The sequence below is a fragment of the Nocardiopsis lambiniae genome (assembly GCF_031845465.1).
Classification (GTDB): domain Bacteria; phylum Actinomycetota; class Actinomycetes; order Streptosporangiales; family Streptosporangiaceae; genus Nocardiopsis; species Nocardiopsis lambiniae.
On record NZ_JAVREP010000006.1, the window covers coordinates 1 to 56,174 of the forward strand.

Consider the following 56,174-nt stretch of genomic DNA (forward strand, 5'->3'; position numbering starts at 1 on the left):
CGGTGGGATCCCACCGGGGGCGGCGCCCGTCGTTCCCGCTCGCGCGGTCCCGTCACATCAGAAGCGCACCGACGCGGCGTAGTGGTTCATCGAGGGGACGCTGACCCCCTGCCGGTAGCTGTTGGAGGGCGTCCCCTTGCAGTTCTTCTTCGTCCAGATGGCGGGCAGGACGCGCTGGGACCCCGTCTTCAGGGACCTGACGACCATCGGACTGAACATGTTCCAGCAGGTGCTCCCTGCCGCGTAGCTGAATTTCCGCCCGGTGTGGTTGGTGCCGCTCCACAGGCACACCTCCTTGGCGGCGCACGACTTGTTCGCCGCCTCCACCGATCCGGCGGGCGCGTCGCGCAGGACCGCGCCGTCCGAGAGGCGGACGACCGTGGTCCCGGTCGGCTCGGTCTCGCTGGAGACCACGTGGGTCTCGATCCCCACGGGTGCGCCCTGGGGGAGGGTCGGGACCTCGGCCGCCTGGGCGGGTGTCGCGAGAAGGGCGGCACCGGTGATCACGGCGGCGGCCAGGGAGGTGAAAGACAACGTCAACTTCATTTTTTCCTCGGGTCGACTGCGTTCGGTCCCGGTGAACGCTATGAAGCGAATCGACGTGCCGCAAGTGGGTGGCCGAATTCGGCCAAATCTGCTTTTGATTCTTCCTGTCAAGGTTGTATTGTCATGGCCTTCTGGAGATCGGCCGGTTTTCCCGGGGGTATTTCTCCCGGCCCGGGGCGCGCCCCGGGCCAGGCGCGCACGCCGTCGACGACGCGCGCACCGAGGCGCCCGGGGGCGACCGGACCGTCCCGGGCGTCCCCCGGATACGCTCGGCGCGACAACGACCTTGCAGGAGGGGAACCACCATGACAGCGACCGCCGTCGTCACCGGCGCCAGCAGCGGTATCGGCGCCGCCACCGCCCGGGGTCTGGCCGCCGAGGGGTACGACGTGGTCCTCGTGGCCCGCCGCGCCGACCGGGTCGAGGAACTCGCGGCCGAACTCGTGAAGGCCGGCCACAACGCCCGTGCCGAGGTCCTGGACGTCACCGACCGGGACGCCGTCGACGCCTTCGCCGCGTCCCTGCCGTCCTGCGACGTGCTGGTCAACAACGCCGGCGGAGCCATCGGCACCGAATCCGTCGCCACCGCCGACCCCGCCGACTGGCGGGCGATGTACGAGGTCAACGTGCTGGGCGTGCTCAACATGACGCAGGCCCTGCTGCCCGCGCTCGTCGAGAGCGGGGCCGGCACGGTCCTGGTGGTCAGCTCCGTCGCCGGGCACGTCGTCTACGAGGGCGGCGGCGGGTACGTCGCGGCCAAGCACGGCGCGCACACCCTGGCCGCGACCCTGCGCCTGGAACTGTGCGGAGAGCCCGTCCGGGTCCTGGAGATCGCCCCGGGCATGGTCAAGACCGAGGAGTTCTCCCTCAACCGGCTGCGCGGGGACTCCGACGCGGCCGAGGCCGTCTACGCGGGCGTGCCCGACCCGCTCAGCGCGGAGGACGTCGCCGACACCATCGTGTGGGCGATCACCCGGCCCGCGCACGTGAACATCGACCTGATGGTGGTCCGCCCCCGTGCCCAGGCCGCCCAGCACAGGATCCACCGGGTCGCCCCCGACCGGGACTGACCGCTCCGGCGGCGCGCCCGAACACGCGGAACACGCCAACGCCCGCGTCACCGATCCGATGATCGGCGGCGCGGGCGTTCGTGTTCGTCGGGACCCACGGCCCCGGGGATCAGGAGTCCAGGTCGGAGGCGAGGAGTTCGGCCAGGGAGTCCAGGGCCTCCTCGGCGTTCTCGCCCTCCGTGGCGAGGGTGACCTCCTCGCCGTGCTTGACGCCCAGGGACATCACGGCGAGCAGGCTGCGGGCGTCCACCGGGTCCTGTCCCTCGCCGGCGACGGTGACGGGCAGGCCGGTGGCGTTGACGGCCTGCACGAACAGGGTGGCGGGACGGGCGTGCAGTCCGAGGACGGAACCGACGGCGACGGTGCGCTGGGACATCTGTTGCTCCTTGGGAGTGTCCGTTGACCTGGTCACGGGCGGTCGACGAGGGAGTCGATCGGCCAGGTCGGATCGGGATCGGGGACCACCTCGACGGCGTCGACGTTCACGTCGTCGGGTGAGGGGATGGTCGTTCCGGGCAGGGACACCGCGGCGGTCCCCCAGGCGACCGCGTGGCGCAGACGTTCGACGGGGGAGTCGGCGGGGATCAGGAACCCGGCGAGGGCGCAATCGCCGGCGCCCACGGTGCTGCGGGTGCGCACCCGGGGACCGCGCGCCCACCACACGTGTTCGGGCCCCACGAGTATGGCACCGTGCCCACCCAGCGTCACGAGGACCGATCCGTTGCCGAGGGCGATGAGTTCCCGGGCGGCCGAGGTGACCTCGCCGACACCGGTGAGAGGCCGGCCGCTCAGCTCCGAGAGCTCCTCCAGGTTGGGTTTGACGAGCGCGACCGAACCGGCGTTCACCGCCGCCTCCAGGGGTTTGCCGGAGGTGTCCAGGGCCAGGGCGACGCCGTGGGCGGCGGTCAGCTCGGCCACGCGCACGTACAGGTCGTCGCCGGCCCCGGCGGGGAGGCTGCCGCTGGCGACCACCCAGGCGGGGCGCCCGGACAGTTCGTCCTCCAGCGCCGCCAGGAGGGAGTCGGTCTCGGCGGGGGACAGGTGGGGGCCGGGCGCGTTGAGCTTGGTGGTGGTGCCGTCGGTCTCGGTGACGGCGACGTTGGCCCGGGTCTCGCCCTCGATGGGGACGGTGAGGCGGGGCAGGTCGCCGAGCAGGGTGGTGAGCTCGGCACCGCCGCCCCCGCCCACGGGCAGGATCGCCCGGGTGTCCGCCCCCGCCAGGTGCAGGGCCCGGGCGACGTTGACGCCCTTGCCGCCCGGCTGGGCACGCGTGGAACCCACCCGCAGGACCTCGCCTCGGACGAGGCGGTCCACCTCCAAGGTGTGGTCCACGCTCGGGTTGGGGGTGAGGGTCAGGATCATGGAAGCTCTTTTCGCGGTCGCTGCGCCCGGCCCGGTCCGGATGTTGGACTGCCTTTGATTATGTGTGTTCATCTGTGTGTGTCAATACTGTTGCCCCCTGGTTTCCGGTTCCCTGGAACACCGTAGGGGTGCCGTCCGACGTACCGGGGTGGGTCCCGTGGATGCTTCCCTCCATGTTCACGGCGATGTTCGCGCCAGGTGGCGCGAGAGCACGGTCCCCGGGTGGTCTTGCTGCGATATTGGATGAAGGTACCCCTTGTGTGTCCCAGGCAACACGATTAAACTCACCGAAAACCACACCGAAACACAGGTGATCCAACATGTACGCGGAAGAGCGCCAGCAGGCGATCCTCGGACGCGCCCGCCGGGACGGCCGGGTCGACGTCACGGGGCTCGCCGCGGAGTTCGACGTCACCTACGAGACCATCCGACGAGACCTCACGGCGCTGGAACGCCACGGGGTCCTGCGGCGGGTCCACGGTGGCGCGATCCCCGTCGAGCGACTGGGCTTCGAGCCCGCGCTCAACGTGCGCGATTCCGTCATGACACAGGAGAAGGAGAGGATCGCCAAGGCGGCCCTGGACGAACTCCCGGCCGAGGGCGCCATCCTGCTCGACGCCGGCTCCACCATCGGCCGGCTCGCCGAGCAGTTGCCCGTCGACCGGGAGTTCACCGTCGTCACCAACTCCCTTTCCATCGCGCTCACGCTCACGCCGCGCACCAACATCAACCTGATGCTGCTCGGCGGTCGTCTGCGCACCCGGACCCAGGCCGCAGTCGACGCCTGGGCACTGAGGTCGCTGGCCGAATCCTTCGTGGACGTCGCCTTCATGGCCACCAACGGCATCTCCGTCGAACGCGGGCTCACCACGCCCGATCCGGCGGAGGCCGAGGTCAAGCGCGCCATGATCGCCTCGGCCAGACGAGCCGTCCTCCTCGCCGACCACACCAAGGTCGGCAACGACCACTTCGCCCGTTTCGCCTCCGTCGAGGACCTGGACCTGATCATCACCGACCAGGGATTGGCCAGCGGCCTCGCCGACGAACTGGAGGCCGCCGGACCCCGCGTCCGGGCGGTCTGACCAGGACCGGCACCCGTTCGGGGCGGTGCGTCCCCGTCCGAACACCGTCCGTCCAACCGGACGGGTGCCCACTCACCACCCACCTCTACGGCCTGGCTCCCACGCCGGCCGCACCTCTCAGGAGGTCCCCCACATGTCCACCGCACAGCAGCAGAACACGGCGCTCGCCTCGGCGCGCTCGGGAATCCAACGCTTCGGCGGGTTCCTCGCCGGCATGGTCATGCCCAACATCGGCGCGTTCATCGCCTGGGGCCTGATCACCGCCCTCTTCATCCCCGACGGCTGGTGGCCCAACGAGTACCTGGCCCAGCTCGTCGGGCCGATGATCACCTACCTGCTGCCCCTGCTCATCGCCTACACCGGCGGCACCATGGTGTACGGGCAGCGCGGTGGTGTGGTCGGCGCTGCCGCCACCATGGGTGTGATCGTCTCCGCCGAGATCCCGATGTTCCTCGGCGCCATGGTCATGGGTCCGCTCGCCGCGTACCTCATGAAGCACTTCGACCGCGTCGTGCAGCCGCGCATCAAGTCCGGCTTCGAGATGCTGGTCAACAACTTCAGCGCCGGCATCCTCGCCGCGCTCATGGCGGTCCTGGGCGCCTACGCCGTCGGACCGATCGTCAGCCGCATCGCCAACGGCCTCGGCGCCGGGGTGCAGTTCCTCATCGACAACAGCCTGCTGCCGCTGGTCTCGATCATCGTCGAGCCCGCCAAGGTGCTGTTCCTCAACAACGCCATCAACCACGGCGTGTTCACCCCGCTGGGCACGGCCCGCGCCCTCGAAGACGGCCGCGCCATCGAGTTCCTCATCGAGACGAACCCCGGCCCCGGCCTCGGCGTGCTCATCGCCTGCATGCTCTTCGGCCCCCGGATCAGCCGCGCCACCGCGCCCGGCGCCATCGTCATCCACTTCTTCGGCGGCATCCACGAGATCTACTTCCCGTACATCCTCGCCCAGCCGAAGCTGATCCTGGCCGTCATCGCCGGCGGCATGTCCGGTGTGGCCACCTTCATGGTCCTGGACGCCGGCCTCGTCTCCGCGGCCTCGCCCGGCAGCATCATCGCCCTCATGGCCGTCACCCCGCCCGGTGGTCACCTGTCCGTCCTGGCCGGTGTCACCGTGGCCACCGTGGTCTCCTTCGTGGTCTCCTCGCTCCTGCTCGGCTTCGGCCGGGCCGAGCGCAAGGCCGCCCGCGAAGAGGCCGCGACCCAGCAGAACTCCGAGAAGAACGAGGAGAGCGCCGTATGAGCAGCATCCAAGGGTCCGAGATCAAGAAGGTCGTCGTGGCCTGCGACGCCGGTATGGGCAGCAGCGTCCTGCTCACCACCCAGCTCAAGGGCAGCCTCGGCAAGTACGGCGTGAACGTCGAGCACTCGCCGGTGGACCGGATCCCCGAGGACGCCGACCTGGTCCTGGTCCAGGAGGGCCTGGCCGCGCGCGCCCGCACCCGGGTGCCGGACACGGTCGTGCTCGGTTTCCGGATGTTCCTCGGCGACCCCGTGTTCGCCGAGGTCGAGAAGGCCGTCCGGGACGGGGGCACCCTTGCCGGCTGAATCGGCCCGACTGGTCCTCACCGAGGACGCCGTCCGCCTGGGCCGCGTCGCGAAGGACCGGGCCGACGCCATCGACCAGTGCGGGGAACTCCTGCTGGAACTCGGCGCCGTCGAACCCGGATACCTGACCGCGATGCACGAACGGGAGGCCTCGGTACCCACCTTCCTCGGGGAGGGGGTGGCCATCCCGCACGGGACCGATCCGTCCCGGGTCTTCGTCAGGAGGACCGGGCTGGCCGTGATCCAGTTCCCCGACGGGGTCGACTGGGGCGGCCCCACCGTCCACGTCGCCATCGGCATCGCCGCCTCCGGTGAGGAGCACCTGGGCATCCTCACCGCACTGGCCGGGGTCCTCACCGACCCCGACAAGGCCGCCCGGTTGCGCACCGCCGCGACCCCGGCCGACGTGGTGGCACTGCTGAACCCCAAACCCTCGGACGACTGACCCCGGTGGCCGTCACACGGCCCGGTCGTCCTCACCGCCCCGCCCGCCGTCCGCTCACTCCCCGGACCGGCGGGCGGGGGACCACCGCCCGAGCGGGACAATCCCCGCACCCGGGCCGCAACACGAAAGGCCGAACATGCTCGTCGCCCGCTTCTACGCCCCCGGTGACATCCGACTGGAACAGGCACCCGAACCCACCGCCGGTCCCGGCCAGCTCAAGATCGCCGTCGTCAACTGCTCCACCTGCGGCACCGACGTGAAGATCTTCCGTCACGGACACCACCACATCGATCCGCCCCGGGTCATCGGCCACGAGATCGCCGGCCGCATCGTCCAGGTCGGCGACGGGGTGGAGGGCTGGGCCGAGGGCGACGCCGTCCAGGTCATCGCCGCCATCCCGTGCGGCACCTGCACGGAGTGCTCCGACGGCCGGTTCACGGTGTGCTCGCGCCAGGAGTCCATGGGCTACCACTACGACGGCGGGTTCGCCGAGTACATGATCATCCCCGAGTCCGTTCTGGCCGTCGACGGGGTCAACCGCATCCCCGAAGGCCTCGACTACGCCGAGGCCTCCGTCGCCGAACCGCTCGCCTGCGTCCTCAACGGCCAGGAGATCGCCGGGGTCGGTGAGGGCGACGTCGTCGTGGTGATGGGCGCCGGTCCCATCGGCTGCCTGCACGTGCGACTGGCCCGTGCCAAGGGTGCGAAGAAGGTCTTCCTCGTGGACGTCAACCGGGGCCGCCTCGACATGTCCGCCCGGATCGTCGAGCCCGACGCCGCGATCTGCGGCGAGGAGGTGGACGCCGTGGAAGAGGTGCTGCGCCTCACCGACGGACGCGGCGCCGACGTGGTCATCACCGCCGCCGCCGCCGGACGCGCCCAGGAGGACGCGCTGAGGATGGTCGGCCGCAGCGGTCGGATCAGCTTCTTCGGCGGCCTGCCCAAGGACAACCCGATCATCGCCCTGGACTCCAACATCGTCCACTACCGGGAGATCTCGATCTTCGGCGCCAACGGCTCCAGCCCCGAGCACAACAAGCGCGCCCTGGAACTGATCGCCACGGGCGCGGTGCCCGTCGCCGACCTCATCACCGAGCGGATGGCGCTGGCCGACGTGCACAAGGCCATCGAGACGGTCGCCTCCGGCACCGCCATCAAGGTGACCATCCAGCCCTGACCTCCCCACGGCCCCGGAAACGGGGCTACCACGACCCGCCCTCCTGATGTTCCCTGAGATCACGGGAACACCGACCCACGGAGTGATCATGGCGCACACCCGGTCCCCCTCCCACCTCAACGGCATCCCGGCGGCCCCGGGTGCGGCGGTCGGTCCGGTGGCGCGCATGGCGCCGCCACCGCGCCTGCCCGACCACCGTCCCGCCGCCGGCGACCCGGACACCGAGGCCGAGGCCGCCCGACGGTCCCTCGAAGGGGTCGCCGCCCGCCTCGACACCCAGGCCGCCGAGCTCGGCGGGGACGCCGCGGCGGTGCTCGGGGCCCAGGCCCTCATGGCCCGCGACCCCGAGCTCGGCCGTCGGATCGGTGAGCGCACCGCCGCCGGCGACCCCGCGGCCTGGGCGGTGCACAACGCCTGCGAGACCTACCGCGAACTCCTCCTGGCCGCCGGGGGGTACCTCGCCGAACGCGCCGCCGACCTGGCGGACATCCGCGATCGTGCGGTGGCCGCGCTGCTCGACCTGCCCATGCCGGGGCTGCCCGATCCGGGCGTTCCGCACGTCCTGGTCGCCGAGGACCTCGCGCCCGCCGACACCGTTCGGCTCGACCCGGCCACGGTCCTGGGGATCGTCACCCGGTACGGCGGACCCACCAGCCACACCGTCATCCTCGCCCGGGGCCTCGGGCTGCCCGCGGTCGTCGGCTGCGCGGACGCCGACTCCCTCCAGGACGGGGCGACGGTGGCGATCGACGGCGATGAGGGGCTCGTCATCGTCGAACCCGACGAGGACACCGGCCGGCGGATCCGCCGACGCGCCGAACTGCGCCGCTCCCTGCTGAGCTCGTCCACCGGCCCGGGGGCGACCGCGGACGGGGTACCGATCCCCCTGCTGCTCAACGTCGGGGAGGGCGACCCCGAGACGGCCGCCGCCCACGACAGCGAGGGCGTGGGCCTGCTGCGCACCGAGTTCCTCTTCCTGGAGCGGACCGAGCCACCGACCCGCGAAGAGCAGACCGTCGCCTACGCCCGGCTGTTCGCGGCGTTCGCCGGGCGCCCGCTCACCGTGCGCACCCTCGACGCGGGCTCCGACAAACCGCTGGCGTTCGTCCCGGTCGGGGAGGAGGACAACCCGGCCCTGGGGGTGCGCGGTTACCGTACCGCCCGCCTGCACCGGGACCTGCTCGTCGACCAGCTCGCCGCCATCGCGGCGGCCACCAAGGAGACCGGTGCCGACGTCCGGGTGATGGCGCCCATGGTGTCCACGCCGGGGGAGGCCGAGGAGTTCGCCGACCTCGCCCGCGCCCAAGGGGTGACCCGGGTCGGGGTGATGATCGAGGTGCCGGGGGCGGCCCTGCTCGCCGACCGGTTGCTGACCAAGGTGGACTTCGTGTCGATCGGCACCAACGACCTCGCCCAGTACACGATGGCCACCGACCGCACCCTGGGCTCCCTCCCGGACCTGCTCGATCCGTGGCAGCCATCGCTGCTGTCCCTCATCGGGACCGTGGGATCCGCCGGTGAGCACCTGCGCACCCCGGTGGGCGTCTGCGGAGAGGCCGCCGCCGACCCGCTGCTGGCCCTGGTCCTGGTGGGGCTGGGGGCGACGAGCCTGTCGATGTCCGCTCCGGCCCTGCCGGGGGTGCGTCACGCCCTGGCCAACCACACCCGGGGCGAATGCCTCCGGTTGGCCCAGCTCGCCCTCGCCGCGTCCAGTGCCGAGCGGGCCCGCGCGGCCGTCCGCGAGGCCGCGCGGCCGGAGGTCGCCGCCCTATGACCGTCGTGGTCGGACTCCGTCGCCGTGGGACCGCAGCGGATGCCCGGCCACGACCGGAGGCGTCGTCCGCCTGACCGCACGACGTCTCCACGCGGGGGCGGGTTCTGCGGGCTCGCCCCCGCGCCCTCACGGGTCACGGACGATCAGAGGTCATCGTGTACACGATGACCTCTGATCGTGCCGGGACATGACCGTTTCCGTCCGTGCCCACCCCTCCCAGGCCCTCGACGGCGCCGGCACGGATGTCTCCAGGGTCGTCGACCCGCGACGACGGGGCCGTCGAAGCCTTCGCCTCCCCCGGGTCCTGGAACGTGCGGGACGGCCCGGAGAAGAGGAGCCGCGTCGGCTCGTCGAGGAGCGCCGGAACCCGCCGACCGTACCCGAGCGGCACCGGGCCCGTTCCCGGCCTCACAGGCTCGGGGCGGGCCCTTCCAGGGAGAGCGCGCCCATCAGGAACGACCAGGGCGGCGGGCACGCCGGCAGGGTTCCCGGTACCGCGACTCCGGCCCCGGCCGGGGCCGTTCCCACGGGGGTGCCCGGCCCCCGCGCACCCCACCCGCGCGGGGAGGCTCTCGGCGCGCCCTCGTCGGGTCCCGTGCGCGCGGGTCCGGATCCGTCCTTCGGGGCGCCATGGACCCTGCTGGAAGGACACGACAAAATCTCTTCTCTTCACGGTAGATATTGGCCTGTGCTCCTGATACCTTTTCTCTCGTAGGAACAGAGATCCACTGGTTGACCACCGGATACGCCGGTGTACGGCAGGACCGGCATCCCGCGGTACAGGGGATACCGGAGCAGGAGAGCAGTACGCGGTAGGGCTCGACCGGCGCGCGAGTGTTGGACGGCGTCGGGAGCCGGTAGGACCGTTACATCGGTATCCCGCCCGTACGGGGGAACCGCGCCAGGAAGTCATGCACGAAGTGAGATCGAGAGGAGCAGATGCCATCAGGATCGCCCGGGTGTGAGGTGGCTCCACTCGGGTACCGCAGGCCCCGGATTCGGAAGAAGGTGGTCCACGGTCACACAACCGCGATCCCCGTTATCCCGTATCGGCTCGTCCTTGGGAAGCGGAAGACCGGCAGCGGCCGGTAGATGGTATTGAACTCTCGGGCCCCGACGCTTAACGGCGTCGGGGCCCTCGGTGTGGGCTGAGGAGAGAAAGAGGAACGCTTGCCCCGTCCCGGAGCAGAAGACCGATTCGATGACGACGACTACCCCGCCTACACCATGGGCCGTGCCGCGGAGATGATCGGTACCACGCCGGCCTTCCTGCGCGCCCTGGGGGAGGCCCGCCTGATCGAGCCCCTGCGTTCGGCCGGCGGCCACCGCCGTTACTCTCGTTACCAGTTGAGGATCGCCTCTCGGGCCCGCGAGCTCGTGGACGCCGGGACCCCGATCGAGGCCGCGTGCAGGATCATCATCCTGGAGGACCAACTGGAGGAGGCGCAGCGGATCAACGAGGAGCTTCGCGCCTCCGGGGCCTTCCCCGGACCCGCGACCCCGGCCGAGGCACCGACGAGGTCCACGGGGAAGGGAGATCGCTCCGATCCGCGGGTAGGTTGAGGCCGTGAGCGGGCGTCCCGACCGGGTCATGGCCGTCGTGACCGGGGGCCGCGCTTCTCGCGGCCGGCCGTCGGGCCCTCCGACCGGCCCGGTCCCGCATCGAACCCTGAGGAGGCCCCCGTGACCACGACCTCGATCACCACCAACGTGCAGATCTCCATCAGCCAGCCCGACGTCGAGGACGTCAAGGTGTTCTGGCAGGAGGACAACCCCGAACTCCTGGCCTTGGCCCTGATCGACGTGGCTCCCGGGGTGACCCTCCACCTGCACGACGACAGCAGGGACCGCCCCTACCTGGACAAGCTGATCGCGACCCTGTCCGAGGCGCGCGACCGGATGTCCGATCAGGACCGGGACGCCTGAGACGCGATCGGTCTCGATCCCCACCCGCGTCCCGTCCCCTTCCGCTACGTAGGGCCGGCGGAACTCGACCTCATGGCGAGGATCGCGGGAATGCGCCCGGTGGACCGCTGGGAGGACTGGGACCGGTCGCCTTTCGGTGATGAGAGCGAGAAGCACGTCTCCGTGTGGGAGAGGACCGCCGACTGAAGGAGGGGCCGTGCCGGGTGAGGGCGCGCGTCGTGAACGCGAACGGCGGCGGGCACGGGAGCGGTCGGCCCGCCACGCCTCAGGGCGGTGGGAGATCCTCTTCGAGACCACCGACCCGGCGGAGATGCGTGCCCACCGGGCTCGGGAACGGGACCGCCTGAAGCGGTACCGCGAGGACGACCTGCGCCTCGACGTCCTGTGCGGTCGCCTGGAACAGGACACGTGGTACCGCCTGAGCGTCTTCGTCCCGGACCCCTGAGCGGGCCGGCGGACCCGGACGGCCCCCTCCCACCAGGAGTCCTTCACCTTTCGGGCGGAACCGCCCACCGGGGCGGACCGTTCGCGTCGTGCGGGGGTTCCGCCCGACCTCCGACGCCACCCACCGACGCCGTCGGCCCAGGGGTGTCAGTGGCAGTGGCCGTTCCGGCCCAGGGTCTTCACGGGGGTCGCGCCGGGGCGGGTCCACTGCGGTACGGGGCGGCCGGTCGGGCCCGGGGTGGCGTTGCCGTCCGCGTCCGAGCGCCAGAACCAGGACGCGTCGCGCCCCTCGGGCCTGTCCTCCCACGCCTCGCCGCGGCCGTAGGGCGTCATGTCGAGCAGGCTGACGGATCCGTTGGCCGGCTCGGTACCGCGGCCCGTCGTGGAGTAGGTGAGGAACGCCCGATCGCCGTCACGCAGGAAGCAGGCGAGGAAACCCATCTCGCCGCCGACCGGCGCGGCCACGTCGCGCACCGAGTACCAGGGCTGGGTGTAGCCCACGAACTCGACGTAGGAGGCCACCTCGTCCCAACGGCCCGTGGTCAGGATGGCGAACGAGACACCGCGGGCGTCGTGGCCTCCTTCCCGGTCCGGCCGTCGCGGTCACTCGTGGAAGGGCTCTCCCGTGACGACGTGGTCGGCGTGGTTGAGGGCCTCCAGCACCAGCCTGCGCAGGTGGCCGTCTCTGAGCCGGTAGATGACGTGGCGCGAGTGGCGTCGCGACTCCACGAGTCCGGCGAGACGCAGCTTGGCCAGGTGCTGGGAGACGGCGGTGCGCGAGGCCCCGCAGGCCTCGGTGAGGCGGCCGACGTCGGCCTCGTCCTCGGCGAGGAGCCACAGCAGGTGCAGGCGGGTGGGGTCGGACAGCAGGGCGAAGACCCCGGCCGCCACGGCGATCCGATCCGGATCGAGGGGCGCGGGGTGGGAGAGGCTCGGGGTCGTCCGCCGGTCGTCGCTGGTCCGCATACGCGCAGTCTAGGTCCGCTCGGGTCCTCCGCCGGCGCGGGCCCGAACGTCGCGCGGCCACGCGACGGCGGTGGTGTCGTCTATCGTTGATCCGACTCAAACCTCCGCCGTGGGCGGGCTTTCCGGTGTCTCGGCGTCGGACTCCCCACCCTGAGACGCGGACCCCCTGTGCATCGAGGTGGACACCCCCATGACCGACGACAGGCCCGCGCCCGCGGGCTCCGACCGCTCGCCCCAGATCGACACCACCCGGACCCACTCGGCCCGTATCTGGAACTACTGGATGGGCGGCAAGGACCACTACCCGATCGACCGCCTGGCGGGCGACGCGGTGGCCGAGGGCTTCCCGGAGATCGTGGACCTGGCCCGGACCAGCCGGGAGTTCCTGATCCGCGTCGTGACCCACCTGACGCGCGACGTGGGGATCCGCCAGTTCCTCGACATCGGCACCGGGATGCCCACCGCCAACAACACGCACGAGGTCGCCCAGTCGATCGCCCCCGAGAGCCGTGTCGTCTACGTGGACAACGACCCCCTCGTGCTCGCACACGCGCGCGCCCTGCTGGTCGGCTCTCCCGAGGGGGCCACCGACTACATCGACGCCGACCTGCGCGACCCCGACACCATCCTGGAGCGGGCCGCCGAGACGCTGGACTTCGATCGGCCCATCGCGCTCATGCTCATGGGGATCCTGGGCCACATCCCCGAGGACGAGGTCCAGCCGATCGTCCGCCGCCTGCTGGACGCCCTGCCCTCGGGCAGCCACCTGGCGAGCTACGACGGCGCCGACACCAGCGAGGCCTACAACGCGGCCATCGAGGTCGGGAACAAGCAGGGCGACGTCCCGTACCTGCTGCGCAGCCCGGAGTTCATCGCGGCCCGCTTCGAGGGACTGGAACTGCTGGAACCCGGCGTCGTCCCCTGCCCCCTGTGGCGCCCCGCGCCCATCGAGGTCGGCACCCGTCGCGGGCTCGACCAGTACGGCGGCGTGGCGCGCAAGCCCTGACACCGTGACGAGGGGCGCCGAGAGGGGCGGAGCCTGAGGCACGCCGCCGTTCACCGCCACCGAACGGGAACGGCGGGCGTCCACCGGACCGGCCGACCGGGCCGTACGGGTCTCCCGACACGCACGGCCCGGTCAGCGCCGGATCCCGTCCAGGAACCGGATCACCTCGCTCAAGAACCGGTCGTGGGCCTCCAGATGGGCCAAGTGGCCGCACTCGGGCACGCTGACCAGGCGGGCGTCCGGCATCAGCGCGGCGGCCCGGCGGGAACCGTCGATCGGCACCAACGGGTCCTTCTCACCATGGAGGAAAAGGGTGGGGGCCGTGATGGACGCGACCTCGTCCATCGCGTAGTTGAGCATGGTCCCGCGCCCGATGGTGGCGAGGTTGTAACGGACGAAGGCCAGGGAGGCCCCCGGCGCGGTCGCCTCGCGTGCGAACTCCTCGATCACCGGTTCGGGCAACGTGGCGATGTCGTGGACGACGGCGCGCATCAACGAACGGGTGAACCGCCCGGTGAATCCGCCGAGTGCGACGAGCAGGCGTTCGGGCAACCGGGTCGTCAGCCACGCGGCGCCGTGCGCGAAACGGTCGCGCAGGATCGGCACGAGGCCGCAGGGTGCGATGAGCACCAGGCCGTCGACGACTCCGGGGTGCCGTAGCGCCAGCCGCAGCGCCACGTCCCCGCCCATGGACACACCGACCGCGACCGCGCCCTCGACGCCGATGGCCGCCATCGTCCGCGCGACGAGATCGGCCTGTTCCCAGGGGCCTCCGACCGGGGGGATCCCGGTGGTCCCCCCGAAACCGGGCAGGTCCACCGCGATGACCCGATGCGTCCTTCCCAGGGGTTCGATGAGTCGGTACCAGGAGATGGCCGCGTTGTCGGTGCCCCCGCCGTGGATCAGCACGATCGGCGGTGCGGTCGGCTCTCCGGCGGTCAGGGCCCGGACACGGCCGCCGTCCACCTCGATGAAGCCGACCTCGGCGCCGGGGGGCATGAGCCGTGTCATCGGTGCCCCCAGGTCTCGGCCAGCCGGTCCGCCAGGCGCGCGAAGCACTCCTTGCCCGGGTCGGTGTCCTCGACGTCGGCGTCGGCGGAACGGGCGACCAGCGTTCCCATGGACAGGATGAGGGCGTCCACGTCCCCGTGCGGTGCGGTGGCGGCCAGGCCCACGTTCCACACCGCCAGGTTCACCGCGAGTGCCGAGGCGTCGATGTCGGCGCGCAGCATGCCGGCCTCGGACAACTCCCGGAGGAAGTCGACGTCCAGGACGCCATGGGAGCGATGGAGGGCGGGGCCGTCGCCGCCGAACCCTCCGGGAGGTCGGGAGCCCTGGTAGAGCGAGACCAGGAAGGGGCGGTCGTGCATCGCCTTCAGGGAGTGCGCGAACAGTCGTGACGGCAGGCCACCGCGAGGGTCGGTGGCGACCGCCTCACGCGTGACGTCCAGGGCGAGTCCCATCTCGCGGTCGATGACCGCTCGCAGAAGGGCCTCCTTGCCGCGGAAACGCAGGTAGAGGACCCCTTTCGCCACTCCGGCGCGGGCGGCGATCTCCTCCATCGTGGTGCGTGTCGGGCCGTGCCGTGCGAGCACGTCCGCCGCGGCTTCGAGGATCACGGCGGTATCGACGCTGGGGCGGACCATGACGATGGCCTTAATGACTGAAAAGTTTCATTTGGTCATTCAGCTTACCCGGACTCGTCGGAGACCCGTTCATCAATAGGTGCGTACTTGCGCACATATATGATTCGAGGCGTCGTCCCCTCTCCTCCACGGTGGTGATCCTGATGTGGCGCGTTCTCGCGGACTCCCCCTCCTACCGGCGGATGTTCACGGCCCAGGTGGTGGCGCTGAGCGGTACCGGCCTGGCGACCGTCGCCCTCGGCCTGCTCGCCTACGACCTGGCCGGTGACCGTGCCGGCGCGGTGCTCGCCACCGCGCTCACCATCAAGATGCTCGCCTATGTCGGTGCCGGCCCCCTGCTCACCGCCCTGCTGTACCGCGTACCCCGTCGGGGCGTGCTGGTCGGGGCCGACGCGGTGCGCGCGCTCGCGGTGGGCGCCCTTCCCTGGGTCGATCAGGTGTGGCACGTGTACGTCCTGATCGCGGTGCTCCAATGCGCCTCGGCGGTCTTCACCCCCGCCTTCCAGGCGATCATCCCCGAGCTGGTCGACGACTCCGGCTACACGTCGGCGCTGGCCCTCTCACGCCTGGCCTACGACGTCGAAGCCCTGGCCTCGCCCCTGCTGGCCGCCGTCCTGCTCACCCTGCTGCCGTTCCACGCCCTGTTCGCGCTCACCGCGGTCGCCTTCGGCGTCTCCGGAGCCCTGGTGCTCACCACCGGGCTTCCCCCGCGCACCGGCGACCCCCGACGGGCCGCCGCGACGTGGTGGGTCTTCGTCACCGACCGCCGGTTGCGGGCCGTGATCCTCCTCGACCTGGCGGTGGCCGTGGTCACCGCCCTGGTCCTGGTGGACACCGTGGTGCTGGTCCGCGCCCACCTGGGCGGCACCGACACCGGTGTGGCGCTGGCCCTGGCGTGTTTCGGGGTCGGCTCCATGGTGATCGCCTTCGCCTTGGGCCGACTGGTGGACCGGTTCGGCACCCGTGCGCTCATGCTCGCCGGCCCCGTCGTGCTCACCGGCGGGGCGGCGCTCACGGCGGTCGGATGGGCCCTGGCCCCCGGCCCGATCGTGCTCGGAGCCGGCTGGGCGGTGCTGGGGGCCGGCTGCTCCCTGATCGCCGCCCCCTCCGGTCGGGTGTTGCGCGACGCCGCCCCCGAGGGAGGCCTGGCGGGGGTGATGGCCGCTCGCTTCGCCCTCTCCCACGCCTGGTTCCTCGTCACCTACCCCCTGGCCGGTCTGGCCGGAGGCCTGGACCCCGTGGTGGCCTTCGCCGGCTCGGCGCTCGCGGTCGGGGCGTGCGGGACCGCGGCGGCCCTCCTGTGGCGTCCCGGTCGGCTCTCCCGGGTCTGACCCGGGCCGGTGCGCGCCGCCCGCCGGCGGGCCGGTCGGCCCTCGGCGCGTCGGTCCGGGGCCGTGGTGCCCCGGCCGTCACCGAGGGCCTCGGGCACCAGGTCGAGCCCGACGTGCACGTCTGATCCCCTGGCGGAAGGACGGGGGCGGGCGCCGGGCCCGCCCCCGTCCGTGCTCAGGTGGTGTAGTCGGCGTTGATGCGGATGTAGCCCTCGGTCAGGTCGCACCCGTACGCGGTGAACACCCCTTCGGAGACGCCCAGGTCCACCGAGATCACGACCTCGTCGCCCTTCATGTGCTCCGCCGCCCGCGCCAGCACCTCGTCGGTGTTCTCCGCCGGGTAGGTCTCCACGTCGCCGAAGAGGATCCGGGTCCTCTCCGGCAGGATGTCGGTCTCCTCCGAGCACTTGCCGACCGCCATCGCCACCCGCCCCCAGTTGGGGTCGGCGCCGTGCACCGCCGTCTTCACCAGCGGGGAGTTCACGATCGCCTTGGCCACCCGCTTGGCCTGGAGGTCGTCACGCGCACCCGTCACGCGCACCTCCAGCAGCTTGCTCGCGCCCTCGCCGTCGGAGGCGATCATCCGCACCAGCGCCAGTGCCACCTCGAACAGCGCCGCCTCGAACCCGGCCGTGTCCACCGCCCCGGCCAGACCGTTGGCGAAGATCGCCGCCGAGTCGCTGGTGGAGGTGTCGCCGTCGATGCTCAGCGCGTTGAACGTGCGGTCCACGACCCGGCGGAACACCTCGTCCAACAGCGGCTGCTCGATGTCGGCGTCGGTGAAGAACCACGCCAGCATCGTCGCCATGTCCGGCTCGATCATGCCCACGCCCTTGGCGATCCCGGTCAGGGTCGCGTTCCCCACCTTCGCCGAGGCGATCTTGGGATGGGTGTCGGTGGTCATCATCGCCGCCGCCGCCCGGTCCAGGTCGGCCGGCGGGAACTCCTCGGGCAGCGCGTCCAGGTGGGCGCGGACCTTGTCCATCGGGTAGGGCCGGCCGATCACGCCGGTCGAGGCGACCAGGATCTCGTCCGATCCGACCCCCGCCGCCTCGGCCACCCGCTCCTGGAGTTCGCGGGCGTTCTCGTCTCCCGTGCCCCCGGTCGCCACGTTGGCGTTGCGGGCGATCACGGTCACGCCCCGGGCCCGGCCGTCGGCCGCCGCGCGTCGGCTGAGCAGCACGCTCGGACCCGCGAACCGGGATCGGGTGAACACGGCCGACACGTGTGCGGGCACCTCGGAGACCACCGCGAAGAAGTCGTCGTTGGGGTCCTTGATCCCGATGTTCCCGGCGACACCGCGGAAACCGGCGGGAACGGGGGTGTTGCTGCTCAATCGTCCTCCTCGGAACTCGTGGGCGCCAGACTACTCCGGTCGGCGACGGGGCCCTGATTACGGCCCTGACCTGCGAGGGTTTCGTCCTGTGCGGACTCCGGCACGGTGTGACAACAGGTGGATAACGGGGTATCCGCCGAGTGAGTCGACAACATCCGGGGGAGGCGTGTGGTGCGTGATGGGGACTGGCTCACGGAGACGGGGGCACGGATCCGCGGTGTCCTGAAGGTGATGGTGGACGCGGGCTGGCTGCCCGGCGGCGCCGCCGTCATCGGAACCGGGGGGATGTGGGAGTTCGTCGCGGTCGGCCGGATCAACGAGGAGAGCGACACCGCTCCGGACGTCGCCTACGACGTGGCGAGCCTGACGAAGATGATGGCGACATGGCCGCTGGTCGGCCAGGCGGTCGCCGAGGGCATGCTGGATCTGGACGCCCCGATGTCCGAATACCTGCTCGTGGACGACCTGCCCGGGTCGGGCATCACCGCTCGGCAGATCCTCACCCACACCAGCCGGCTCAACCCGGTGACCTGGTTGGAGAGGTACGTCGGCACCGAACAGGACCTGTCGGAGGCGATCCTGGCCGATCCGCTGGAGGAACCCGGGCACCGGTACGTCGACCGCGGGTTCATCCTGCTCGGCCTGCTGCTGGAGCGCCTGTACGGCACCGGCCTGGACCGGTTGGCCGCCGACCTGTGGGACGAGCTGGGCCTGCGGTCCACGTCGTTCGGCCCGTTGGCCCGATCGCCGGGGGTGGCGCCCACCGAACGACGGCTGCCGGGGGCGGCGCCCGCCTGGGGCGTGGTGCACGACGAGGCCGCGGCGCTCATGGGCGGGGTGGCCGGGCACGCGGGGGCGTTCACGACCGCCATCGACCTGGGCGCCTTCGCCCGGGAGATGCTGCGCATCCACGACGGCGGCGACGGTCCGGTTCCGTCGTCCTTCGTCAAGGCGAGCTGGCGTCCGCACGTGGACGCCGGTCAACGGCTGTCACGCGGGCTGGGCTGGCTGGTCACACCGGAGGGCGTGGTGTACCACAACGGTTTCACCGGGACGAGTCTGTTCATGCACCCGACCAGCGGCCGTTACGTGGGCGTGCTGACCAACGCCGTGCACTACGGCCGGGACCGCACCGGCCTGGCGGACCTGCGATCGGCGGCCCGATCGGCCGTCTCGCCGCAGGCGCACGACTCGACCCCGTGAGCCGGTGTCGCTCGGATCAGCGCCGGTTCAGGGCGTCGGCCACATCGCCGAGGAATTCCGCCAGCCCACCCGGCCCCGGAACCACCAGGTCGGCGGCGTCGGCGACCTCGGTCACCTCACTGGAGGAGGAGCACACGGTCAGGCCGGGGACGCCGGTCGTGCGCAGCCGCGTCACGGCCTCGAACGCGGGCAGGTCGCCCAGGTCGTCACCGGCGTACAGGACCGCCCCGGCGGCGCGTTCGTCCACCAGCGCGGAGAGGGCCTCGCCCTTGTCCACACCCTGTGGACGGAGTTCGATGACCATCCGCCCCGGCTCCACCCGCAACCCCGCCCGCTCGGCCAGTGCGGACAGGTGCGGGGCGAGCAGGGTCAACGCGGCCTCGGGGTCGGCGGTGCGCCGGGTGTGCACGGCCAGCGAGCGGCCCTTGTCCTCGATCCAGGTGCCCTCGGGGGCGTCCAGGGAGTCGATGAGGACCGGCAGTTCACTCCGGACCAGGGCCACACCGGGCGGCGGGTCGGCCGCGACGACCCGGCCGTCCATCCAGCGCTCGGCACCGTAGTGGCCCAGCACGATGATGCCCGGGACCCGGTCCAGGCCGCCCAGACGGAGGGCGGTGTCGGCCGGACGGCCGGTGACGACGGCGATCGTGCCGAGCCGTCCGGCCAGGTCGACGAGCCGGTCCACGATCCCCGGGTAGGGGGCCGAGGTGCGTGGATCGTCGACGATGGGCGCCAGGGTCCCGTCGAAGTCGAAGGCGGCCAGGGCCTTGGCGGGATCGGTCAGCACGGCGTCGAGCGCGGCGCGCCCTTCGTGCGTGCTCGGTGCGGGCAGCGGCATGGCGGACCTTTCCGGGCGGGCTCTTCCGGTCTTCCAACCTAGCCGGGACCGGTGAACGGGGGGTGGACTTCCGAGAGGCGGGGGAACCGGTGCCCGGCGTCCGCCCCGCGTTCCGCCGTCGCCCGGCGGGACCGGTGCGCCGTGGCGCACCGCGAGAGAGGAGAGGGGCGGGTGCGCACCGGTGGTGCGCACCCGCGTTTTTCTGCACCATTGGTATGGTTTCGGACCTCGGGTCGCATCCATGAAGGTTCAGGCATGGAGCGACCGAAAAGGGGCCTCAGAGTCGGATGCCCAGCCGGCGCGCGTTGCGTTGACGCTGCCGGTCGGCGCGCACCCGACGCAGCCGCTTGACCGTCATGGGGTCGAAGGCCAGTGCTTCGGGGCGATCGACCAGCCCGTTCAGCAACTGGTAGTACCGCGTGGCGGAGAACCCGAACTCGTTGCGGATCGCCTGTTCCTTGGATCCCTCGAACTTCCACCACTGGCGTTCGAAGGCGAGGATGCGCTGATCGCGTTCGGCGAGGGCCGACGGACCGTCTCCGGTCGGACCGATATTCGGCATGGGACACCCCCTGGACGGGAAATTGGTTTGTCCGGATCGGCCCGACACATGCTAGCGACTCGACATGCCGGATGCGGAGCGGAAAACCCAGGACTGGCAGCGGGGCTACAGTTGCCTTTCCTACCCTCACGGTCACTTGTCCACGCCGGAAACCTGTGCTCATGACAGAATTGCGCTGGTACAGGGAGCAAAGTTCGAGGGGGCTTGTCGTGCTCGGGGGCATCTGCCGTAACGAGAACCACACCGGGATCGCCGCCATCGCCGCGGTGACCGTTCTCGGTCTCACCGCCGCCCCCGCGGCGGCCGACGGGGTTCCCGACTTCCGCCCCGAACAATGGGGGTTGCAGTCCGTCAACGCCCAGGAACTGTGGTCGGAAACACAGGGACAGGGCATCACGGTGGGCCTGCCCGGGGCGTCGGTCTACGACGATCACCCCGACCTGGTCGACAACGTCACCATCGACGACGAGTTCGGGACCAACGACGGGGACGCCGAGACCGGCAGTGCCGCGGCAGCCCTGGTGGCCGGTCACGGGCACGGCATGGACGCCGACGGCGGTGTGCTCGGCGTGGCCCCCGACGCCGGGCTGCTGATCATCCCCACCGAGGGCCGGCTGGCCGCCGCCGTGCGCCACGCCGCCGAGTCCGGCGCCCAGGTCGTCCTGCTGCCCGAGATCCCCGAGGGGGCCGACCTCACCGGGGCCACGCGCGACGCCGTCGCCATGGGCGCCCTCGTGGTCGGCCCGGCCGGGGGCGCCGCCGACCCCAATGTGCTGGCCGTCGGCGGAATCGACGAGAACGCGGCACTCATCCCGGACTCGCCCGAACCCGGGGTCATGGAACTGGTGGCTCCCGGCGCCGACCTGGAGACCGCGGGACCCGACATGGGTCAGGCCCAGGTGACCGGCACGGAGTACGCGGCGGCGATGACGGCCGGGGCCGCCGCCCTGCTGCGCTCGGCCTACCCGCAACTGCGCCCGGAACAGGTCCGCGCCGCGTTGGTGGAGGGCGGACAGGAGGGGCCTGACGGGCTTCCGAGCCTGCACCTGCCCGGGGCGCGGGCCCTGGCGGCCGGGGACGCCCAGGACGTCCCCCTCGTCGACCAGGACCTGGCCGACCGGGCCGACGAGGGCGGCGGAGTCCCGCTATGGGCGTGGTTCGTCACGGGCGGTGCGGTGCTGCTCCTCGGACTGGCCCTGGTCGTGGTGTGGGTGCGCCGCTCCAGCGCCGACCCCTACGGGGTCAAGGCCCAACGCGCCCTGGACGATGCCGAGATCGCCGACGAGCGCGCGGCCGAGGCCCGGCCCGCCTCCCGGCGCAAGAAGGGCGGACGCCGCCGTAGGGGCTGACGCCGGGTCGGGGAGGGCCGACACCGGGGCCGGCCCCGCACGCCTTCGGGAGCGGTGCGCGACGCGCACCCATCGGTGGTGTCGACGCGCTTCGGCGGGAACGCCGGAACCGTGTCCGCGCCCGCCTCGGGGACCGCTCCGCGATCCCGACGAGGCCGACCCCGGGTGCTCGGAGCCGCACGTGAGGGGGCGGTGCCCCGGCCGACCCGTCCGGTCGTGCGCGCGACCCCTCCCGGTCGCCGCGCCGGAGTGACCGACGGTGATCGGTTCGGGTAAAGGGCGTGAAGAAAACGGGGAAAAGCATGGGAAAAAGGGAGTCGAATTCTCTCTATGCGTATCTGCCGTGTTGCTCTCCGTGGGATCCGCCGTGTTCGGCGGTGTTACGAATACACGTGCATATGTAAGCGACGCCCGATGCCCTTGACGTGGGAGGTGAACCGGAGAACCCTTTGTTGAATGTCACCCCTCGAAGCGTCACCGTTGCCCTCACGAGGTGAACCGCGGATCGAGGTCGCCCCTGAGCACCGCAACCTCGTCAACGGCCGGGTCCACATCTCCGACTACGACCCCAAGTGGCCCTACCTGTTCGAGCGCGAGTCCGGGCGCGTCCACGGGGCCCTCGGCGACCGCGTCCTGCTCTTCGAGCACGTGGGCTCCACCTCGGTCCCGGGACTGCCCGCCAAACCCTGTGTCGACCTGCTGCTCGTCGTCGCCGACTCCGCCGACGAACCCGCCTACCTCCCCGACCTGGAGGCCGTCGGGTACACCCTCGTCATCCGCGAACCCGACTGGTACGAGCACCGCGTCCTTAAGGGGCCGGGGATCAACCTCAACCTGCACGTCTTCAGCGAGGGCTGCTCGGAGGCCGAGCGGATGCGCCTGTTCCGCGATCACCTCATCGCGAACCCCGCGGCCCGCGACCGCTACGTCGCGGTCAAACGGGAACTGGCCGAACGCACCTGGGAACGGATCCAGGACTACGCCGACGCCAAGTCCGGGATCATCCGCGAGATCCTCATCGAGGCCGGGGCGCCCACCGCCGACGACTGACCGATTCGGGGGTCGGCCCGGGGCGGGCGCGACCCCCGCGGTCATCGCCCTCGGGCCAGAGCGACCAGCACCCCCGCGGACAGCACGGCCCACACCGGGCAGTAGAGACCGAACGGCGTTCCCCCGGAACCGGTGAACACGTCCCGGCCGACCATGACGACCGCGCCCACCGTCGCCATCAGCGCCACCGCGCCCACCGGCGGCAGCGACAGCCACCGGGGCGCCCGCCGGGCCGCCGGCAGCGCACACGCCGCGAACAGCAGGACGACGACCAGCCCCACCCCGGCGTTGGCCCACTGGGCCGCGGCCACCTCACCGGGACCGTGGGCGGCGTACGACGCGGCCCCCACCTCCGGGCCACCGGTCACACCCGGCCGACCCGCGAGGGCGTACTCCACCTTGGAGACGACGTAGAGCAGGGACCACGAGGCGGCGGCCACCGCCCAGGGGGTCGCGCGGGAACGGGGGTCGGCGGCGGCGCGGGCGGGTCGGGGGCTCATGCGTTCCAGCCTTCCCCACGACCCGACCGTCCACCTCCCCCGCGCGGGGGAGACCGACCTCCCGTCGGGGCCTCAGCCGAGGGAGCGCAACTGGTCCTGGAACCACCGGCGCGGCGGCAGCGCCATCGCGGCCTCGGCCAGCCGCTCGCGTCGCCTCCGTCGCTCCTCGGGGGGCATCGACAGCGCCCGGTGCAGGGCCCGCGCCGTCTCCACGGTGTCGTAGGGGTTGACCGTCAGGGCGTCCTCGCCCAGCTCGTCGGCGGCGCCCGCCTCCCGCGACAGCACCAGCACGGAGTCCCGCTCCGACAGCACCGGGCCCTCCTTGGCGACCAGGTTCATCCCGTCCCGGATCGGGTTGACCAGCAGCACGTCCGCCAACTGGAACGACGCGAGCGAACGCGGGTAGTCGTCGTTGACCTCCAGGACCAGCGGCGTCCAGTCGGCGGTCGCGAACTCCGCGTTGATCTCCTTGGCCACCCGCAGCACCGAGTCGGTGTACTCGCGGTATTCGGGGACGTCGCCCCGGCTGGGGTAGGCGAACGCCAGATGGGTCACCCGGCCGTGCCACTCCGGGTGGGAGCGCAGCAGCTCCCGGTACGCCTCCAGGCCCCGCACGATGTTCTTGGAGAGTTCGGTCCGGTCGACCCGCACGATCAGCTTCCGGTCGCCGACCAACTCCTCCAGCATCTCCCGGCGCACCCCGACCAGCGGTTCGGCGGCGCTCTCGCGCAACCCCGCCTCGTCGGCGCCCAGCGCGTGCACGCCCACCCGGATGATCCGGCCGCCGTACTCCACGGTCCCGCTCGCGAGGTCCACGTCCGCGCGCAGGATCTCCGCGCAGCAGCGCAGGAAGGCGTTGGCCCAGCGCGGGCTGAGGAACCCCAGCCGGTCGGCGCCGAGCATGCCCGTCAACAGATCCCGGGCGATGTCGTCGGGCAGCATCCGGAAGTACTCCGGCGGCGCCCACGGGGTGTGCGAGAAGTGCGCGATGCGCAGGTCCGGGCGGCGGGCCCGCAGGACGCGCGGCACGAGGGCCAGGTGGTAGTCCTGCACGGCCACGCGGGCGTTGTCGGCGGCACCGGCCACCAGCGCCTCGGCGAAGGCGTTGTTGTAGGCGGTGTAGTCCTCCCACGACCGTCGGAACCCGGAGCCGAACGAGGGCTTGTTCGGGGTGTCGTACAGCATGTGCTGCACGAACCACAGGGTCGAGTTGGCGATCTCGGTGTAGGCGCCCTTGAGCGTCTCCTCCGGGATGTCCAACATGTGGACCCGCATGCCCTCCAGGTCGTACCGCAGGTCCAGCCGTGCCTCGGGGGACTCGGCGGCGGCCCGCCGGTCGGCGTCCGACAGGGCGGCGCACACCCAGACGCCGTCGACCTCGGTGGCCACCGAGATCATGCCGGAGACGAGTCCACCGCCACCGCGGCGGTGCTCCAGGGAGCCCTCGTCGGTGATCGAGAAGGACACGGGTCCTCGGTTGGAGGCGATGAGGATCTGCGCCTTGTCCACGTGGTCGTCCTCTCGGAATGCGCGAAACGGTCTCGGTGCCGAAGGATACGGAAACGGCCCCCGGGGCCCGCGATCCGCCCGGTATGGGGAACGGACGGTGAACGGAGGAGGACGCACCCTAGGTCTCGCCTGTCGACGCGCGCCCCAAACCCCCACCAGGTCATCGGAGTGCGACGTCACGCGTACGAAACAGAGCACGTGCACCGCCCCGGCCCGGATCAGTGCCGTCTCACCATGTGAGTCGGTTCGTGTTACCCGGATCACGCACGATGGAAAACCGGTCAACACGTCCGTTACAGTGACCGTGCCGGGTCCGGAAGGGGCCGGCGGAGAACACCACAACTTCATATTGCTCATCCAGAGGGGTGGAGGGACCGGCCCTGCGAAGCCCCGGCAACCATCTCGGCGTACATCGACACTCGCGGATCTCGCGGGGCGGCCGGGACAGGTGCCAACTCCGGCCTGGGGACAAAGTGTCCGCCAGGGAAGATGAGGGGAGACGCCTCGCCATGGCGATGACCGCCACCGCACCCACCTCCGTCCGCGCCTTCGGCCCCGGTACCGCGCTGTCCTGTCGCGAATGCGGCGAGCGCTACGACCTCGCCCCCCGGTTCGCCTGCGAATTCTGTTTCGGCCCCCTAGAGGTGGCCTACGACTTCGGCACCGTCACCCGCGCCGACATCGAGAGCGGCCCCAACAACATCTGGCGCTACCGGCACCTCCTGCCCGTCCCGGCGAACGTGGCCGAGCTGCCCAACATGAACCCCGGGCTGACCCCCCTGGTCAAGGCCGACCGCCTCGCCGCCGAACTGGGCCTGGACTCCCTGTACGTCAAGGACGACTCCGGTAACCCCACCCACTCCTTCAAGGACCGTGTGGTCGCCATCGCGGTCGAGGCCGCCCGCACCTTCGGGTTCACCACGCTGTCCTGCTCCTCCACCGGCAACCTGGCCGGCGCCGTCGGCGCTGCCGCCGCCCGGGCCGGGTTCGAGTCCTGCGTGTTCATCCCCGCCGGTCTGGAGGACGCCAAGGTGGTCATGGCCGCCGTCTACGGCGGCAAGGTCGTGGCCATCGACGGCAACTACGACGACGTCAACCGGTTCTGCTCCGAGCTCATCGGTGACGAGGCGGGCGAGGGCTGGGGTTTCGTCAACGTCAACCTGCGCCCCTACTACGGCGAGGGCTCCAAGACGCTGGCCTACGAGATCGCCGAACAGCTCGGGTGGCGCCTGCCCGAGCAGATCGTCGTCCCCATCGCCTCCGGCTCGCAGCTCACCAAGATCGACAAGGGCTTCCAGGAGCTGATCAGGCTGGGCCTGGTGGAGGACCGGCCCTACCGGATCTTCGGCGCGCAGGCCACCGGATGCTCCCCGGTCGCGCGGGCCTGGGAGAAGGGTCTGGACGTCATCCAGCCCGTCAAGCCGGACACCATCGCCAAGTCGCTGGCCATCGGCAACCCGGCGGACGGGCCGTACGTGCTCGACATCGCCCACCGCACCGGCGGTTCGGTGGAACACGTGGACGACGCCGAGATCGTCGAGGCGATCGCGCTGCTCGCCCGTACCGAGGGCATCTTCGCCGAGACCGCCGGCGGTGTCACCACCGGTGTGCTCCGCAAGCTGGTCCGCGAGGGGCGGCTCGACCCGAAGGCCGAGACGGTCGTCCTCAACACCGGCGACGGTCTCAAGACCCTCAACGCCGTCGACGCCGGCGTGACGGCCACCATCGCGCCGTCCCTGAAGGCGTTCACCGAGGCCGGCCTGGCCTGACCCCTCGCCCCCCGGGGCGGCGCCACGCCCCGGGGCCCTCCTGTCCACGACCACGAGAGAGAAACGCCATGAGCGCCAGCGTCCGCGTGCCCACCATCCTGCGCACCTACACCGACGACGCCGCCGAGGTGACCGCCCAGGGCGGCACCCTCGCCGAGATCCTCGACGATCTGGAGGCCAACCACCCCGGCATCCGGGCGCGCATCCTGGACGACAACGGCAAGGTGCGCCGTTTCGTCAACGTCTACGTCGGTGACGAGGACGTGCGCTTCGCGAAGGGGCTCCAGACCGAGATCGCCGACGGCGCGAACATCTCGATCATTCCGGCGGTCGCGGGGGGCTGATCCCCTCCGTCGCCCTCCACCACCCGGGGCCTTCGGCCCCGTCCCCCGAACTCCGTCGGCTCGCGAGGCCCGGCGGCTCCCCGGCCCCGCGTCCTCTCCGGAGGACGCGGGGCCGCCCTCGTCCCGGGGCGGGCCGGGGAGCGCGGTCGGCGGGCCGGGAGAAAACCTTTGCCCGTCGGCGGCGGACCCCACTACGGTGCCGCCATGGACATCGAGATCAGGGACATCCGGGGCGACGACCGCGAGACCCTGCTGGAGCTGTCGCTGCGGGCCTGGGAGCCGGTGCACGCCTCGCTGCGCGAGGCGCTGGGCGCGGTCCTCTACGACCGGATGATCCCCGACTGGCGGGTGAGCCAGCGGACGGCGGTCGCGGACGCCATCGATGATGGGGAGACCCTCGTGCGGGTGGCCCTGCGGGAGGGGGAGATCGCCGGGTTCTACGCCGTGCGGATCCGATCCGAGGAGGACATGGGCGAGGTGACCCTGCTGGCGGTGGACCCCGATCACCAGCGGGCCGGGGTGGGGGTCGCCCTCACCGGGCACGCCGTGGACTGGATCCGTGACCAGGGCATGGGCGTCGCCATGATCGAGACCGGCGGGGACGAGGGCCACGCCCCGGCCCGGCGCGCCTACGAGAAGGCGGGGCTCGCCCCCCTGCCGATCGTTCGCTACTTCCAGGCGCTGTGAGCGGGGCCGAACCGGCCCCGCACCGAGTGGTCACCGCTTCGACGGCGGGTCTTAACCTGGAGTCCCACAGGGGCTCTTCGGATGAGGCGGCGATGTCGGCGACGCGGTTGTTGGTGCTGGGTGTGGTGCGCATGTCGGGGCGCGCTCACGGGTATCGGGTCGGTCGCGAACTCATGGACTGGGGCGCCTCGGAGTGGGCCAACGTCAAGTGGGGGTCGATCTACCACGCGCTGCGCAAGCTCACCGCCGAGGGCCGGTTGCGCGGGTTCACCGCCGAGGGCGACGAGGTGGTGGACCGGATCTCGTACGAGATCACCGAGGAGGGCGAGGCCGAGCTGCACCGGCTGCTGCGCAAGGCGCTCTCCCACACGGGTGACGATCACGCGCTGCTGTGCGCCGGGGTCACCCTGATGACCTCGCTGCCGCGCGCGGAGGTCGTCTCCCTGCTGGAGGAGCGGATCGCCGGGCTGGAGGAGAGCGGTGTCCGGACGTCGGAGGCCGCCCGGGCGGGCACCGGGGGGTGGGACGGGCCCGAGCACGTGCGCCCGCTCCTCACCCTGTGGCGGATGGCCGTGGACATGGGCATCGAGTGGAGCCGGGGGCTGATCCGCGAGCTGGAGGAGGGGCGTTACACGATGGCCGACGACAGCCCGTCCGCCTTCGGCCTGCCCCCGGTCGAGGCACCGCGGGGCTGAGGGCCGGCCCGCCGGCCCACCGGGCGCCGCCCTCAGGGGAGCGCCCCGCGGCCGACCCCGACCTCGATATTAAAACTTGAATATGGCCGCGGTGTTGGGCAGACTCGACCACGTTCAACTGTGAAGAGGAGTCGCGGATGATCCGGACACGGGATCTCACCAAACACTTCCGCGTGGGCCGGGAGACCCTCGAAGCGGTCCGAGGGATCGACATCGACATCGCCGCGGGCGAACTCGTCGCCCTCCTGGGTCCCAACGGCGCGGGCAAGTCCACCACCTTGCGGATGCTCACCACCCTGCTCGAACCCACCTCGGGCACCGCCGTCGTCGCCGGTCGCGACGTGCTCACCGAACCCGCCGAGGTGCGCCGCCGGATCGGGTTCGTCGGCCAGGGCCACGGTGCGGGGGAGGACCAGCGCGCCGGAGAGGAGCTCTACACCCAGGGGCTGCTCTACGGGCTGGACCGGGCCACCGCCCGGCGCCGCACCGCCGACCTGCTCGACATGCTCGAACTGTCCGGCACCACCGACCGTGAGGTCACCAAGCTCTCCGGCGGGCAGCGCCGACGCCTCGACATCGCCATGGGACTCGTCCACGAACCCCCGCTGCTGTTCCTGGACGAGCCCTCCACCGGACTGGATCCGCACAGCCGGGCCAACCTGTGGGAGCACGTCACCCGCCTGCGCGAACGCACCGGCACCACGATCGTGCTCACCACCCACTACCTCGACGAGGCCGATGAGGCGGCCGAACGGATCCTGGTCATCGACCACGGCAGGGTCATCGCCGACGGCACCGCCGACGAGCTCAAGGGCGGGGTCTCCGGCGACCTCGTCACGTTCACCGTCGCCGACGAGACCGCCGCGCCCACCGGCGCGAAGATCGCCGGGAACCTCTCCGGCGCCGGCGAGGTCGAGATCGTCACCGGCCGGGAGACCGAGGTGCGCCTGCGGGTCGAACGCGGTGACACGGTCCTGCCCGACCTGCTGCGGGCCCTGGACTCCGCCGGGGTCCCCCTCGCCTCGGTGCGGGTGCAGCGCCCCACCCTCGACGACGTCTTCCTGACCCTGACCGGCCGCAGCCTGCGGGAGGAGAACCCGTGACCACCGACATCGCCACCGCCCGACCCTCCGTCATCCGGGACACCGGGCTGATCTTCGCCCGCCAGATGCGGCCCCTGCTCCACCGGCCGGTGTTCCTGCTGTTCGGCATGCTCCAGCCGATCCTGTACCTGGTGCTGTTCTCGCCCCTGCTCACCGGTCTGGCCGGGGCCCAGGGGCAGAACCCCTGGCAGTGGTTCGTACCCGGACTGCTGGTCATGCTCGCCCTGTTCACCGCCGGGTTCGCCGGGTTCGGGCTGCTGCCGGAGATCGCCTCCGGGGCGCACGAACGGCTGATGGCCACGCCGGCGAGCCGGGTGGCGCTGCTGCTGGGCCGGGTACTGCGCGACGTGTCCGTCATGGCCGTGCAGATGACGCTCGTCGTCGTGCTGGTCGTGCCCTTCGGGTTCCGCGTCCCCCTCCTCGGGTTCGTCGTCGGACTCCTCCTGCTCGTCGTACTGGGGATCGGCCTGTCGGCGCTGTCCTACCTGGTCGCGCTCAAGGTCGGGCAGACCTACGTGTTCGCCTCCATCGTCCAGACCGCCGTCATGCCGCTGATGCTGCTGTCGGGCGTGCTGCTGCCGATGGACCTGGCGCCGGGCTGGCTGTACACACTGTCGCGGCTCAACCCGATCGCGTACGTGGTCGACGCCGAACGCGCCCTGTTCGCCGGTGAGTGGTCGGCCGCCGTGGGCGTCGGCTGGGCGGTGGCCCTGATCCTGACCGTCCTCGTGCTGGGCCTGGGCTCCCGCGCGATGCGTCGGATCTCCGCCTGAGTCCGTCCGCCCGCAGCGGAGAAACCTGAGGTCATGGGGCGTTTGCGCAGGTAGATGCATGATGAAGAGGTGGTGGAATCGTGACCACATCGTTTGCACTCTCCCATGCCGAGTGCTAAAAAGGGATCTGGTTAGCACTCGCCCAGGCTGAGTGCTAAACCGGATCGAGGCTGCGAGATCGCGGCCCCCGGCAACAGGGTCGCCGGTGGGTCCGCGGTCGTCCGTCGCGGGCGCACGCCTCGTCCCATCGCGTATCAGCCCGGTCACGGGAGGACAAGAACTCAATGGCAGCCAAACTGATCGCGTTCGACGAGGAGGCCCGTCGCGGCCTTGAGCGCGGAATGAACCAGCTCGCGGACGCCGTCAAGGTCACGCTCGGCCCCAAGGGTCGCAACGTCGTCCTGGAGAAGAAGTGGGGCGCCCCCACCATCACCAACGATGGTGTCTCCATCGCCAAGGAGATCGAACTCGAGGACCCGTGGGAGAAGATCGGGGCCGAGCTCGTCAAGGAGGTCGCCAAGAAGACCGACGACGTCGCGGGTGACGGCACCACCACCGCCACCGTGCTGGCCCAGGCGCTCGTACGCGAGGGCCTGCGCAACGTCGCCGCCGGCGCCAACCCGGTCGGTCTCAAGCGCGGCATCGAAGCCGCCGTGGCGCGCATCAGCGAGGAGCTGGGCAACCTCTCCAAGGAGATCGAGACCAAGGAGCAGATCGCCTCCACCGCCTCCATCTCCGCCGGCGACACCCAGATCGGCGAGACCATCGCCGAGGCGATGGACAAGGTCGGCAAGGAAGGCGTCATCACCGTCGAGGAGGGGCAGACCTTCGGGCTCGAACTGGAGCTCGCCGAGGGCATGCGCTTCGACAAGGGCTACATCTCGCCCTACTTCGCCACCGACCTGGAGCGCATGGAGACGGTCCTTGAGGACCCGTACATCCTCATCGCGAACCAGAAGATCTCGAACAACAACGAGTTCCTTCCGATCGTGGAGAAGGTCCTCCAGGCCGGCCGTCCGCTGGTCGTCATCGCCGAGGACGTCGAGCAGGGTGCGCTTCAGACCCTGGTCGTCAACAAGATCCGCGGCACCTTCAAGTCCGTCGCCGTCAAGGCCCCGGGCTTCGGTGACCGTCGCAAGGCCCAGCTCGGCGACATCGCCGTGCTGACCGGCGGCCAGGTCATCACCGAAGAGGTCGGTCTCAAGCTTGAGAACACCGAGATCGACATGCTGGGCCGCGCCCGCAAGATCGTGGTCACCAAGGACGAGACCACCATCGTCGACGGTGCCGGTGACGCCACCGCCATCGCCGGTCGCGTGAACGAGATCCGCAACGAGATCGAGCGCACCGACTCCGACTACGACCGCGAGAAGCTCCAGGAGCGCCTCGCCCGCCTGGCCGGCGGCGTCGCGGTCATCAAGGCCGGTGCCGCCACCGAGGTGGAGCTCAAGGAGCGCAAGCACCGCATCGAGGACGCCGTCCGCAACGCCAAGGCCGCGGTCGAGGAGGGCATCCTCCCCGGTGGCGGTGTGGCCCTGCTCCAGGCCAGCGTCCCCGCCTTCGAGAAGCTGGACCTCGAAGGCGACGAGGCCATCGGTGCCGACATCGTTCGTCGCGCCATCGCCGAGCCGCTGAAGCAGATCGCCGCCAACGCCGGCCTCGAAGGCGGCGTCGTGGCGGACAAGGTCCGCAACCTGGAGCCCGGTTTCGGCCTCAACGCCGCCACCGGTGAGTACACCGACCTGTTCAAGGACGGCGTCATCGACCCGACCAAGGTCACCCGCTCGGCTCTTCAGAACGCGGCGTCCATCGCCGGCCTGTTCCTGACCACCGAGGTCGTCATCGCCGAGAAGCCGGAGAAGTCCGCCCCCGCGGCGGACCCGACCGGTGGCATGGGCGGTATGGACTTCTAAGAGGTCCATGAGTTCGAGGTCCGGATACGCGACCTCGCCCGCGACGACCGGGCGGCCCCTCGGGGCCGCCCGGTTCCGCGTTTCCCGGGTGTCCTCCGGCCGCCGCCCCGGCCGCGTCCCGTACCCCACCGGGGGCGTCGGGGGGTCGTTCCGCGAAGCGTCGGGCGGCCGGGTGCGCGGAGCGTCACGCCCCCTGGCCGGAGGTGCCGGACGGGACGCGTTCGTGCCATGACGGAGACCGCCCCGGACACGGGGACGTCGCGATGGGTCCGCCTTCGCGGCGCCCGGCGAGAGCCGGACGTGCCCGACGGTCGGCGCCGGTCGTGCCGTGGTCCGGATCCGCCGGAGGAGCCCCCGCGCATCCCCGCGGTCAGGTGTCGCCGTGCCAGGCGTGCCAGAGGGCGGCGTAGGAGCCCCCGGCGGCGAGGAGCTCGTCGTGGGTGCCCGACTCGGTGATCCGGCCGTCCTCGACGACCGCGATGCGGTCGGCGTCGTGGGCGGTGTGCAGCCGGTGGGCGATCGCCACCACCGTGCGTCCCTCCAGCACACCGGCCAGGGAACGCTCCAGGTGACGGGCCGAACGCGGATCCATCAGCGACGTCGCCTCGTCCAGCACCAGCACCTCCGGATCGGCCAGCACCACCCGCGCCAAGGCCAACTGCTGGACGTGGGCCGGGTCCAGGACGAGCTCGCCCGAGCCCACCTTCGTGTCCAGCCCGTCGGGCAGGGACCGCACCCAGGCGTCGGCGTCCACCGCCGCCAGCGCCCGCCACAGGACGTCGTGGTCGACCGCCTCCCGGTCCAAGGCCAGCGCCAGGTTCTCGGCGACGGTGCCCCGGAACACGTGGCTCTCCTGGCTCAGCAGGATCGTCTTCTCCCGGCGGATCTCCGGGGCGACCCCCGTCAGGTCCGTTCCGCCCACCCGGACGCTTCCCGACGTGGGCGTGTGGATGCCCGCGATCAGCTTGCCCAGGGTGGACTTGCCCGCGCCGCTCGGACCCACCATGGCCAGCCGTTCGCCCGGCACCAGGGTCAGGTCGACCCCGTGCAGGACCTCGGTGTCGGTGTAGCCGAAGCGCACGTTGGAGATCTCGACGGTGCCCGGCGTCCCCCGGTCCGCGGTCGTGGCGTCCACGTCCTCCTCCGCCAGCTCCACGCCGATGAGCCGGCGCAGGCTGGTGAACCCCATCATCAGACTGTCGACCTGGTCGATGAGCAGGTCCAGCGGCCTCACCACCTGCACGGCGAGGAACATCGCCGTGGCGATCTGCCCGACCGTCAGCGCGCCCTGGGTGTGCAGGTACGCCGCCACCAGGAAGGTCACCGCCGTCGGGAGCAGGTAGGAGAACTCCAGCGTCGGATACCACACGGTCCGCAGCCACAGCGTGTAGCGCTCGGCCAGGTAGGAACCGCGGACCCGCGCGTCGGTCCGCTCCCGCTGCCGGTCCTGCCGGCCCAGCGCCTCCAGGGTGTGCGCCCCCTCGACGGTGTCGGTCACACCCTGGGTGAGCTCGGAGTAGGTGTCCAGTTCCCGCAGGTACCCGGCCGGTGCGCGCCGGGCGTACCAGCGGGTGCTCGTCCAGATGATCGCCGCCGAGGGCAGCCAGGCGAGGAGGAGGGCCGGGTGCAGGGCGGTGAACGCGCCGAAGATCACCACCACCGTCACCCCGCTCACCACCATCACCGGGATCGAGTGGCGGACGGTGTGGCTGAGGTGGCCGACGTCGCGGCCGGTGCGCGCCATGAGGTCACCGCTGCCCGCGCGCTCCACCGTGCCGAGCGGCAGACGCAGGACCGCCCGGACGAACGCCTCGCGCAGTTCGGCCAGGATCGCCTCGCCGAACCGGATGGACAGCGCCACCGACACCAGGGTGAGTCCGGCGTGGCACAGCAGGGCGCCGACGATGAGGGCCGCCATCAGGTCGATCCGCTCGGGGTCCGCCGAGGCGCGCACCGCGTCGATGATCCGGCCCAGCATCCACGGCGGCACCAGTGCGGCCAGCGCCGCCAGCGCGTACAGGCCGATCACCGTGATCAGGGCACCGCCGTGCCTGCGGCCCAGGACGCGCAGTCGCGACCACACCATCGGTGGCGGCGCGACGGGCAGCAGGGCCCGCGCGGGCACGGGAGGTTCGGCGGTCCGGGTCACGGTTGTTCCTCCAGGACGGTGGTGCGCAGGACGGTGGCGGCGTAGTCGGGTTCGGTCACCAGCAGGTCGTGGTGTCCGCCCTCGGCGACGATCCGGCCGTCGCGGACGAACTGCACGTGGTCGGTGCGGTCCAGCAGCAGCGGGCTCGCCGTGATCAGCGCGGTGGTGCGCCCGGCGCGCTCGGCCGCCAGCCGGGCGCCGATGGCCGCCTCGGAGTGGGCGTCCACGGCGGAGGCCGGTTCCACCAGGACCAGGACGTCGGGGTCCTGGGCCAACGCCCGCGCCAGCCGCAGCCGCTGCTGCTGGCCGCCGGAGTACTCGCGGGCGCGTTCGGTGAGCGTCACGTCCCACCCGGCGGGGGACTGGCGGATCACGTCCTCGGCGGCGGCGACGCGCACCACCTCCGCCAGCCGGTCCTCGGACAGGCCGCCGTCGGGCGCGAGTTCGTCGCGCAGCCGCCCGGAGAACAGGTGGGCCTCGTTGGTGGCCACCAGGACGCGGCGCCGCACGTCGCGCAACGGCAGCTCGGCCAGGGCGATCGCACGCCCGGTGGCCTCCTCCACCAGGCGCCCGCCCTCCTCGTAGCGTCCGAGTCGGGCGGAGATCGCGGTGGCGTCCCCGGGATCGGCGCACACCACGCCGGTCAGTCGACCGGCGGGGACGCGCACCCCGCTGGCGGGGTCGTGGAGACCGTAGGGGCCCGTGGGAGGATCGGCCGGGTCGACCGGGTCGGGGTGATCGTGGTCCAGGGACAGCACCCGGACCACCCGTCCGGCGGCCACCCGCGCGGAGATGTACAGGGACGCGGAGTGCATCAGGTAGCGGACGGCCATGGCCAGGTTGGTGGTGAACCCGTAGAACGCCACGAGCTGTCCGATGGTGATCTCCCCGTCGAGGGCCAGGCGGGCGCCGTACCAGATGATCCCGACCAGGAGCAGGCCCGGGTACAGCTCGCGCAGGGCCTGGAGCGCGGCGTCCATCCAGCCCACCCGCACGCCGGCGGCGCGCACCTTCTGGGACTCGTCCCGGTAGCGTTCGCCGACCGTGCGCTCACCGCCCACACCGCGGAGCACGCGCAGCCCCGCGACCAGGTCCGAGGCCCGCGTGGTGAGTTCGGCGGTCCGGCCGCGCTGGTGCTCCTGGCGCCGGGACAGGGGGCGCAGCACCGGGACGATGCCGAGCATGATCAGCGGGACCGCGACGAGCACGATGAGTCCGAAGACGACGTGCGAGGTGAGCATGAGGACGGCCACCGCCACCACGGACACCAGGGAGCCCGCGATCATGGACGACCGCTCGTAGAAGTCGCCGATCCGGTCGATGTCCTCGGTGCCCACGGCGACCACCTCACCGGAGGGCAGCCTCCGGGTGAGCGTGGGCCCCAGGTCGGCGGATCGGGAGCAGACCACCTGCACGGTCCGGTAGGCGGAGGCGTACCAGTTGAAGCACTCCGCCCGGTGCGTCGGCGGGATGAGCACCACACCGATCACGATGATCGCGGCCAGCACCCCGAACCACGTCAGTACGGAGCGGGTGTCGAGCCCGGAGTCCAGTGTCGCTCCGATGGCGGCGGACATCAGGACGGTGGTCGCGGTGTACCCGCCGGCGAGGAGGCCGGCCCACAGGAGGGACGGCCATTCCTTCCGCGTCAACCACAGCAGATAACGGTCGGCGGAACGATGGTCGGGTTCGCCCGGAGGCTGGGGAAGGTCGCGCACAGTCTCAGGACTGTAACGGCCGGCCCTCCGTCGCTACCACTGGTTTTCGGGGACCCCGGTCAGCTCAGCTCGCCGGTGAGGTGCAGGACCTCGATGAGCCGCTGGGTGGCGGGGGCGCACGACCCCCGGTCGGCGTGGCCGATCCAGGCGATCTCGGACACCTCCGCGCTGGGGCGGGGCTCCCCCTCGTGGTCGGCCGCGTAGCAGGCCATCCGTACCCGTGTGCCGGGCGCCTGGTCGTGCGCCACCTCGTCGACGACGGTGACGAGACGGAAGGTGCCGGGGGTCAGGGTGACGCCGACCTCTTCGTGGGCCTCGCGGGCCACGGCCTGTTCGTCGGACTCCCCGGGCTCGCGTTTGCCCCCGGGGGAGTAGAACACGTCGCGCCCGCGCGAGCGGACGCACAGGACCTTGCCGTCGCGTACGTGCACCCAGGCGAGGGCGTCGATCACGGCGGGCGGTGTGGTGGAGGCGGACATGGGGTCCAGCCTAGGACGTGTGCCGTGGACGCCGTCCGTCGTGAAGGGGACGCCGTCGGCCGCAGGGCGTCCGTCGAGGACCCCGCACGGGGTGGACGGGTGGGGGCCTGCCCGGGGTGTCGCGCGGAGGGGCGAGCGGACGCGGAACAGGTCCCGGGGCGGACGCGGTGGCGGGGTGCGCCCGGGGGATGTGATGTGAAGATAACCATTGGGAAACACCGTGGGTCGCCCCCTGTGCGGGCACCTCGGGCACGGGGTAGGTTGCGGAACTAATGGGAGCGCTCCCAGGTGGTGGGGATCATTCGACGTACCTTCGATCTGCTCAAAGGAACAACGCATGACCCGCACATCCCGCCTGCGCGCGGCACTGGGCGCCGCGGCCGGGCTCGTCATGGCCCTGGCCGCGGCCGCGGTGACCCTCACCGTGGTCCCCGCGTCCGCCGATTCCGGCTTCTACGTCAACCCCGACACCTCCGCGGCCCGCTGGGTGGAGGCCAACCCCTCCGACCCCCGGGCCTCCCTCATCGAGGACCGCATCGCCTCGGTCGCCCAGGGCACCTGGTTCACCCGGCACGACCCGGCCACCGTGCGCGGTCAGGTGGACGCCCTGGTCGGCGCGGCCGACGCGGCCGGTCAGGTGCCCATCCTGGTCGTCTACAACATCCCGGGTCGCGACTGCGGCAACCACAGCGGCGGCGGGGCGCCCTCCCACGAGGCCTACCGCCAGTGGGTGGACGAGGTCGCCGCCGGCCTCCAGGGCCGACCCGCGCACATCGTCCTCGAACCCGACGCCCTGCCCCTGGTCAGCGGTTGCAGCGACCCCCAGGGCCGACAGGCGCTGCTGGACTCCATGGCCTACGCGGGCAAGGCCCTCAAGGCGGGCTCCTCGCAGGCCCGCGTCTACTTCGACATCGGCCACTCGGCGTGGCTCACCCCCGGCCGCGCCGCCGAACTGCTCAACGGGGCCGACATCGCCGGCAGCGCCGACGGCGTCTCCACCAACACCTCGAACTACCGCACCACCGCCGACGAGGTCGCCTTCGCCAAGGCGGTCATCAACGCCACCGGGGTCTCCGGCCTGGGCGCCGTGATCGACACCAGCCGCAACGGCAACGGCCCCGCCCCCGACGGCGAGTGGTGCGACCCGCAGGGGCGCGCGTTGGGCACCCCGAGCACCACGGACACCGGTGACCCCGTCATCGACGCCTACCTGTGGGTCAAGCTCCCCGGCGAGGCGGACGGCTGTGCCGGATCGGCCGGGTCCTTCGTCCCCCACCTGGCCTACGAGATGGCGGTCAACGCCACCGGGACGCCCACGGAACAGCCCACCGATCCCACGGAACAGCCCACCGACCCCTCGGAGGAGCCCTCCGAGCCCGCCGACGGCGACTGCACCGCGGAGTACCGCGTCGACAACGACTGGGGCGTCGGCTTCCAGGCCACGGTCACCATCACCGCGAACACGGCGATCGACGCCTGGCGGGTCGAGTGGACGTTCGCCGACGGGCAGGCCGTCACCCAGTCCTGGAACGCGCGACTGACCTCGTCCGGCGCCTCGGTGACCGCCCTCAACCCGGAGTGGGGCGGAGCCCTCGCGGCGGGCGCCAGTACCGGTTTCGGGTTCACCGGCTCCCACCACGGCACCAACACGGTGCCCGAGGTGGTCTGCTCGGCGGTCTGACCCCCTGAGACCGGGCGGGGCCCCCTGCCGCCCGGTCCGACCGCGGCCCCCGTGCTCACACCACGGGGGCCGCGGTCGACTCCGACGGCCGGGGTCGGCCACCGAAACGGCCCTCCCGGGGGAACGGAACGCACTACCATCACCCTGTGTCAGCGACTGTGGGACCGACCACGGGCCCTCGAAAGGGTGACGGCATGGCGATGGACACCACCTCGACCCCCGGCGCACTCGAACCCGGGGCGGCGGCACCGGTCGAGAGACCGCGCTCGACCCTCGACGCGATCCGCCCCCTCCTCGCGGACAGCGTCGCCGGGGGCATCCCTCCCCAGACCACCGAACAGCGCCTGGCCCGAGAGCGGGCCTACAACCTGTTCAGCGCAGCCATCGGCGCCTGCACGGCCCGAGGACTGCGCGACCGCGCCGCCGAGCTGCTGGCCCGTGAGGCCCGCTCAGCGTTCCTCACCCCGGCCGAGATCGAGAAGGTCAACGAGGAGCTGGCCGCGACCCTCGCCGAACTGCGCGCCACCCCCGCGCCGTCGCCCACCGGGGTCACCCCCGAGAGCCCGAACCCCCTCACCGACGAGGTCGCGGCCGACCTCTTCGACCTGGCCCTGCGCGGGCGGCTGACCGGGCCCGCGCGCGAACACCCCCGTGCGCTGCTGTTCGGCGGGCAACCGGGTTCGGGCAAGTCCACCCTGCAACGCCTGCTGCTGCCGGCCCTGCCCGAGGGCACGGTGAGCTACGACGGCGACGACCTCCTGCGGACGTCCCCGGACTACGAGTGGGCGATGGGCCTCGACGACCGGACGGCCTCGCGCACGGTGGCCCGGCAGGTCGGCGTGCTGCACGGGCTCGCCATGGAGCACATCCGCGCCGGCCGGGTGGACGTGCTGTGCAGCCACCCGTTGGGGCGTGCGGACTGGGCCGCGGAGTGGGTGGGCGGCTTCCGCGCGGCGGAGTACCGGGTCGAGGTGGCGTTCGTGGCCGTGCACGCCTCCAACAGCCGCTTCTCGCTCATGGACCGCCATCGCCGTTCCCGCGAGGACCAGGGTTTCGGCCGGTGGTTGCCGGAGACCCTGCACGACCGCTTCTACCAGGGCGTGCCCAACACGATCGAGTTCCTGGAGACCCACCGGCTGGTGGACTCGCTCTACGTGCTCTCCCGCGACGGCGAGGTGCTCTACGCCAACCACCTCGGTCCGGACGGCGACTGGCGGTCGGAACCGTTCGGCCGGATCGCCCTGGAGGCCGAACGCGGCCGTCGAGAGCTGTGGCACGGTGAGGACGCGATCGTCACGCCGCCTCACGGGGCGCCGTAGGGTCCGACGGACTCCGCCGCGGTGGACCTCGCGCCGCACGGGCCGCCGCGCACCGGGGCGGTCGCCTCCGCCGTCGTCATCGACCCGCTGCCGTTCGAGGGCCGTCGAGCCCGGGGCGCGTCCCGTGGACCCGCCCCGTCCCCGTTCTCACAGCCTCGCCATGGCGGCCCGGTCCTCCTCGCCGAACCGCTCCTCCAACCGTTCGGGGGAGGCGTCCATGTCGATCTGAGCCATGGGCACGCCGCGGGCCGACTCGATGGCGCCCAGTCGGCGCATCGCCCGGTCGGTCGCGTAGCGGAGCAGCTCGCCCGGCGGCAGTTCGTAGCGGGCGTTGTCGGGGGAGACCTCCGAGGCGTTCTCGCCGCGTTCGACGGTGGCCATCACGTGCGGCAGCAGTTCCTCCAGGCGTTCGTTCACCACCGCCCAGTTGGAGTCGTCGGCGGCCACGTGCCGACGACAGGTGAAGGTCCCCCACGCCATGTGCCGGCGTTCGTCGTCGCCGATCCGGCGCACGATCCGCCGCATCCCGGGGAAGATGTCGCGCACGGTGCAGATGTGGTTCCAGGCGTAGTACCCGGTCAGCGCCAGGGAACCCTCGATGATGTGGTTGTAGGTGACCGAGGCGCGCACCTGGTTGCGCGGGCTCGGGTCCTCCAGCAGCGCCTCCAACGAGGCGGGCAGCTCCTCGTAGAACAGGGTCCGGTAACCCGGGTTCTCCTCCACGTAGGCGTGCAGGTCCTCGTACACGCCGATGGCGTCCAGCCACAGCCGGAACGCCTGGACGTGCTTGGCCTCCTCGAACGCGAACTGGGTCAGGTACATCTCGTCGCCGAGCCTGCCCTCGGCGGCCATGGCGCGGAGGAAGGGCTGGAGGTCCTCGGTGACGGCCTCCTCTCCCGCGGCGAAGAACGCGCACAGACGGAGGATGCGCTCCCGGGAGGGCTCGTTGACGCCCTTCCAGTCCTCGGCGTCCCTGTCCAGATCGATGTCGGCCGGGTCCCAGAACCTGGCGTTGCCCTTGGCGAACAGCTTGAGCGGGAGCGAATCCCAGTTCAGGCCGCCGTCGCGGAGGGAGTGGAAGCCGGTGCGGTCGGGCATGGAGGACCTCCGTGAGGGGGTGCCGGGGGGCGCTGTCCAGCCCATGATTGGACACGGATCCGTCTCGTGTAAAGGGGAGGAGTGTCCTGGATCACGAAAGAACCGAACGTGTTTCGGATACGGTCGGCACCGACGACGGAGGAGCCCTCGCCGAAACGGTACGGTCGGGGTGTCCCGTCCGCACTGAACGATCCGATCGGGGTACGACGTGTTCTGTGGTGATCCCGGCACCCCCGGCTACGCCGCGTGCGCCGCCCAGACCCAGCTCTTCTCACTGGCCTCGGCGATCCCCGCGCTGCTCGGCCTGGCCCTCCTGGTCGCCGCCTTCGCGGTGCCGGGCGTCCGTGACGACCGGCCCCTGCGCGTGCGGACCCTGAGCTACTCCCTGATCGCCTGGGTCATCGCCGCCGGTACGTACGTGATGGGCGGACTGCCCTCCTTCTGAGTTCCGAGGCCCCCGCCTCGGCCCTCAGACCTCACCGCCGGCCAGGAGGTCGGCGGCGTCGGTGATCCGGTAGGCGTACCCCTGCTCGGCCAGGAACCGCTGCCGGTGCGCCGCGTAGTCCTGGTCCACGGTGTCCCGGGCGATCACCGCGTAGAACCGGGCCGACCGGCCGTCCGACTTGGGCCGCAGCACCCGACCCAGCCGCTGCGCCTCCTCCTGCCGGGACCCGAACGACCCCGACACCTGGATCGCCACGCCCGCCTCGGGCAGGTCGATCGAGAAGTTCGCGACCTTGGACACCACCAGGGTGCGCAGGTCGCCGGCGCGGAAGGCGTCGAACAGCCGCTCCCGCTCCTTGGTGCGGGTCTCGCCCTTGATCACCGGGGAGTCCAGGGCCTCGCCGAGTTCGTCCAGCTGGTCGATGTAGGAACCGATGACCAGCACCTGCTCGTCGGTGTGCCGCTCCACCAACTCCCGCACCACCGCCGTCTTGGTCTCCGAGGACGCGCAGAACCGGTACTTGTCCTCGGGCTCGGCCGTCGCGTACGCCAATCGCTCGGCCTCCGACAGGTCCACGCGCACCTCGACGCAGTCGGCCGGGGCGATCCACCCCTGGTTCTCCATGTCCTTCCACGGGGCGTCGTACCGCTTGGGTCCGATGAGCGAGAACACGTCCCCCTCGCGGCCGTCCTCGCGTACCAGGGTCGCGGTCAGTCCCAGCCGGCGGCGGGCCTGGAGATCGGCGGTCATCCGGAAGATCGGCGCGGGCAACAGGTGCACCTCGTCGTAGATCACCAGCCCCCAGTCACGGGCGTCGAACAGCTCCAGGTGCGTGTACACGCCCTTCCGTCTGGCCGCCATCACCTGGTAGGTGGCGATGGTGACCGGCCGGATCTCCTTGCGGGACCCCGAGTACTCGCCGATCTCGTCCTCGGTGAGGGTGGTCCGCCGCAGCAGCTCGGTCTTCCACTGGTGCACGGAGACGGTGTTGGTGACCAGGATGAGCGTGGTCGCCCCGGTCATCGCCATCGCCGCCGCGCCCACCACGGTCTTGCCCGCACCGCAGGGCAGGACCACCACTCCCGAACCGCCCGCGTGGAAGCCCTCCGCCGCCGCCCGCTGGTAGTCGCGCAGCTCCCAGCCGTCCTGGGCCAGGTCGATCCGGTGTGCCTCACCGTCGACGTGACCGGCCAGGTCCTCGGCGGGCCAGCCGATCCTCAACAGCGCCTGTTTGAGGTTGCCGCGCTCACTGGGGTGGACGACGACGGAGTCGTCGTCGAGCCGGTCGCCCAGCATCCCCCTGAGGCGCTTGGCCCGGAGGACCTCCTCCAGTACCGCCCGGTCCGAGGAGCGCAGGATCAGCCCGTGCGCGGGATCGCCTTCGAGGCGCAGCCGCCCGTACCGGTCCATCGTCTCGGTGATGTCCACCAGCAGGGAGTGCGGCACCGGGAACTTGGAGAAGCGGATGAGTGCGTCGACCACCTGCTCGGCGTCGTGCCCCGCGGCACGCGCGTTCCACAGCGCCAACGGGGTGATCCGGTAGGTGTGCACGTGTTCGGGCGCGCGCTCCAACTCGGCGAAGGGGGCGATGGTGCGGCGGCACTCGTCGGCGAGCTCGTGGTCGACCTCCAACAGGAGGGTCTTGTCGGACTGCACGATCAGGCAGGACACACGGAACCTTCGTTCTCCAGGGGACGGCCACAGATGCAACGCGCGCACGGCCTCGAACATGCCCGGGTCAGGAGCCGGCGACGACCGCGTAGAAGAGGATCCCGACGTAGCCGAGGATCACGAGGCCGATGATCCCGAGGTTCACCCAGACCGAGATCCAGGCGTTCCTGGTGAGGCGGGCCCCGCGCTCCAGGTCCTGTTTCTCTCCCAACGCCAGGGCCCCCAGGACGATCCCGGGGATCGCGGTGAGACCGCAGCACAGGACCAACTGGACACAGGACAGCACCAGGGCGACCGTGGCGCTCCCCTCGTGCTCCGCCTTCGGGAGCGCGTACGGGGCCATCGGGACGGCGGGCCCGTACGCGGGCGGTCCGTACCCGGCCGGGCCGTAACCGCCGTATCCGTCGTATCCGCCGTGCGCGGAGTGACCGGCATGACCTCCGGTCGTGTCCTGGTAGGGGGCTTCGCCGTACGGGCCGTACCCCGCGGAGGGGTCGCCGTAGGAGGAGGCGTCGGGGCGGTACGGGTCGGGGTCGTTGTTCACGGGAGGACGATTCCTTCGAGGATGGGGAGGAGGACGACGGTGTGCCGTCGTCGACGGGACGGCGCTGGGATCTCAGTATCCGAGGAGGATGATCATCGCCAACATGAGGAGCACGAACACCGCCAGAACGGCGTTCAGCCCGATGTAGGCGAAGTTGCAGGCCCACGTGTACCTGAGGAACCGTTCGACCTCGGGGGCGTCGGGGATCCGGGTCAGCGCCACGATGGCGAGGGTGATACCGGGGACGTTGGAACCCAACAGGAGGAACCACAACCCGAGGTAGGCCCCGAGGATCGGCCCCGTCAGGGTCAGGAGCGCCACCACCAGGGCGGCGACGGTCCCGCCCACCCGGGCGGGCGGGCCGATCGGTACCGGGGCGGGCGGGTGCACGGAGAAGGCGGTGGAGGGGGACCGGGCGGGCGCGGTGAGGGGCCGCCCGGGCGCGGGTGCGGAGGGCGCCACGGAGCGCGTGGCCGAGCCCTGCTCGCGCTCCCAGAAGGCCTTCGGCCCACCGGTACTCCCCTGCATCCGCTCCCTCTCCCTCATGACACCTGGTGTACCCGCACTCACGGATTCGGACGCCGGGGAGCCGGAACGGGTTCCCCGGTCAGTAGTTGGTCACCGGAACGACGCCCTGGATCCACGACCCCGCCTGGGTGAACACCACGCCCGTCAACACCAGCATGACGAACAGCATCACCCCCGCCGCGCCCAGGCAGTACCAGGAGTACCGGGTGAGCACCTCGGCCCTGTCCGGCATCCCCCGGTCGCGCGCGTGCGCGGCCCGCACGGCGAAGACGATCCCGGCGATCCCGAAGATCCAGTTGGCGCAGCACAGGAACGTCAAGGCGTGCAGGATCAACGCCATCGTCGAGCCGCTCGCCCCGCCCGGAACGGGGGAGGGCGCTGCGGTCCCGCTCTCGCGCTCGGGGACGTCGTCACGCCGGACCTCGCGCCCGCGCTCGTCGTCACGGCCGCGTTCACGGGGGGACGAGGCCCCGGGGGGCAGGGACGCATCGCTCATGGGGGTGTCTCTCGTTGTCCGAGGGCCTGCTGTCGACCGCGTACCACCCTACGGCGTCTCCGTCCGATCGTCCTCCTCCAGTTCGGCGACGGCGGTGATCCGGTGGATCGCGAAGCGCTGCACCGCGTTCCGCGTGGCGTCGTGGGCGATGACGAACCCGCCGTCGATCGAGGACGGGGCGATGATGCGGCTCACCTGGCGGCCGTCGGTGTCGGTGTAACCGATCCACACCCGGTCTCCCGTCTCGGCGACACGGGCCAGGGCCGTCGACACGGCCATCGCCCGGGAGCCGGGCGGCCCGTCCTCCGGGAGGGACACCGGCCGCCGGACCGCCGTCGCGGCCTCGTCCCCGGCGCGCACGGCCCGCACGGTGTCGCGGAGGCGCTCCACGGGCGGTGTGGCGGAGAGCGGCTCGGGTGGGACCTCCACGGGTTCGGCGCGGCGCACCTCGGGGCGGGAGAGCCTCATGGTGCCGTCCCCGCCCTCCGGCACGGGGTGGTACCCCGACCTGCGCAGCCCCTCCACCAGCGTCGCCCGGTTGACGGCGGAGGCCACCACGGTCGGGGCCAACCGCACCAGCCCCAAGGTCTCGGTGCGACGGTCCCCGATCACCTCGTCCAGTAGGGCCGGTTCGTCGCAGCGCAGGTAGGCCGACGCCGATCCGGCGCGCAACCGCCCGTGCCGTCGGCCCACGTCGGACATCAGGTAACGCAGGGCCTGCGGCAGGGGGGTGCGCGAGTGGCGTTCGAGAAGGGTGGTGATGTCGGCGATGCCACGTCCGGCGTCCAGGGCCCGCCGCACCGAGTCCTCCGTGAACCGGTACACCGTGGCGCCGCCGGTCGACTCGACCTCGGCGATCAACGACAGCTCCCGGGCCAGTTCGGTGACCAGGGGGCCGGGGGCGATCGCGGTCAGGTCGCCCTGGACCAGGACGTGGTCCAGGGGCCGGGGCAGGTGGACGGAGAGCAGGGCGGCGGCGCCCTCGGGGTCGCCTTCGAGCAGGGGGCGGACGTGGTCGGCCAGGGCGTCCCGACCGGTGAGACCGAGTGCGGCGGCCTCGGTCTCGGCGACCGCCACGAGTTCGGTGTACGGCTGCGAGCGGCGGCGCGGTCGCCGCCAGGCGAGGCGGGCGGACAGCGACACCGGGGTCGGGGCGTAGCCGGGGTCGGCGGTGGCCAGTTCGCCGAGGAGGTCGCGGCGGGCCTGCGGCGCGGCCGGTCGGACCAGTCCCGGACCGAGCACGTTGCGCATCCGTCCGCCGGGGTCCTTGGACCCGCTCAGCGCGGGCACCCGGTCGGTGTCGAGCCAGGCCTGTGCCAGCCGCAGCCAACGGCGTTCGGGCGGACTCTCCCGCCACAGGTCGTATTCGCGGGTGGGCAGCCATTCGCCCTCGACCCGGTCATCGGTGCCGAGCAGCCCGGCGACGTGGGCGATCTCCACGTACAGCGCGGCGGTGGCGTCGTCGGTGTCCATGACCCGGGCGGCCCGGCGCAGGTCCCGAACGCCCAGACCGCCGTTGCGCAGGACCGCGGCCGGCTCGGCGGACCAGGACTCCAGGAGTTCCTCGATGGCGCGCAGCACCGTGAACGCCTGGCCGGCGGCGAACCGGGTCACCGCGTCCCCGTCGCGCTCGGTGCCCGCGAACGCGGGCGGTTCCACACCGACCTCGCGGAACAGCCTCCCGGAGCGCAGGTGCAGCGCCACCTCCCGGGGCAGGGTGAGCGTGTCGTCGCCGCTGGGCAGCAGCAGCGCCCGGGCGAGCAACTCCTCCACGGACGATCCGGCGTCGGCGACCCCGACGTCGCGGCGGGCGTCGGCGACGGTGCCGTGGGGAGGCCCCCAGGTCATCCCGTCCAGGAGGCGGTGGGCCTGTTCCCCCACCCGGGACAGGAGGTCGTCGAGCCGACGGGGGTCCGCGAGCAGCCGGGCCAGTGCCTCGACGGGGGCGGGCTCGGCGGAGTCGGGGACCAGGTCGTCGGCCAGCCGCTTGACCCGCCCGTGCGGCAGGGCGGCCAGCAGGACCCGGGCGGGCGGGCCGAGTCGGGCGGGGGCGTCCAACAGGTCGCGCAGGACCTGGACGGGGCGGAGCCGGTCCCGGTCGGGCCAGATCAGCGCCGATCGGCGCAGCCCGACCAGGACGGGGGGCACGGCCTCCCGGAGCCGATCGGCGTCGGCCGCCGCCGGGGTCAGGGCGGTGACGAGTTCGTCCGGGGTGACGCCCACGGGTTCGGAGAGGCGGTCGTCGCCGAGGGCGACGACGCCCTCCAGGACCTGGAGGGTGAAGGAGTCCAGCCCTTCCAGGGCCCGCAGGACGGTGTTGCGGGTGGTGGCGCGGGCGGCGAGGGCGCCGATGTCGGCGGGGACGGGGCGGGCGAGGTCGGGCCGGGCGGACAGCAGCGCGGCCAGCTCCTCATCCGACCGGTCGCGCAGCCAGGAGGTGAAGGTCGGGGGGCGTCCCGGCCCGGCGGTCCCCGGGCCCGATCCGTGCCGGTCGGGCTGTGCGTTCTCGGTCATCGGAATCAACGCTAGGGCATGTTCCGCGGATACTCACCCCGCTGCGCGACGCCCCGGCCCGTCCCTCTCCGCACCGCGTTCTCATCGGTCGACGGCAGAACCGCCCCGACCCCTTCGCGGGCCTTGCGACGAGCACCCCGTTCCGCCCGTCGTCGCCACCGCCATCCCCACCTCGACGGGCGTCCCACGGGGCGGCGGGGCTCTCTCCGCGGGGTCGGCCCGCGGTGGGCGGTGTTCCCCTCCGGGGCGGTCCAGCGCTCCACCCCGATCCCATGCGTCACCGGGTGGTGGACCGTATACGGAGAGAATTCGGCGACCGAAAATGGAAAGAGGGCTTAAAAGGCAGGTCATCCTCCGCCACTATGGGGATATGACCCAGCGCTCGGAACAAGTGGTACTCGACTATCTGTCCGAGGTCGGCTTGGTCCTGCACGGTCGGCTGACCGCCAGGGAACGGACCACCTACCTCGCTGACGTGCGTTCTCGGATCGACGCGCGCCGCGCCGCCGCGCCCGATGACGACGTGGACACCGTCCGGGGCATCCTGCTGGTCTTCGGCAGCCCCACGGACCTGGTGGAGCGGGAGATCGTCGGCAACAAGCTCGACATCGAGGACGATGAGCTCATCCCGCCCAAGCCCCGGCACGCCGACCGGCCGCCGCCGCCCTGGCGCGGCGGTCCCAGCTCCGGCCTGATGGGCCTGCTGGAGGGACCCGGCCGCACCGAGATGCGGGTGCACGGCCACGTCCCCCGGGGGCCGGGACCGCTGCGCGGCCTGATCCTGTGCCTGCGCCGGCACCCCGGCGAACTGGTCGCCCTGGCGTTGCTGCTGCTGACCGTCCCCTGGATGTGGGGGCTGTCCTTCCTGTGGGTGCTCGGTGTCGCGTTCATCGTGCTCAGCCGGGTGTGGAACATCCACGACAAGTGGATCGCGATCGTCGTCCCGTTCCTGGGCTGCGTGACCGGAATGGCGCTGTGGGACGGCCGGGCCGACTTCGTGGACCAGTACGTGCAACGGTCCCTGTCCGAGACCGGGGTCATCGGGCTGGGCCTGGCCTCCCTGGTCTCCGTGGCCTACCTCTACCCTCGGGTCCTTCGCTCGGCGAGGGCCGCCGAACGCGCGGCCGAGCGGGCCGCCGAGAGCCGACCCGGCTGAACGGCCGCCGGTCATCGACTGGCAAACACAGGGGAATAACCTTTTCCGGTCGGCCCGTTACGGTGCGTCCGGGCACACGTTCTCGGGTAATCAATGCGGTACACCGTCGCTTTCGCTTCGCGACGGCCACGCCAGTGAGACAGGTGGCCCGGCATCCGGTCCGGGCTCCGCACCGCGTCGTCGGTGGCCCGGCCTCTCCGCCGAGTCCCGTCCCGTGCTCCGCATCAGCGGGGAGGGGCCACCGAGACGCACGAGGCCCGGGTGAGCCGTATCCGGGCCTCGTTCCTTTGTGCCCGGGAATTATGCCTCGCTTCCGTCACTCCGGGGCATTAGCCTGGGCCCACCATTGCACGACACCGAGTGAAAGCATGAGGTCCTACGTGCCCACCGGCAAGGTCAAGTGGTACGACGGCGGCAAGGGTTTCGGTTTTCTCACACGCGACGACGGTGGAGAGGTTTTCGTGCACTCCACCGCCCTACCCTCCGGCACCGAGACGCTGCGCCCCGGACAACGGGTCGAATTCGGTGTGGCCGAAGGGCGAAAGGGCGCGCAGGCGCTCCAGGTCAAACTGTTGGACGTGCAGCACTCGGTGGCCAAGGCCCGGCGCAAGAAGCCCGAAGAGATGGTCGTCATCACCGAGGACCTCATCAAACTGCTGGAGGGGCTGTCCAACGGCTACCGGCGCGACCGCCACCCCGAGCGCCGCGACGCCTCCCGGATCGCCGCGGTGCTCCGGGTCGTCGCCGACGATCTGGAGGCCTGAGCGGTCTCCGGGGCGGTCCCGACCGGTCGGTCGGCTCCGCCCCGGGGACCCAAGACCCGATCAAGAGGGTGTATCGGACGAACCTTGACCCGCGTTGTGGTCAAATCGGTGCCGGGGATCAGTGAGAATGGGGGACGTGAGCCCTTCTCGACGTTCTCCTGTACCGGACAAGGCGTGTATCGAGGCGGTGGACCTGGCCCGCTCGGTGGCCGCCGAGGTCGGGCGACCCGAGTGGGTGGGTGAGCACCTCACTCCCCAGGTCGAGGACGCCCGTCTGATCACCCACTACTTCACCTGCCTGGACCCGGCCTATCCCGGCTGGAACTACGCCGTCACCGTCGTCCGCGCCTCGCGCGCCAAGGACGTCACGGTCAACGAGGTCGTCCTGCTGCCCGGCGAGGGCGCCCTCGTCGCACCCGAATGGGTGCCGTGGAACCAGCGCCTGCGCCCCGGCGACCTCGGCGTGGGCGACCTGCTGCCCATCGAAGAGGACGACGAGCGCCTCGTCCCCGGCTACGCGCAGGTCCCCGACAACGAGCTGGACGACGAGGGCGTCGATCGGCAGATGGTCTGGGAGATGGGCCTGGGCCGCAAGTACGTGCTGTCGGAGACCGGTCGTGAGCAGGCCGCCGAGCGCTGGTACAACGGTGAGTCCGGGCCGCGCAGCCCGATCGCCGAGGCCGCGCCCGCCCGCTGCATCACCTGCGGCTTCATGACCCCGCTCGCCGGCGAGCTGCGCCAGATGTTCGGGGTGTGCACCAACGAGTACGCCCCCGACGACGGCCGGGTCGTCTCCATGGACCACGGATGCGGCGCCCACTCCGAGGTGCGCATGCCGCAGTCGCGCAACGAGCCGGTCGCCCCCGTCGTGGACGAGCTGGGGTACGACCACATCGTCTTCGACGACACCACCGAACTCGAACTGGTCACCTCCGACTCCTGACGGATCCGTCCGTACCACGCCCCGCCCGGACCGCGGGTGGGGCGTGCCCTGTGAACGCCACGGGTCGCGCGCGCCGTGCCGGGGCACCGCGCGGGCGACGGGGGTCCGTTGAGGGCGATGGCGGGCGACGGGCGCGAGTGCGCTCGCGGCGCATGCCCTAAGGTCTGATGTGCACCGTGCCGGGCCGCGCCCGCAGCCCAGGAGGGACCATCATGGCCGAGCCGCTCACCACCGAGTCGGTGGCCGACCCCTACGCCACCGCCGAACTGCGCCGCAGAGTGCTCGCGGCGTGGTCGGACGCGCCCGCCCGATTCCGCGAGGACGCCAACGCGGAAGAGGACTTCGCGCTCGGCGGCTACCGGGACCGGGTCATCGTCGAACTCGCTCAGAACGCGGCCGACGCCGCCCGGCGCGCGGACGTCCCCGGGCGCCTGCTGCTGTCCCTGGAGGGGCACCGGCTCATCGCGGCCAACACGGGCGCCCCGCTCACCGCCGAGGGCGTGGAGTCGTTGGCCACCCTGCGGGCCTCCACCAAACGCGATGACGACGCCTCCGCCGGCCGGTTCGGGGTGGGCTTCTCCGCCGTGGCCGCGCTCAGCGACGACGTGACCGTCACCTCCGCCGGCTCCGCCGTGCGGTTCAGCGCCGATCTGGCCCGGGCCGCCGTCGCCGACCTGCTCGCCGACACCGGTCCGGGCGGGCTGGCCGCCGAGGTGGAACGCCGTTCCGGGCACGTGCCCATGCTCCGGCTCCCCTTCCCCGAGGAGGGCGCGGGCGTCGAGGGCTACGACACCGTGGTCGCGTTGACGCTGCGCGACGACGGGGCCCGCGACCGGGTGCGCGCGCTGCTGGTGGGCACCGGCGAGGCCCTCCTGCTGGCTCTCCCCGGGCTCACCGAGGTCCGCGTGCTGGCCGACGGCGTCGAGCACGTGGCCACCCGTGAGGAGGGTGAGGCCGACGACGGCGCGATCGACCCCGTGACGACCCACCGCGACGCCGAGGGCGTCCGCACCACCCGTTGGCGCACGATCACCCGCACCGGGACCTTCGATCCGGACCTGCTCGCCGACCGGCCCACCGAGGAGCGCGGCCGCACCGCCTGGTCGCTCACCTGGGCGGTGCCCGTCGACGACGAGGGGGGCCCGGCCCCGCTGCCGGAGGGCGTGGAGCCCGTCGTGCACGCGCCCACCCCCACCGACACCGGACTGGACCTGCCCGCCGTCCTCATCGGCACGTTCCCGCTCGGCAGCGACCGGCGGGCGGTGCAGCCGGGTCCGGCCACCGATCTGCTGTTGTCCGAGGCCGCCGAGGCCTACTGCGCGCTCCTGCGCCGATTCGACGCCGGTGCCGCCCTGGAACTGGTGCCCGGAACCCGGGTGGGCGGCGGACACCTCGACGCCGGTCTCCGCGCCCGGGTCGCCGAACCCCTGCGCACGACCGCGTTCCTGACCACCGAGTCCGGGGCCCGGATCGCCCCGGCCGAGGCCGTTCTGCTCGACACCGGGGGCGTCGACCTCGCCGCGGTCCTCGCCGAGTTGGTGCCCGCGCTGTTGCCGGGCCGGCTCAACCCCCGGCACCCGGCGCTGGCGTCCCTGCGGGTCCACCGGATCGGCGCGGCCGACATCGCCGACCTGCTCGCCGACACCGACCGGCCGCCGCGCTGGTGGGCCGGTCTGTACGCGGCGCTGGCCGGCACCACCGGGGTGGACACCGACGAACTGGGCGCCCTGCCGGTGCCCCTGGCCGACGGACGCCTGGTGCGCGGCCCCCGTTCCCTGCTGGTCCCCGAGGAGGAGGGCACCGCGCGGATCGACTCCCGTGCCCTGGCCGCCCTCGGGGTGCGTCTGGTCCACCCGGAGGCCGTCCACCCGCTCCTGTTGCGTCTGGGCGCGGTGGAGGCCGGTCCCGGCACGGTCCTGGCCGACGCGAGCACCGAGGCGGCCGTACGGTCCTCTCTGGACGCCGACGACCCCGAACCCCTGGCCGAGGCGGTCCTGGGCCTGGTCGCCGCCTCGGGGACGACCGTCGCCGACGCGCCCTGGCTGGCCGAGCTGGCGTTGCGCGACGACGAGGACGGCTACTCGATCGCCGCCGAACTCCTCGTCCCGGGCGCCCCGCTGGCCGAGGTGCTGGCGGAGGACGCCCCCTTCGGCGCGGTCCACGACGATCTGGTGGAGCGGTACGGGACCGATGTCCTGCGGGCGGTCGGCGCCCTGTGGGAGTTCACCGTGACGCGCGCCGAGGAGGTCGCGTTGGGCGAGGACCTCCTCGACGCGTTCGAGGAGGCGCCCGACGGGTTGGAGGAGTGGGCCGACGAGGTCCTGGAGCGGGTCGGAGACCCCGACCTGCCGCCGGTCGTCCCCGAACTGACCTGTGTCGTCGACCTCGACTACGTGGCCGACGACCGCTGGCCCCGAGCCCTGGAGATGCTCTCCCGGGGCGTGTTGCGGGAGGCGGTGACCGAACCGGCCCGGGTGCTCATGCCCGACGGCCGGGTCGTCGACGTGCCCTCCTACACCTCCTGGTGGCTGCGCTCCCGTGCCCTGCTGGACGGGAGCGCCCCGGCCGAACTGCGCGCCGCCGAGGCCGAGCCCGCGCTGAGCGGGCTCTACGACGAGGCGCCCACCGACATCGATCCGGAGTTCGCCCGGGCACTGGGCGTGCGCACGACCCTCACCGACCTGCTGGCCGACCCGGACGGCCCCGATGACCTGGCGACCCGGCTCGCCGATCCGCGAAGGCACGTGGACCGGGCGGCGCTCCTGCGGATCTGGACGGCGCTGGCCGGGGTCGACGCCGACCTGGTCACCCCGCCCGCGCGGGTGCGCGCCGTCCTCGGCGGGGCGATCGTGGTCGCCGACGCCGAGGAGGTCGTGGTGGTGGACTCTCCGGATCTGCTCCCGTTGGTCGCGGATCGGCCCCTGGTGCTGGCCGCGTCCCCGGAGTCGCTGGCCGACGTCCTGGACCTGGCCGTGGCGAGCGAGATCGTCGAGGGGGAGGTCACCTCGGCGGGGAGCGTCCGCCCGGTGCCCGACGTCGTCGACCTGTTCCTGGACCCGGAGGGGGAGCCGGACCGGACCTACGTGCACCACGCGACGCTCGTCGTGGACGAGACCGAGGTGGAGTGGTACGTGGGTGACGGTGTGGTGCACGCGGCCACCACCGACGGTCTGGCCCGCGCCCTGTGCTGGCGCGCCGAGCAGTGGGGCCGCCGCCATCTGGTGGCGGCGGCGCTGCGCGACCCGGACGCCGCCCCGATCCTGCTGGCCGAGACCGACCTGGAGCAGTGACCCGGGGACCGCTCCGCGAGGTGAGGGCGCCCACGGGGCTCCCGGGGACCGGCGGAGCGGAGACTCAGGGGAGCACGGTGGCGAGGCGTTCGCCCAGGCCCTGTTCGGCCTCGCCCCAGGCGGTGACGTCGAGTTCGTCGCCGACGTTCAGCACACCCGGCCGGGTGACCGAGAACTTGGCTCCGAAGGAGACGCCGCCGTCGTCGGCCCGGCGGTAGCCGGCCAGGGTGCGCAGTGGTTCGGGGCCGCGTTTCTCCCCGCTCCCCTGGTCCACGGTGGTGACCGCGCACCGGATGCAGACCTTGGCGTAGCCGAGTTCGGCGGTGCCCGCGCGCACGGCGCGCACCCGGTCCTCGGTATGGGGTTCGGTCCATCCGGAGATGACGAGGTTGGGCCGGAAGCGGTCGATCGGCACGGGCTCGGAGCCGGTCTCCAGGATGCGGCCGTTGAGCAGGTCCAAGGACGCGGTGGAGGCCATGAGGACGGCGGTGCTGTCGGCGAAGCCGCTGGTGCCCGGGGTGAGACCGCTCACCTCGCGTCGGTGGTCGTCGGGGACCCGGACCAGACGACTGGACGAGCCGAACACCTCGGTCAGCCAGGCGGCGGCCGGCTCGCCCTGGTCGACGCCGACGAACGGCAGCCGGTGCAGCGTGACGTCGAGGCGAGGTCCGTCGGGGTCGATCTTCACCGTCAGGGGCTCGATCCCGTCGGTGCTCAGCCGCAGCACGTCGTCGACGACCTCGGGCCGGACGCGCGCCATGCGCGGGTCCTTGCGCTGGCTGCGGAAGCCGCCGGAATCGTCGACCACCATGAAGGAACGATCGTGGCGGATCCCGGCGTGCGTGAGTTCGGCGGTGCTCAGGGGGACCCCCGCGCACCCCTTCACCGGGTAGTGGACGAGTTCGGAGATTCGGGCCATGCGTGCACGCTAGCGCACGGGGGCACCCCCGGTTTGCCCGCGGGCTCCGGACCCGCTGTACTTCTCATCGAGGCCTGGAAGGAACCGGGGCACATTCCGGAGCGTCCTCCCTGGCGTAACGTCCCCGCTCATATCCGACATCTGACAGGACCCCTCCATGCGAACGATCCCCATCGCCCTGTTCGCCGCCGCCGCCCTCGTCGCGCTGGCGGGTTGCTCCTCCGACGAGCCCGACGCCGCCTCCGGCACGGGCGGCGTGGAGCAAGGGGCCCCGCCGACCGCCACCGAGCAGACCTTCGAGCCCGGGCAGCAGATCGCCGTGGAGCTGACCATGCTCTCCTCGGCCGACGGCGGCCGGAGCACCTCGTTCTTCTCGGGGTACCGGCCCACCATCGAGTTCGAGTACGAGGAGCAGAGCACCGAGTGCTACGCGCAACTGCCGGTCGATCTGCGCGAGTTCCCGCCGGGGGAGACCCACCGGATCGGACTGGAGTGCGACTCCGAGATCCTCGTCCATCCGGAGACCCCGGGCTTCCGGGTGCTGGAGGGCGGCGAGGAGACGGGCACGGGCGTGGTCGTCTTCACCGGCAACTGAGGCGCGGCGGGGCGCACCCGGGTCGGTCGGGTGTGCCCGCGCCGCGAACAGAGAATCAACCCTGGCTTATATAAATCAAATCTTATATGGTGGTCCCATGCACGCCTTCGACGTCCTGGGCGACCCCGTGCGAAGACGCCTCCTGGAACTGCTCAACGAAGGTGAGCGGGCCTCCGGCGAACTGACCGAGGTCGTCCGGGCCGAGTTCGGCATCTCGCAACCGGCCGTCTCCCAGCACCTGCGCGTGCTCCGGGAGAACGGTTTCGCCACCGTGCGCAAGGACGGCAACCGCAGGCTCTACGCCGTGGACGCCTCGCCCCTGCGCGACGTCGACGCCTGGCTTCGGCGCTTCGCCGTCCGCTGGGAACCGCACCTGATGGCGTTGGAGACCGAACTGGTCAGAGGCGGGCGCGAACGCCGCGCGGGCGACGAACGAGAGCGCGGGCGGCGTCGTCAGTGACCCGTACCGGGGCCACCGGGCGGGCATCGGACCCGACACCAGGGGAGTGGACCATGGACGTTCAACAGCGGATCGACGCCGCCGGACGCACGGTGACGATCAGCGGAGCGGGGGACGAGACCACCGTCACCATCGCGCACGACTACGCCACCTCCATCGAGGACCTGTGGGACGCCTGTACCAACGCGGAGCGCCTTCCGCGCTGGTTCGCCCCCGTCGGCGGGGACCTGCGCGAGGGCGGGACCTATCAGGTGCAGGACAACGCCGGCGGCCGGATCCTGTCCTGTGATCCGCCCAAGGCCTTCCACGTCAGCTGGGAGTTCGACGGTCAGCGCAGCGACGTCCACGTGCGTCTGACCCCGCTGGCGTCCGAGGACGGCGGGGAGCGCACCCGGTTCGAGCTGTCGCACGTGGCACCGCTGACCGAGTTCTGGGATCGGTTCGGTCCGGGCGCGGTGGGCGTCGGCTGGGACCTGGGCCTCCTCGGCCTGACCCTGCACCTGGAGGGCGGTGTGGACATGCCGGCGGAGGCCTCCGAGTGGGGGACCTCGCCCGAGGCGTTCCGGTTCATGGAACTGAGCGCCCGCGACTGGGAACGGGCCCACCTGGCGACCGGCGCCGATCCCGAGACGGTGCGCGCCGCGGCCGAGCGGACCATCGAGTTCTACACGCGACCCCCGGCCGAGGACCCCGAGCAGGGCTGATCCGGCGGCGGCGGTGACGGACGCCGGGCGGGCCCGAGCGCGACGAAGGTCTACCGGGTGACGGTGAAGAAACCCTCCGAAATGAGGGTGCGCAGCGCCTCCGGCACCCGTTCGCGCACCTGCGCCGGGTCCTCGTGGATGAGCTGGGCGATGGCGTCCAGCAGGGGGCCCACCGGCATCGTCCCGTCGCAGACCCCGGCCAGCGCGGCCTCCACCGTGCCCACCCGGGCGACCCGGCGCAGTCCGTCGCGCTGACGCAGCAGGATCCGTTCCGGGTCGGGCGCGCCGGGGACCCCGACGCGCTCCTCCACCACGCCCGGCGCCAGGGCCACGTGCGCCGAGAGCAGGGCGGCGTCGGTCAGCCGGTGCGCCGTCATCGCCCCGTCCACCACGGAGGGGAGATAGGGGCCCACCGGTTGGTCGATGTCGTGGCGCAGCTCCTCCACGCGCACGGTCGCGTCCTGGGCGACGTCGTTGCGCAGGCTGATCCACCCGAACCCGATGCCCTTGATGCCCTCGCGCTCGAAGTAGTCCAACCAGGCGTCGTAGCGGCGGGTGTACTCGGGGGTGCCGTGCTCGCAGGAGTCGCGCAGCCACAACTCCACGTACTCGGCGGGGTCCTGCACATCGCGCTGGACCACCCAGCCCGAGCAGCCGGTCCCGGTGACCCAGCCGCCCACCCGGTCCTCCCAGTCGTCGCCGTCGGAGTGCACCCAGTTGGCCAGCAACTGGCACCAGCCG

54 protein-coding genes, 1 pseudogene and 1 riboswitch (1 of these 56 running past the window's edge) are annotated in these 56,174 nt (G+C 71.9%); of the genes and pseudogenes, 32 read left to right on the forward strand and 23 right to left on the reverse strand.

The window, feature by feature from the left end; genetic code table 11:
• Positions 1-57: 57 nt before the first annotated feature.
• Positions 58-546: a peptidase inhibitor family I36 protein gene (locus tag RM479_RS10745; RefSeq protein ID WP_311511570.1), complete on the reverse strand. Its 489-nt coding sequence runs from the start codon at positions 544-546 to the stop codon at positions 58-60.
• A gap of 305 nt (positions 547-851) precedes the next feature.
• Between RM479_RS10745 and RM479_RS10750 the strand changes: the two genes are divergently transcribed.
• Positions 852-1,616, forward strand: a complete 765-nt coding sequence (locus tag RM479_RS10750) for an SDR family NAD(P)-dependent oxidoreductase (protein WP_311511571.1) — start codon at positions 852-854, stop codon at positions 1,614-1,616.
• Positions 1,617-1,725: 109 nt separating this feature from the next.
• Here the strand turns inward: RM479_RS10750 and RM479_RS10755 are convergent, their stop codons facing one another.
• Positions 1,726-1,992 carry an HPr family phosphocarrier protein gene (locus RM479_RS10755; protein ID WP_311511572.1) on the reverse strand — a complete coding sequence of 89 codons (267 nt, stop codon included), beginning with the start codon at positions 1,990-1,992 and terminating at the stop codon, positions 1,726-1,728.
• Positions 1,993-2,024: 32 nt separating this feature from the next.
• Positions 2,025-2,978, reverse strand: a complete 954-nt coding sequence (gene pfkB, locus RM479_RS10760) for a 1-phosphofructokinase (protein ID WP_311511573.1) — start codon at positions 2,976-2,978, stop codon at positions 2,025-2,027.
• Positions 2,979-3,298: 320 nt separating this feature from the next.
• Between pfkB and RM479_RS10765 the strand changes: the two genes are divergently transcribed.
• The 9 genes from RM479_RS10765 (at position 3,299) to RM479_RS10805 (ending at position 11,381) form a co-directional block, all read left to right on the forward strand.
• Positions 3,299-4,060 (forward strand): DeoR/GlpR family DNA-binding transcription regulator, encoded by a 762-nt coding sequence (locus RM479_RS10765; RefSeq protein ID WP_311511574.1) that lies wholly within the window; start codon positions 3,299-3,301, stop codon positions 4,058-4,060.
• Between the two features lie 133 nt (positions 4,061-4,193).
• On the forward strand, positions 4,194-5,309 hold the full coding sequence (locus RM479_RS10770; protein WP_311511575.1) for a PTS mannitol transporter subunit IICB: 1,116 nt from the start codon (positions 4,194-4,196) through the stop codon (positions 5,307-5,309).
• Complete coding sequence (locus tag RM479_RS10775; protein WP_311511576.1) at positions 5,306-5,614, forward strand: PTS lactose transporter subunit IIB; 309 nt, start codon at positions 5,306-5,308, stop codon at positions 5,612-5,614. The genes RM479_RS10770 and RM479_RS10775 overlap by 4 nt, the downstream gene beginning before the upstream one ends.
• Positions 5,604-6,059, forward strand: a complete 456-nt coding sequence (locus RM479_RS10780; RefSeq protein WP_311511577.1) for a PTS sugar transporter subunit IIA — start codon at positions 5,604-5,606, stop codon at positions 6,057-6,059. The genes RM479_RS10775 and RM479_RS10780 overlap by 11 nt, the downstream gene beginning before the upstream one ends.
• 136 nt (positions 6,060-6,195) lie before the next feature.
• Positions 6,196-7,236, forward strand: coding sequence for a zinc-dependent dehydrogenase (locus tag RM479_RS10785; RefSeq protein ID WP_311511578.1), 1,041 nt, complete (start codon positions 6,196-6,198; stop codon positions 7,234-7,236).
• A gap of 88 nt (positions 7,237-7,324) precedes the next feature.
• Positions 7,325-9,010 (forward strand): phosphoenolpyruvate--protein phosphotransferase, encoded by a 1,686-nt coding sequence (gene ptsP, locus RM479_RS10790; protein WP_311511579.1) that lies wholly within the window; start codon positions 7,325-7,327, stop codon positions 9,008-9,010.
• Between the two features lie 1,170 nt (positions 9,011-10,180).
• On the forward strand, positions 10,181-10,573 hold the full coding sequence (locus RM479_RS10795) for a MerR family transcriptional regulator (RefSeq protein ID WP_311511580.1): 393 nt from the start codon (positions 10,181-10,183) through the stop codon (positions 10,571-10,573).
• Positions 10,574-10,693: 120 nt separating this feature from the next.
• Complete coding sequence (locus RM479_RS10800) at positions 10,694-10,936, forward strand: hypothetical protein (RefSeq protein ID WP_311511581.1); 243 nt, start codon at positions 10,694-10,696, stop codon at positions 10,934-10,936.
• 196 nt (positions 10,937-11,132) lie between these two features.
• Positions 11,133-11,381: a hypothetical protein gene (locus tag RM479_RS10805; protein WP_311511582.1), complete on the forward strand. Its 249-nt coding sequence runs from the start codon at positions 11,133-11,135 to the stop codon at positions 11,379-11,381.
• Between the two features lie 146 nt (positions 11,382-11,527).
• On the opposite strand, the pseudogene RM479_RS10810 reads toward RM479_RS10805, so the two are convergent.
• Positions 11,528-11,938 (reverse strand): annotated as a pseudogene (locus tag RM479_RS10810) (DUF899 family protein); the annotation flags it as partial.
• A 45-nt stretch (positions 11,939-11,983) separates the two neighbouring features.
• Complete coding sequence (locus RM479_RS10815) at positions 11,984-12,346, reverse strand: ArsR/SmtB family transcription factor (RefSeq protein ID WP_311511583.1); 363 nt, start codon at positions 12,344-12,346, stop codon at positions 11,984-11,986.
• 190 nt (positions 12,347-12,536) lie between these two features.
• Here RM479_RS10815 and RM479_RS10820 point away from each other — a divergent pair, with 190 nt between their 5' ends.
• Positions 12,537-13,352: an SAM-dependent methyltransferase gene (locus tag RM479_RS10820; RefSeq protein WP_311511584.1), complete on the forward strand. Its 816-nt coding sequence runs from the start codon at positions 12,537-12,539 to the stop codon at positions 13,350-13,352.
• A 132-nt stretch (positions 13,353-13,484) separates the two neighbouring features.
• On the opposite strand, the gene RM479_RS10825 is transcribed toward RM479_RS10820, so the two are convergent.
• Together RM479_RS10825 and RM479_RS10830 are read right to left on the reverse strand one after the other, a co-directional pair.
• The gene (locus tag RM479_RS10825; RefSeq protein ID WP_311511585.1) at positions 13,485-14,363 is read right to left on the reverse strand and encodes an alpha/beta fold hydrolase; all 879 of its coding nucleotides are present in this window, start codon (positions 14,361-14,363) and stop codon (positions 13,485-13,487) included.
• Positions 14,360-14,998: a TetR/AcrR family transcriptional regulator gene (locus RM479_RS10830; protein ID WP_311511586.1), complete on the reverse strand. Its 639-nt coding sequence runs from the start codon at positions 14,996-14,998 to the stop codon at positions 14,360-14,362. Before RM479_RS10830 ends, RM479_RS10825 begins: the two co-directional genes overlap by 4 nt.
• 143 nt (positions 14,999-15,141) lie before the next feature.
• Between RM479_RS10830 and RM479_RS10835 the strand changes: the two genes are divergently transcribed.
• Positions 15,142-16,329, forward strand: coding sequence for an MFS transporter (locus RM479_RS10835; protein WP_311511587.1), 1,188 nt, complete (start codon positions 15,142-15,144; stop codon positions 16,327-16,329).
• Between the two features lie 175 nt (positions 16,330-16,504).
• On the opposite strand, the gene argJ is transcribed toward RM479_RS10835, so the two are convergent.
• Positions 16,505-17,665 carry a bifunctional glutamate N-acetyltransferase/amino-acid acetyltransferase ArgJ gene (gene argJ, locus RM479_RS10840; protein ID WP_311511588.1) on the reverse strand — a complete coding sequence of 387 codons (1,161 nt, stop codon included), beginning with the start codon at positions 17,663-17,665 and terminating at the stop codon, positions 16,505-16,507.
• A 171-nt stretch (positions 17,666-17,836) separates the two neighbouring features.
• Between argJ and RM479_RS10845 the strand changes: the two genes are divergently transcribed.
• Positions 17,837-18,868 carry a serine hydrolase domain-containing protein gene (locus RM479_RS10845; protein WP_311511824.1) on the forward strand — a complete coding sequence of 344 codons (1,032 nt, stop codon included), beginning with the start codon at positions 17,837-17,839 and terminating at the stop codon, positions 18,866-18,868.
• Positions 18,869-18,884: 16 nt separating this feature from the next.
• Here RM479_RS10845 and otsB read toward each other — a convergent pair whose 3' ends face one another.
• Both otsB and RM479_RS10855 read right to left on the reverse strand, forming a co-directional pair.
• Complete coding sequence (gene otsB / locus RM479_RS10850) at positions 18,885-19,706, reverse strand: trehalose-phosphatase (RefSeq protein ID WP_311511589.1); 822 nt, start codon at positions 19,704-19,706, stop codon at positions 18,885-18,887.
• Between the two features lie 277 nt (positions 19,707-19,983).
• Entirely contained in the window at positions 19,984-20,268 is a 285-nt protein-coding gene (locus tag RM479_RS10855; protein ID WP_274808366.1) for a DUF3263 domain-containing protein, read from the reverse strand.
• Positions 20,269-20,477: 209 nt separating this feature from the next.
• On the opposite strand from RM479_RS10855, the gene RM479_RS10860 reads away from it, so the two are divergent.
• Complete coding sequence (locus RM479_RS10860; RefSeq protein ID WP_311511590.1) at positions 20,478-21,617, forward strand: S8 family serine peptidase; 1,140 nt, start codon at positions 20,478-20,480, stop codon at positions 21,615-21,617.
• Positions 21,618-22,073: 456 nt separating this feature from the next.
• Positions 22,074-22,667 carry a GrpB family protein gene (locus RM479_RS10865; protein ID WP_311511591.1) on the forward strand — a complete coding sequence of 198 codons (594 nt, stop codon included), beginning with the start codon at positions 22,074-22,076 and terminating at the stop codon, positions 22,665-22,667.
• A gap of 41 nt (positions 22,668-22,708) precedes the next feature.
• On the opposite strand, the gene RM479_RS10870 is transcribed toward RM479_RS10865, so the two are convergent.
• Positions 22,709-23,167 carry a hypothetical protein gene (locus tag RM479_RS10870; RefSeq protein ID WP_311511592.1) on the reverse strand — a complete coding sequence of 153 codons (459 nt, stop codon included), beginning with the start codon at positions 23,165-23,167 and terminating at the stop codon, positions 22,709-22,711.
• 72 nt (positions 23,168-23,239) lie between these two features.
• Entirely contained in the window at positions 23,240-24,676 is a 1,437-nt protein-coding gene (locus RM479_RS10875) for an alpha,alpha-trehalose-phosphate synthase (UDP-forming) (protein ID WP_311511593.1), read from the reverse strand.
• A gap of 350 nt (positions 24,677-25,026) precedes the next feature.
• A riboswitch (SAM riboswitch) is annotated at positions 25,027-25,172 on the forward strand.
• A gap of 13 nt (positions 25,173-25,185) precedes the next feature.
• Here RM479_RS10875 and thrC point away from each other — a divergent pair.
• The 7 genes from thrC (at position 25,186) to groL (ending at position 31,960) form a co-directional block, all read left to right on the forward strand.
• Entirely contained in the window at positions 25,186-26,445 is a 1,260-nt protein-coding gene (thrC, locus tag RM479_RS10880; RefSeq protein WP_311511594.1) for a threonine synthase, read from the forward strand.
• Between the two features lie 68 nt (positions 26,446-26,513).
• Complete coding sequence (locus tag RM479_RS10885; RefSeq protein WP_274808360.1) at positions 26,514-26,789, forward strand: ubiquitin-like small modifier protein 1; 276 nt, start codon at positions 26,514-26,516, stop codon at positions 26,787-26,789.
• 204 nt (positions 26,790-26,993) lie between these two features.
• Entirely contained in the window at positions 26,994-27,476 is a 483-nt protein-coding gene (locus RM479_RS10890) for a GNAT family N-acetyltransferase (RefSeq protein ID WP_311511595.1), read from the forward strand.
• A gap of 92 nt (positions 27,477-27,568) precedes the next feature.
• Positions 27,569-28,171: a PadR family transcriptional regulator gene (locus RM479_RS10895; RefSeq protein WP_311511596.1), complete on the forward strand. Its 603-nt coding sequence runs from the start codon at positions 27,569-27,571 to the stop codon at positions 28,169-28,171.
• A 137-nt stretch (positions 28,172-28,308) separates the two neighbouring features.
• Complete coding sequence (locus RM479_RS10900; RefSeq protein WP_311511597.1) at positions 28,309-29,274, forward strand: ATP-binding cassette domain-containing protein; 966 nt, start codon at positions 28,309-28,311, stop codon at positions 29,272-29,274.
• Complete coding sequence (locus RM479_RS10905) at positions 29,271-30,047, forward strand: ABC transporter permease (RefSeq protein WP_311511598.1); 777 nt, start codon at positions 29,271-29,273, stop codon at positions 30,045-30,047. The genes RM479_RS10900 and RM479_RS10905 overlap by 4 nt, the downstream gene beginning before the upstream one ends.
• Positions 30,048-30,331: 284 nt before the next feature.
• A complete protein-coding gene (gene groL, locus RM479_RS10910) occupies positions 30,332-31,960 on the forward strand; it encodes a chaperonin GroEL (RefSeq protein ID WP_274808355.1) in 1,629 nt (542 codons plus the stop codon).
• A gap of 370 nt (positions 31,961-32,330) precedes the next feature.
• Here the strand turns inward: groL and RM479_RS10915 are convergent, their stop codons facing one another.
• From RM479_RS10915 to RM479_RS10925, 3 genes are read right to left on the reverse strand one after another with little or no spacing between them, the layout of a single operon-like run.
• Entirely contained in the window at positions 32,331-34,109 is a 1,779-nt protein-coding gene (locus RM479_RS10915; protein WP_311511599.1) for an ABC transporter ATP-binding protein, read from the reverse strand.
• Positions 34,106-35,827: an ABC transporter ATP-binding protein gene (locus tag RM479_RS10920; RefSeq protein WP_311511600.1), complete on the reverse strand. Its 1,722-nt coding sequence runs from the start codon at positions 35,825-35,827 to the stop codon at positions 34,106-34,108. The genes RM479_RS10915 and RM479_RS10920 overlap by 4 nt, the downstream gene beginning before the upstream one ends.
• A gap of 59 nt (positions 35,828-35,886) precedes the next feature.
• Positions 35,887-36,306 (reverse strand): NUDIX hydrolase, encoded by a 420-nt coding sequence (locus tag RM479_RS10925; RefSeq protein WP_311511601.1) that lies wholly within the window; start codon positions 36,304-36,306, stop codon positions 35,887-35,889.
• 337 nt (positions 36,307-36,643) lie between these two features.
• On the opposite strand from RM479_RS10925, the gene RM479_RS10930 reads away from it, so the two are divergent.
• Entirely contained in the window at positions 36,644-37,987 is a 1,344-nt protein-coding gene (locus RM479_RS10930; RefSeq protein WP_311511602.1) for a glycoside hydrolase family 6 protein, read from the forward strand.
• Positions 37,988-38,187: 200 nt separating this feature from the next.
• Positions 38,188-39,306 (forward strand): zeta toxin family protein, encoded by a 1,119-nt coding sequence (locus RM479_RS10935; RefSeq protein ID WP_397221972.1) that lies wholly within the window; start codon positions 38,188-38,190, stop codon positions 39,304-39,306.
• A gap of 147 nt (positions 39,307-39,453) precedes the next feature.
• Here RM479_RS10935 and RM479_RS10940 read toward each other — a convergent pair whose 3' ends face one another.
• Positions 39,454-40,404 carry a R2-like ligand-binding oxidase gene (locus RM479_RS10940; protein WP_311511604.1) on the reverse strand — a complete coding sequence of 317 codons (951 nt, stop codon included), beginning with the start codon at positions 40,402-40,404 and terminating at the stop codon, positions 39,454-39,456.
• Positions 40,405-40,612: 208 nt separating this feature from the next.
• Here RM479_RS10940 and RM479_RS10945 point away from each other — a divergent pair, with 208 nt between their 5' ends.
• Complete coding sequence (locus tag RM479_RS10945) at positions 40,613-40,849, forward strand: hypothetical protein (protein ID WP_311511605.1); 237 nt, start codon at positions 40,613-40,615, stop codon at positions 40,847-40,849.
• Positions 40,850-40,873: 24 nt separating this feature from the next.
• Here RM479_RS10945 and RM479_RS10950 read toward each other — a convergent pair whose 3' ends face one another.
• The 5 genes from RM479_RS10950 to RM479_RS10970 all read right to left on the reverse strand — a co-directional run bounded on the left by RM479_RS10950 (position 40,874) and on the right by RM479_RS10970 (position 46,602).
• The gene (locus RM479_RS10950; protein ID WP_311511606.1) at positions 40,874-42,520 is read right to left on the reverse strand and encodes a DNA repair helicase XPB; all 1,647 of its coding nucleotides are present in this window, start codon (positions 42,518-42,520) and stop codon (positions 40,874-40,876) included.
• A gap of 67 nt (positions 42,521-42,587) precedes the next feature.
• Positions 42,588-43,064: a hypothetical protein gene (locus RM479_RS10955; protein ID WP_311511607.1), complete on the reverse strand. Its 477-nt coding sequence runs from the start codon at positions 43,062-43,064 to the stop codon at positions 42,588-42,590.
• Between the two features lie 72 nt (positions 43,065-43,136).
• Positions 43,137-43,610 (reverse strand): hypothetical protein, encoded by a 474-nt coding sequence (locus RM479_RS10960; protein WP_311511608.1) that lies wholly within the window; start codon positions 43,608-43,610, stop codon positions 43,137-43,139.
• Between the two features lie 61 nt (positions 43,611-43,671).
• Positions 43,672-44,088 (reverse strand): CD225/dispanin family protein, encoded by a 417-nt coding sequence (locus RM479_RS10965; protein ID WP_311511609.1) that lies wholly within the window; start codon positions 44,086-44,088, stop codon positions 43,672-43,674.
• 48 nt (positions 44,089-44,136) lie between these two features.
• Entirely contained in the window at positions 44,137-46,602 is a 2,466-nt protein-coding gene (locus tag RM479_RS10970; RefSeq protein ID WP_311511610.1) for a helicase-associated domain-containing protein, read from the reverse strand.
• A gap of 370 nt (positions 46,603-46,972) precedes the next feature.
• Between RM479_RS10970 and RM479_RS10975 the strand changes: the two genes are divergently transcribed.
• The 4 genes from RM479_RS10975 (at position 46,973) to RM479_RS10990 (ending at position 52,755) form a co-directional block, all read left to right on the forward strand.
• Positions 46,973-47,758, forward strand: a complete 786-nt coding sequence (locus tag RM479_RS10975; RefSeq protein WP_311511611.1) for a hypothetical protein — start codon at positions 46,973-46,975, stop codon at positions 47,756-47,758.
• Positions 47,759-48,138: 380 nt separating this feature from the next.
• Positions 48,139-48,522: a cold-shock protein gene (locus tag RM479_RS10980; protein ID WP_311511825.1), complete on the forward strand. Its 384-nt coding sequence runs from the start codon at positions 48,139-48,141 to the stop codon at positions 48,520-48,522.
• A gap of 187 nt (positions 48,523-48,709) precedes the next feature.
• On the forward strand, positions 48,710-49,465 hold the full coding sequence (locus tag RM479_RS10985; RefSeq protein WP_311511826.1) for a DUF3027 domain-containing protein: 756 nt from the start codon (positions 48,710-48,712) through the stop codon (positions 49,463-49,465).
• A gap of 212 nt (positions 49,466-49,677) precedes the next feature.
• Complete coding sequence (locus tag RM479_RS10990; RefSeq protein WP_311511612.1) at positions 49,678-52,755, forward strand: sacsin N-terminal ATP-binding-like domain-containing protein; 3,078 nt, start codon at positions 49,678-49,680, stop codon at positions 52,753-52,755.
• A gap of 64 nt (positions 52,756-52,819) precedes the next feature.
• Here the strand turns inward: RM479_RS10990 and RM479_RS10995 are convergent, their stop codons facing one another.
• On the reverse strand, positions 52,820-53,674 hold the full coding sequence (locus RM479_RS10995) for an MOSC domain-containing protein (protein WP_311511613.1): 855 nt from the start codon (positions 53,672-53,674) through the stop codon (positions 52,820-52,822).
• 157 nt (positions 53,675-53,831) lie between these two features.
• Between RM479_RS10995 and RM479_RS11000 the strand changes: the two genes are divergently transcribed.
• The 3 genes from RM479_RS11000 (at position 53,832) to RM479_RS11010 (ending at position 55,433) form a co-directional block, all read left to right on the forward strand.
• Positions 53,832-54,269 (forward strand): hypothetical protein, encoded by a 438-nt coding sequence (locus RM479_RS11000; RefSeq protein WP_311511614.1) that lies wholly within the window; start codon positions 53,832-53,834, stop codon positions 54,267-54,269.
• Positions 54,270-54,366: 97 nt separating this feature from the next.
• Positions 54,367-54,729 (forward strand): ArsR/SmtB family transcription factor, encoded by a 363-nt coding sequence (locus tag RM479_RS11005; protein WP_274808338.1) that lies wholly within the window; start codon positions 54,367-54,369, stop codon positions 54,727-54,729.
• Positions 54,730-54,782: 53 nt separating this feature from the next.
• Positions 54,783-55,433 carry an SRPBCC domain-containing protein gene (locus tag RM479_RS11010; RefSeq protein WP_311511615.1) on the forward strand — a complete coding sequence of 217 codons (651 nt, stop codon included), beginning with the start codon at positions 54,783-54,785 and terminating at the stop codon, positions 55,431-55,433.
• Between the two features lie 50 nt (positions 55,434-55,483).
• Here RM479_RS11010 and RM479_RS11015 read toward each other — a convergent pair whose 3' ends face one another.
• Positions 55,484-56,174 carry the 3' portion of a class I SAM-dependent methyltransferase gene (locus RM479_RS11015; RefSeq protein ID WP_311511616.1) on the reverse strand. 806 nt of this gene lie beyond the right edge of the window, so the window shows 691 of its 1,497 coding nt (coding positions 807-1,497); its start codon lies beyond the right edge, outside the window; it ends in the stop codon at positions 55,484-55,486.

What these genes read in the sequence shown, in the direction of transcription:
- RM479_RS10750 (WP_311511571.1), top strand. Translation starts at nt 852, where the DNA reads ATGACAGCGACCGCCGTCGTCACCGGCGCCAGCAGCGGTATCGGCGCC.
- groL (WP_274808355.1), top strand. Translation starts at nt 30,332, where the DNA reads ATGGCAGCCAAACTGATCGCGTTCGACGAGGAGGCCCGTCGCGGCCTT.
- RM479_RS10960 (WP_311511608.1), bottom strand. Translation starts at nt 43,610, where the DNA reads ATGAGGGAGAGGGAGCGGATGCAGGGGAGTACCGGTGGGCCGAAGGCC.
- RM479_RS10990 (WP_311511612.1), top strand. Translation starts at nt 49,678, where the DNA reads ATGGCCGAGCCGCTCACCACCGAGTCGGTGGCCGACCCCTACGCCACC.
- RM479_RS10830 (WP_311511586.1), bottom strand. Translation starts at nt 14,998, where the DNA reads ATGGTCCGCCCCAGCGTCGATACCGCCGTGATCCTCGAAGCCGCGGCG.
- RM479_RS10755 (WP_311511572.1), bottom strand. Translation starts at nt 1,992, where the DNA reads ATGTCCCAGCGCACCGTCGCCGTCGGTTCCGTCCTCGGACTGCACGCC.
- RM479_RS10895 (WP_311511596.1), top strand. Translation starts at nt 27,569, where the DNA reads ATGTCGGCGACGCGGTTGTTGGTGCTGGGTGTGGTGCGCATGTCGGGG.
- pfkB (WP_311511573.1), bottom strand. Translation starts at nt 2,978, where the DNA reads ATGATCCTGACCCTCACCCCCAACCCGAGCGTGGACCACACCTTGGAG.
- RM479_RS10865 (WP_311511591.1), top strand. Translation starts at nt 22,074, where the DNA reads ATGTCACCCCTCGAAGCGTCACCGTTGCCCTCACGAGGTGAACCGCGG.
- RM479_RS11010 (WP_311511615.1), top strand. Translation starts at nt 54,783, where the DNA reads ATGGACGTTCAACAGCGGATCGACGCCGCCGGACGCACGGTGACGATC.
- RM479_RS11005 (WP_274808338.1), top strand. Translation starts at nt 54,367, where the DNA reads ATGCACGCCTTCGACGTCCTGGGCGACCCCGTGCGAAGACGCCTCCTG.
- RM479_RS10835 (WP_311511587.1), top strand. Translation starts at nt 15,142, where the DNA reads ATGTGGCGCGTTCTCGCGGACTCCCCCTCCTACCGGCGGATGTTCACG.
- RM479_RS10890 (WP_311511595.1), top strand. Translation starts at nt 26,994, where the DNA reads ATGGACATCGAGATCAGGGACATCCGGGGCGACGACCGCGAGACCCTG.
- RM479_RS10940 (WP_311511604.1), bottom strand. Translation starts at nt 40,404, where the DNA reads ATGCCCGACCGCACCGGCTTCCACTCCCTCCGCGACGGCGGCCTGAAC.
- RM479_RS10825 (WP_311511585.1), bottom strand. Translation starts at nt 14,363, where the DNA reads ATGACACGGCTCATGCCCCCCGGCGCCGAGGTCGGCTTCATCGAGGTG.
- otsB (WP_311511589.1), bottom strand. Translation starts at nt 19,706, where the DNA reads ATGCCGCTGCCCGCACCGAGCACGCACGAAGGGCGCGCCGCGCTCGAC.
- RM479_RS10815 (WP_311511583.1), bottom strand. Translation starts at nt 12,346, where the DNA reads ATGCGGACCAGCGACGACCGGCGGACGACCCCGAGCCTCTCCCACCCC.
- RM479_RS10765 (WP_311511574.1), top strand. Translation starts at nt 3,299, where the DNA reads ATGTACGCGGAAGAGCGCCAGCAGGCGATCCTCGGACGCGCCCGCCGG.
- RM479_RS10785 (WP_311511578.1), top strand. Translation starts at nt 6,196, where the DNA reads ATGCTCGTCGCCCGCTTCTACGCCCCCGGTGACATCCGACTGGAACAG.
- RM479_RS10995 (WP_311511613.1), bottom strand. Translation starts at nt 53,674, where the DNA reads ATGGCCCGAATCTCCGAACTCGTCCACTACCCGGTGAAGGGGTGCGCG.
- RM479_RS10965 (WP_311511609.1), bottom strand. Translation starts at nt 44,088, where the DNA reads ATGAGCGATGCGTCCCTGCCCCCCGGGGCCTCGTCCCCCCGTGAACGC.
- RM479_RS10775 (WP_311511576.1), top strand. Translation starts at nt 5,306, where the DNA reads ATGAGCAGCATCCAAGGGTCCGAGATCAAGAAGGTCGTCGTGGCCTGC.
- RM479_RS10745 (WP_311511570.1), bottom strand. Translation starts at nt 546, where the DNA reads ATGAAGTTGACGTTGTCTTTCACCTCCCTGGCCGCCGCCGTGATCACC.
- RM479_RS10820 (WP_311511584.1), top strand. Translation starts at nt 12,537, where the DNA reads ATGACCGACGACAGGCCCGCGCCCGCGGGCTCCGACCGCTCGCCCCAG.
- RM479_RS11000 (WP_311511614.1), top strand. Translation starts at nt 53,832, where the DNA reads ATGCGAACGATCCCCATCGCCCTGTTCGCCGCCGCCGCCCTCGTCGCG.
- ptsP (WP_311511579.1), top strand. Translation starts at nt 7,325, where the DNA reads ATGGCGCACACCCGGTCCCCCTCCCACCTCAACGGCATCCCGGCGGCC.
- thrC (WP_311511594.1), top strand. Translation starts at nt 25,186, where the DNA reads ATGGCGATGACCGCCACCGCACCCACCTCCGTCCGCGCCTTCGGCCCC.
- RM479_RS10970 (WP_311511610.1), bottom strand. Translation starts at nt 46,602, where the DNA reads ATGACCGAGAACGCACAGCCCGACCGGCACGGATCGGGCCCGGGGACC.
- RM479_RS10885 (WP_274808360.1), top strand. Translation starts at nt 26,514, where the DNA reads ATGAGCGCCAGCGTCCGCGTGCCCACCATCCTGCGCACCTACACCGAC.
- RM479_RS10770 (WP_311511575.1), top strand. Translation starts at nt 4,194, where the DNA reads ATGTCCACCGCACAGCAGCAGAACACGGCGCTCGCCTCGGCGCGCTCG.
- RM479_RS10855 (WP_274808366.1), bottom strand. Translation starts at nt 20,268, where the DNA reads ATGCCGAATATCGGTCCGACCGGAGACGGTCCGTCGGCCCTCGCCGAA.
- RM479_RS10935 (WP_397221972.1), top strand. Translation starts at nt 38,188, where the DNA reads ATGGACACCACCTCGACCCCCGGCGCACTCGAACCCGGGGCGGCGGCA.
- RM479_RS10900 (WP_311511597.1), top strand. Translation starts at nt 28,309, where the DNA reads ATGATCCGGACACGGGATCTCACCAAACACTTCCGCGTGGGCCGGGAG.
- RM479_RS10870 (WP_311511592.1), bottom strand. Translation starts at nt 23,167, where the DNA reads ATGAGCCCCCGACCCGCCCGCGCCGCCGCCGACCCCCGTTCCCGCGCG.
- RM479_RS10930 (WP_311511602.1), top strand. Translation starts at nt 36,644, where the DNA reads ATGACCCGCACATCCCGCCTGCGCGCGGCACTGGGCGCCGCGGCCGGG.
- RM479_RS10975 (WP_311511611.1), top strand. Translation starts at nt 46,973, where the DNA reads ATGACCCAGCGCTCGGAACAAGTGGTACTCGACTATCTGTCCGAGGTC.
- RM479_RS10925 (WP_311511601.1), bottom strand. Translation starts at nt 36,306, where the DNA reads ATGTCCGCCTCCACCACACCGCCCGCCGTGATCGACGCCCTCGCCTGG.